Annotated in this window: 33 protein-coding genes and 3 pseudogenes (1 of these 36 running past the window's edge); 11 read left to right on the top strand and 25 right to left on the bottom strand. The window is 71.7% G+C overall.

From position 1 onward, the window contains the following. Together ACZ7H1_RS33220 and ACZ7H1_RS33215 are read left to right on the top strand one after the other, a co-directional pair. On the top strand, positions 1-143 hold the final stretch of the coding sequence (locus ACZ7H1_RS33220; RefSeq protein ID WP_470791747.1) for an OB-fold nucleic acid binding domain-containing protein. It extends 277 nt beyond the left edge of the window; the window shows 143 of its 420 coding nt (coding positions 278-420); its start codon lies off the left edge, out of view; its stop codon occupies positions 141-143. A gap of 3 nt (positions 144-146) precedes the next feature. Beyond that, a complete protein-coding gene (locus ACZ7H1_RS33215; protein WP_470791743.1) occupies positions 147-890 on the top strand; it encodes a DUF3159 domain-containing protein in 744 nt (247 codons plus the stop codon). Between the two features lie 149 nt (positions 891-1,039). On the opposite strand, the gene ACZ7H1_RS33210 is transcribed toward ACZ7H1_RS33215, so the two are convergent. Then, positions 1,040-1,711: a potassium channel family protein gene (locus ACZ7H1_RS33210; protein WP_470791742.1), complete on the bottom strand. Its 672-nt coding sequence runs from the start codon at positions 1,709-1,711 to the stop codon at positions 1,040-1,042. Continuing rightward, positions 1,708-2,376: a potassium channel family protein gene (locus tag ACZ7H1_RS33205; protein WP_470791741.1), complete on the bottom strand. Its 669-nt coding sequence runs from the start codon at positions 2,374-2,376 to the stop codon at positions 1,708-1,710. The genes ACZ7H1_RS33210 and ACZ7H1_RS33205 overlap by 4 nt, the downstream gene beginning before the upstream one ends. Before the next feature lie 188 nt (positions 2,377-2,564). Here ACZ7H1_RS33205 and ACZ7H1_RS33200 point away from each other — a divergent pair, with 188 nt between their 5' ends. Together ACZ7H1_RS33200 and ACZ7H1_RS33195 are read left to right on the top strand one after the other, a co-directional pair. Then, a complete protein-coding gene (locus ACZ7H1_RS33200; RefSeq protein WP_470791740.1) occupies positions 2,565-4,622 on the top strand; it encodes an APC family permease in 2,058 nt (685 codons plus the stop codon). A gap of 116 nt (positions 4,623-4,738) precedes the next feature. Continuing rightward, complete coding sequence (locus tag ACZ7H1_RS33195) at positions 4,739-6,070, top strand: class I SAM-dependent RNA methyltransferase (protein WP_470791739.1); 1,332 nt, start codon at positions 4,739-4,741, stop codon at positions 6,068-6,070. Between the two features lie 523 nt (positions 6,071-6,593). Here the strand turns inward: ACZ7H1_RS33195 and ACZ7H1_RS33190 are convergent. Next, positions 6,594-8,285 (bottom strand): DUF6119 family protein, encoded by a 1,692-nt coding sequence (locus ACZ7H1_RS33190; RefSeq protein ID WP_470791737.1) that lies wholly within the window; start codon positions 8,283-8,285, stop codon positions 6,594-6,596. Between the two features lie 215 nt (positions 8,286-8,500). Here ACZ7H1_RS33190 and ACZ7H1_RS33185 point away from each other — a divergent pair, with 215 nt between their 5' ends. From ACZ7H1_RS33185 to ACZ7H1_RS33160, 6 genes are all read left to right on the top strand, one after another. Continuing rightward, entirely contained in the window at positions 8,501-10,234 is a 1,734-nt protein-coding gene (locus tag ACZ7H1_RS33185; RefSeq protein WP_470791735.1) for an HsdM family class I SAM-dependent methyltransferase, read from the top strand. Continuing rightward, the gene (locus tag ACZ7H1_RS33180; protein WP_470791733.1) at positions 10,231-12,261 is read left to right on the top strand and encodes a type I restriction-modification system subunit M; all 2,031 of its coding nucleotides are present in this window, start codon (positions 10,231-10,233) and stop codon (positions 12,259-12,261) included. The genes ACZ7H1_RS33185 and ACZ7H1_RS33180 overlap by 4 nt, the downstream gene beginning before the upstream one ends. 245 nt (positions 12,262-12,506) lie before the next feature. Continuing rightward, positions 12,507-13,517, top strand: a complete 1,011-nt coding sequence (locus ACZ7H1_RS33175; RefSeq protein ID WP_470791732.1) for a restriction endonuclease subunit S — start codon at positions 12,507-12,509, stop codon at positions 13,515-13,517. A gap of 11 nt (positions 13,518-13,528) precedes the next feature. Continuing rightward, on the top strand, positions 13,529-16,750 hold the full coding sequence (locus ACZ7H1_RS33170; protein ID WP_470791730.1) for a type I restriction endonuclease subunit R: 3,222 nt from the start codon (positions 13,529-13,531) through the stop codon (positions 16,748-16,750). A gap of 75 nt (positions 16,751-16,825) precedes the next feature. Beyond that, complete coding sequence (locus ACZ7H1_RS33165) at positions 16,826-18,481, top strand: protein kinase domain-containing protein (RefSeq protein WP_470791728.1); 1,656 nt, start codon at positions 16,826-16,828, stop codon at positions 18,479-18,481. A 263-nt stretch (positions 18,482-18,744) separates the two neighbouring features. Continuing rightward, positions 18,745-22,017 carry a type I restriction-modification system subunit M gene (locus ACZ7H1_RS33160; protein WP_469292540.1) on the top strand — a complete coding sequence of 1,091 codons (3,273 nt, stop codon included), beginning with the start codon at positions 18,745-18,747 and terminating at the stop codon, positions 22,015-22,017. A gap of 487 nt (positions 22,018-22,504) precedes the next feature. Here ACZ7H1_RS33160 and ACZ7H1_RS33155 read toward each other — a convergent pair. Both ACZ7H1_RS33155 and ACZ7H1_RS33150 read right to left on the bottom strand, forming a co-directional pair. Then, positions 22,505-23,388: pseudogene (locus ACZ7H1_RS33155) on the bottom strand (glycosyltransferase family 2 protein); the annotation flags it as partial. Further along, positions 23,387-23,578: pseudogene (locus ACZ7H1_RS33150) on the bottom strand (SURF1 family cytochrome oxidase biogenesis protein); the annotation flags it as partial. The pseudogenes ACZ7H1_RS33155 and ACZ7H1_RS33150, both read right to left, overlap by 2 nt. Before the next feature lie 623 nt (positions 23,579-24,201). Between ACZ7H1_RS33150 and ACZ7H1_RS33145 the strand changes: the two are divergent. After that, positions 24,202-24,525, top strand: a pseudogene (locus tag ACZ7H1_RS33145) (ArsB/NhaD family transporter); the annotation flags it as partial. 7 nt (positions 24,526-24,532) lie between these two features. Here ACZ7H1_RS33145 and ACZ7H1_RS33140 read toward each other — a convergent pair. From ACZ7H1_RS33140 to ACZ7H1_RS33045, 20 genes are all read right to left on the bottom strand, one after another. Then, complete coding sequence (locus ACZ7H1_RS33140) at positions 24,533-25,264, bottom strand: DUF2470 domain-containing protein (protein ID WP_470791726.1); 732 nt, start codon at positions 25,262-25,264, stop codon at positions 24,533-24,535. Between the two features lie 80 nt (positions 25,265-25,344). Continuing rightward, entirely contained in the window at positions 25,345-28,086 is a 2,742-nt protein-coding gene (locus ACZ7H1_RS33135) for a P-loop NTPase fold protein (RefSeq protein WP_470791725.1), read from the bottom strand. Between the two features lie 16 nt (positions 28,087-28,102). Next, the gene (locus ACZ7H1_RS33130; protein WP_470791724.1) at positions 28,103-29,707 is read right to left on the bottom strand and encodes a hypothetical protein; all 1,605 of its coding nucleotides are present in this window, start codon (positions 29,705-29,707) and stop codon (positions 28,103-28,105) included. A gap of 126 nt (positions 29,708-29,833) precedes the next feature. Then, complete coding sequence (locus ACZ7H1_RS33125) at positions 29,834-30,286, bottom strand: GNAT family N-acetyltransferase (protein ID WP_470791722.1); 453 nt, start codon at positions 30,284-30,286, stop codon at positions 29,834-29,836. Positions 30,287-30,311: 25 nt separating this feature from the next. Next, a complete protein-coding gene (locus ACZ7H1_RS33120) occupies positions 30,312-31,001 on the bottom strand; it encodes a 4'-phosphopantetheinyl transferase family protein (RefSeq protein ID WP_470791720.1) in 690 nt (229 codons plus the stop codon). Positions 31,002-31,173: 172 nt separating this feature from the next. Further along, entirely contained in the window at positions 31,174-32,481 is a 1,308-nt protein-coding gene (locus tag ACZ7H1_RS33115; RefSeq protein ID WP_470791719.1) for an MFS transporter, read from the bottom strand. Between the two features lie 58 nt (positions 32,482-32,539). Beyond that, positions 32,540-32,785, bottom strand: a complete 246-nt coding sequence (locus ACZ7H1_RS33110; protein WP_470791718.1) for a hypothetical protein — start codon at positions 32,783-32,785, stop codon at positions 32,540-32,542. Positions 32,786-33,309: 524 nt separating this feature from the next. Continuing rightward, positions 33,310-34,695, bottom strand: coding sequence for a glutamate synthase-related protein (locus tag ACZ7H1_RS33105; protein ID WP_470791716.1), 1,386 nt, complete (start codon positions 34,693-34,695; stop codon positions 33,310-33,312). Continuing rightward, entirely contained in the window at positions 34,692-35,684 is a 993-nt protein-coding gene (locus tag ACZ7H1_RS33100; protein WP_470791714.1) for an asparagine synthetase A, read from the bottom strand. The genes ACZ7H1_RS33105 and ACZ7H1_RS33100 overlap by 4 nt, the downstream gene beginning before the upstream one ends. Positions 35,685-35,787: 103 nt before the next feature. Further along, positions 35,788-37,251 (bottom strand): methylaspartate mutase, encoded by a 1,464-nt coding sequence (locus tag ACZ7H1_RS33095; RefSeq protein ID WP_470791713.1) that lies wholly within the window; start codon positions 37,249-37,251, stop codon positions 35,788-35,790. After that, positions 37,248-37,682: a cobalamin B12-binding domain-containing protein gene (locus ACZ7H1_RS33090; protein ID WP_470791711.1), complete on the bottom strand. Its 435-nt coding sequence runs from the start codon at positions 37,680-37,682 to the stop codon at positions 37,248-37,250. Before ACZ7H1_RS33090 ends, ACZ7H1_RS33095 begins: the two co-directional genes overlap by 4 nt. 169 nt (positions 37,683-37,851) lie before the next feature. Beyond that, positions 37,852-38,058 (bottom strand): MbtH family protein, encoded by a 207-nt coding sequence (locus tag ACZ7H1_RS33085; RefSeq protein WP_470791709.1) that lies wholly within the window; start codon positions 38,056-38,058, stop codon positions 37,852-37,854. Further along, positions 38,055-45,470, bottom strand: coding sequence for an amino acid adenylation domain-containing protein (locus ACZ7H1_RS33080; RefSeq protein ID WP_470791707.1), 7,416 nt, complete (start codon positions 45,468-45,470; stop codon positions 38,055-38,057). The genes ACZ7H1_RS33085 and ACZ7H1_RS33080 overlap by 4 nt, the downstream gene beginning before the upstream one ends. Before the next feature lie 72 nt (positions 45,471-45,542). Further along, positions 45,543-46,106, bottom strand: a complete 564-nt coding sequence (locus tag ACZ7H1_RS33075) for a trypsin-like peptidase domain-containing protein (RefSeq protein ID WP_470791706.1) — start codon at positions 46,104-46,106, stop codon at positions 45,543-45,545. A 53-nt stretch (positions 46,107-46,159) separates the two neighbouring features. Then, positions 46,160-46,474 (bottom strand): trypco2 family protein, encoded by a 315-nt coding sequence (locus tag ACZ7H1_RS33070; protein ID WP_470791704.1) that lies wholly within the window; start codon positions 46,472-46,474, stop codon positions 46,160-46,162. A 72-nt stretch (positions 46,475-46,546) separates the two neighbouring features. Next, the gene (locus tag ACZ7H1_RS33065; protein WP_470791752.1) at positions 46,547-52,930 is read right to left on the bottom strand and encodes a condensation domain-containing protein; all 6,384 of its coding nucleotides are present in this window, start codon (positions 52,928-52,930) and stop codon (positions 46,547-46,549) included. An 81-nt stretch (positions 52,931-53,011) separates the two neighbouring features. Continuing rightward, positions 53,012-54,880, bottom strand: coding sequence for a non-ribosomal peptide synthetase (locus tag ACZ7H1_RS33060; protein ID WP_470791703.1), 1,869 nt, complete (start codon positions 54,878-54,880; stop codon positions 53,012-53,014). A gap of 6 nt (positions 54,881-54,886) precedes the next feature. Beyond that, positions 54,887-55,921 (bottom strand): TauD/TfdA family dioxygenase, encoded by a 1,035-nt coding sequence (locus ACZ7H1_RS33055; protein ID WP_470791702.1) that lies wholly within the window; start codon positions 55,919-55,921, stop codon positions 54,887-54,889. An 89-nt stretch (positions 55,922-56,010) separates the two neighbouring features. After that, complete coding sequence (locus ACZ7H1_RS33050) at positions 56,011-56,787, bottom strand: thioesterase II family protein (RefSeq protein WP_470791700.1); 777 nt, start codon at positions 56,785-56,787, stop codon at positions 56,011-56,013. Continuing rightward, on the bottom strand, positions 56,784-57,671 hold an 888-nt coding region (locus ACZ7H1_RS33045), incomplete at its 5' end, for a phosphopantetheine-binding protein (RefSeq protein ID WP_470791698.1). The genes ACZ7H1_RS33050 and ACZ7H1_RS33045, both read right to left, overlap by 4 nt.

Genomic DNA, 57,671 nt, shown 5'->3' with positions numbered 1-57,671 from the left:
TGGTCTGGCTCGGACGCCGCTCGATCGTGGGCATAGAACCGGGCCGCAAGATGATCGCCTCCGGCCGGATCGCCATGAGCCACGGGCGCCGGGTCCTCTTCAACCCGAAGTACGAACTCCGACCGCTCGGACAGGAGCACTAGCCGGTGACGTCACTCGACAAACCGACAGCGGACCAGGGCGCGGACACGCCCGGCGGGCAGAGCCCGCAGGACGTGAAGGCCGTGACCCAGGCGGCCCTCTTCGACGCGTTCGGAGGCATCCGGGGCACCGTCGAGACGATGCTCCCCGGCCTGCTGTTCGTCATGATCTACACGTTCAACAAGGACGTGAAGATGTCCGCCATCGCGGCGGGCACCGTGGCGGTCCTGCTGGTGGTCGTGCGCCTGCTGCGCAAGGACACCGTCAAGCACGCCTTCAGCGGGGTCTTCGGCGTCGGTGTCGGCGTGGCCTTCGCGCTGTTCACCGGCTCCGCCAAGGGCTTCTACCTGCCCGGCATGATCTACGGAGCCTGCCTGGGAGCCGCGTTCACGATCTCCGCGCTGGTCGGCTTCCCGCTGCTCGGCGTGATCCTGGGCCCGGTGTTCAAGGAGAACCTCTCCTGGCGCACCCGCAACCCCGGCCGCAAGAAGGCGTACACCAAGGCCAGCCTGGCCTGGGGCATCATCTTCCTCGCCAAGTACGCGATCCTCTTCCCGCTGTACTTCTGGGGGGACGAGACCCAGCTCGGCTGGCTGCTCGTCGCGCTGAAGCTGCCGCCGATGGTGCTCGCGGTGTACTTCACCTGGGTGTTCCTCGCGAAGGCCCCGCCGCCGATCGACGTGATCGCCGAGTGGGAGGCCGAGGAGCGGGCGGAGAAGGAACGCAAGGCCGCGGCCCGCGAGGCGTAGCCGCCCCGGGCGCACGGCGAAGCACCGTTCGCGCGGCGAGCGGCGCATCGCCAAAGGGCGAGACACCGAAGGGCCCCGGCACCGTGAAGACGGTGCCGGGGCCCTTCAGTGTCGTTGCGAGACGTCGTTGCGAGACGTACGAGGGCCTGTCAGCTGGTCCCGCGCCGCGCGTTGAGCAGCTCTTCGAGCTGCTCCTCCCGGGCCTGGGCGGCCACGAAGAGCAGCTCGTCGCCCGCCTCCAGGGTCTCCTCCGGGTGCGGGGTCAGCACGCGGTTGCCGCGGATGATCGTGACCAGCGAAGTGTCCTGCGGCCAGTCCACGTCGCTGATCTGCACGCCCGCCATCGGGGACTCCGGCGGCAGGGTCAGCTCGACCAGGTTGGCGTCGCCGTGGCTGAAGCGCAGCAGCCGGACGAGGTCGCCGACGCTGACGGCCTCCTCGACCAGGGCCGACATCAGGCGCGGGGTCGAGACGGCGACGTCCACGCCCCAGGACTCGTTGAAGAGCCATTCGTTCTTCGGGTTGTTGACCCGGGCCACCACGCGGGGGACCCCGTACTCGGTCTTGGCGAGCAGCGAGACGACCAGGTTGACCTTGTCGTCACCGGTGGCCGCGATGACCACGTTGCAGCGCTGCAGCGCGGCCTCGTCCAGCGAGGTGATCTCACAGGCATCGGCCAGCAGCCACTCGGCCTGCGGCACCCGCTCCACGGAGATGGCGGTCGGGGCCTTGTCCACGAGGAGGACCTCGTGGCCGTTCTCCAGCAGCTCACCCGCGATGGAGCGGCCCACGGCACCGGCCCCGGCGATCGCGACCCTCATGCCCGTGCCTCCTCGGGGCCGTCGGCGAAGGACGCCTCGACCTTGTCGATCTCGTCCGTACGCATCATCACGTGGACGAGGTCACCCTCCTGCAGTACGGTCTGCGAGCTCGGCAGCATGGCCTCGCCCAGCCGGGTGAGGAAGGCGACCCGGACTCCGGTCTCGTCCTGCAACTTGCTGACCTTGTGTCCTATCCACGACTGGTCGATGTGCACCTCGGCGAGCTGCACGGCACCACTCGGGTCGCGCCACAGCGGCTCGGCACCCGAGGGCAGCAGCCGGCGCAGCATCTGGTCGGCCGTCCAGCGGACCGTGGCGACGGTGGGGATGCCCAGCCGCTGGTAGACCTCGGCGCGCTTGGGGTCGTAGATGCGGGCGGCGACGTTCTCGACACCGAACATCTCGCGGGCCACGCGGGCGGCGATGATGTTGGAATTGTCACCACTGCTGACCGCGGCGAAGGCTCCCGCCTCCTCGATGCCGGCCTCGCGCAGGGTGTCCTGGTCGAAGCCGACCCCGGTGACGCGGCGGCCGCCGAAGCCGGATCCCAGCCGGCGGAACGCCGTGGGGTCCTGGTCGACGACTGCGACCGTATGCCCCTGCTGCTCCAGGGTCTGGGCGAGAGCGGAACCCACTCTTCCGCAGCCCATAATGACGATGTGCACGGCCGTCCTTCCGGCTGTCAATAGTTCAGCCCCGTGTGGTGTTCGGAGTTCACAGGGTCTCAGACCATGGCCCAAGCTACACACGGGCGGTCACCAGTGTGACCCCTTGCGTGCTGCAGGCGTGCAATTGGCCCGGTGTTGGGGTGGTGGTTGGTCAGCGCTCTTTTCGAACGCTTACCATCCTCTCCGTGTCCAAACTGACCGACGTGCCCAAACGGATCCTGATCGGCCGGGCGCTGCGCAGCGACCGCCTGGGAGAAACACTCCTCCCGAAGCGGATCGCCCTACCCGTCTTCGCGTCCGACCCGCTGTCCTCTGTGGCATATGCCCCCGGCGAAGTGCTGCTCGTACTTTCCATTGCGGGCGTGTCGGCCTACCACTTCAGCCCCTGGATCGCGCTCGCGGTCGTCGTGCTGATGTTCACGGTGGTGGCGTCGTACCGGCAGAACGTCCACGCGTACCCCAGCGGCGGCGGCGACTACGAGGTCGCCAACACCAACCTCGGCCCCCGGGCCGGCCTGACCGTGGCCAGCGCCCTGCTCGTCGACTACGTCCTCACCGTCGCCGTCTCGATCTCCTCCGGAGTCGAGAATCTCGGCTCCGCCGTGGACTTCGTCGTCGAGCACAAGGTGCTCTCGGCGATCGCCATGATCCTTCTCCTGACGCTGATGAATCTGCGCGGTGTGAAGGAATCCGGAAATCTCTTCGCCATTCCCACGTACGTCTTCGTGGTGGGCGTGTTCCTGATGATCGCCTGGGGCGCCTGGCGCGGCATCGTCCTCGACGAGACCATGAAGGCCCCCACCGCCGATTTCGAGATCAAGCCCGAGCACCAGGGACTCGCCGGCTTCGCGCTGGTCTTCCTGCTGCTGCGTGCCTTCTCCTCCGGCTGTGCGGCCCTCACCGGCGTCGAGGCCATCAGCAACGGCGTCCCCGCCTTCCGCAAGCCCAAGAGCAAGAACGCCGCCACCACCCTCGCCCTCATGGGCGGCCTGGCCGTCACCATGTTCTGCGGCATCATCGGCCTGGCCATGGCCACCAACGTCCGCATGGCCGAGAACCCCGCCGAGGACCTGCTCGTGAACGGCACCCCGGTCGGCCCCGAATACGTACAGAACCCGGTGATCTCGCAGGTCGCCGAGGCCGTCTTCGGCAACGGCAGCTTCCTCTTCATCCTGCTGGCGACCGCCACCGCCCTGGTCCTCTTCCTGGCCGCCAACACCGCGTACAACGGCTTCCCGCTGCTCGGTTCGATCCTCGCCCAGGACCGCTACCTGCCCCGCCAGCTGCACACCCGCGGCGACCGGCTCGCCTTCTCCAACGGCATCGTGCTCCTCGCGGGCGCCGCGATACTGCTGGTCTGGATCTACGACGCCGACTCGACCAAGCTCATCCAGCTGTACATCGTCGGCGTCTTCGTCTCCTTCACGCTCAGCCAGATCGGCATGGTCCGGCACTGGAACCGCCACCTGCGCACGGAACACGACCCGGCGAAGCGCCGCCGCATGGTCCGCTCCCGCGCCATCAACGCCTTCGGTGCGTTCTTCACCGGCCTGGTGCTGGTCGTCGTCCTCGCGACCAAGTTCACGCACGGCGCCTGGGTCGCCCTGCTGGGCATGGTGATCTTCTACGGGACGATGTCCGCGATCCGGAAGCACTACGACCGCGTCGCCACCGAGATCGCCGCCGCCGAGGGGCCGTCCGACGACAGCGTGCGCCCCTCGCGCGTCCACTCGATCGTCCTGGTCTCCAAGGTCCACAAGCCCACGCTGCGGGCCCTCGCCTTCGCCAAGCTGACGCGCTCGGACACGCTGGAGGCGCTCAGCATCAGCGTCGACCCGGTCGAGACCAAGGCCCTGCGGACGGAGTGGGAGCGGCGTGGGATCAACGTCCCGCTGAAGATCCTCGACTCCCCGTACCGCGAGATCACCCGCCCGGTGGTCGAGTACGTGAAGGGGCTGCGCAGCGAGAACCCGCGCGACGCCGTCAGCGTGTACATCCCCGAGTACGTCGTCGGGCGCTGGTACGAGCACCTGCTGCACAACCAGAGCGCCCTGCGCCTGAAGGGCCGGCTGCTCTTCACCCCCGGGGTCATGGTCACCTCCGTGCCGTACCAGCTGGAGTCCTCCGAACTCGCGAAGAAGCGGGCGAAGAAGCGCCAGGACTGGAACGCGCCGGGTGCGGTGCGCCGCGGGCCGGTGGACAGCCGCCCGGACAGCCGCCCCAAGGAGAACAGCAAGGGCTGAGCCGCCGCCCCCCGCCGGGGCTGCGCCCGGATGGCGAACGGCCGGACGAGATCCACGTAAACTGGTGGGTCGGTCGTCCGGCCGTTTCCTTTTGATCTCTGGAGAGACTCCCCACCATGACCACCCAGAACGAGAAGCAGTCACTGGTCGGGGAGGAGTACGAGGTCGAGGTCGGCCCCGTCGCGCACGGCGGGCACTGCATCGCCCGTACCGCCGACGGCCGCGTCCTCTTCGTACGCCACACGCTCCCCGGCGAGAAGGTCGTCGCCCGCGTGACCGAGGGCGACGAGGACTCCCGCTTCCTGCGCGCCGACGCCGTCACCGTCGTGGAGGCCTCCAAGGACCGCGTCGAGGCCCCCTGCCCGTACGCCGGCCCCGGCCGGTGCGGCGGCTGCGACTGGCAGCACGCCAAGCCGGGCGCCCAGCGCCGCCTGAAGGGCGAGGTCGTCGCCGAGCAGCTGCAGCGCCTCGCCGGGCTCACCCCGGAGCAGGCCGGCTGGGACGGCACCGTGGTGCCGGCCGAGGGCGACAAGCTGCCGGCCGGCCAGGTCCCGGCCTGGCGCACCCGCGTCCAGTTCGCCGTCGACGAGGACGGCCGCGCCGGCCTGCGCAAGCACCGCTCGCACGACATCGAGCCGGTCGACCACTGCATGATCGCCGCGCCCGGGGTCTCCGAACTCGGCATCGAGAAGCGCGAATGGCCGCAGATGGCGACCGTCGAGGCCATCGCGGCCTCCGGCTCCGGCGACCGCCAGGTCGTCCTCACCCCCCGCCCCGGCGGCCGCCTGCCGCTGGTGGAGCTCGACAAGCCGGTCTCCGTCCTGCGCGTCGAGGAGAAGGACGGCGGCGTCCACCGCGTCCACGGCCGCCCGTTCGTGCGCGAGCGCGCCGACGGCCGCACCTACCGCGTGGGCATGGGCGGCTTCTGGCAGGTCCACCCGCAGGCCGCGGACACCCTGATCAAGGCCGTCATGCAGGGCCTGATGCCCCGCAAGGGCGAGATGGCCCTCGACCTGTACTGCGGCGTCGGCATCTTCGCGGGCGCCCTCGCCGAGCGCATCGGCGACACCGGCGCGGTGCTCGGCATCGAGTCCACGAAGCGCGCCGTCGAGGACGCCCGCCACAACCTGGCCGACATGCCGCGGGTCCGCATCGAGCAGGGCAAGGTCGAGCAGATCCTGCCGCGCACGGGCATCACGGAGTGCGACCTGATCGTCCTCGACCCGCCGCGCGCGGGCGCGGGCAAGCAGACGGTCCGCCACCTGGCAGCCCTGGGCGCCCGCCGCATCGCGTACGTGGCCTGCGACCCGGCAGCCCTGGCCCGCGACCTCGCCTACTTCGCGGACAACGGCTACAAGGTCCGCACGCTGCGCGCGTTCGACCTCTTCCCGATGACCCATCATGTCGAGTGCGTCGCGATCCTGGAGCCCGTTGGAAAGGGTCTCTGACCTGGGGTTATTCGTCTACGTAGGCACCTCCACCTGTTTTCCGACCGACAACAGGTGGAGACCTATGTTCACGGCTGCAGCCCATTGACCTGCGGTTTTGGGTAGCCAAAGAGGGGGCATGGCCGAGACCTCGCTGGATCGCTCAGTGTCTTGACGCACGAATGACGCACATCCAGCGCCATGGCTGACGGTCCATTAGCAACGCGTAGCCGCTACTTGGGCCGCCCTGAACGGTGTTCTTCGCGCCTCTCGCCAATACAGGCCCGCGCCGGACGGCTTGGGGTGTGGCTGGCCGATTTCAGCAAACATCCGTGTAGATGTGACTTTGTGTGATGGCGTGCCTGGGCGGGAGAGCGGTCAGCGCGGACTGTAGCGACCTGGGATGCCGTCGCTCGATAGGCCGGTTAGCACGCCAGTTAACGGCGCGGCTGCGTGCGCATCGCCGCTGTTGACCCTTCGCTGGGAAGGTTCCAGCCCTCTCTTGTTGTCCGCAGTCGCTGTAGCACCCTGTAGCAGTGCGGGCTCAGCGTCGGATAGCGACGACCTCGACCTCTGCGTTCATCGCGCGCAAGCGACGTGCCGACTGGAGGAGGGAGACCTGGGCGAAGGCGAAGAGGGAGTCGACAGTGATCTCCTTTCCGTCCTTGAGGAGGATGGCGAGCACGACCTTCAGCGTGCCGAAGTCGCTCAGGAGACGGTGCTCGGGAGTACGGTCTGCAACCTGCCCCAGGAAGGCGCTGCGGATGGCTTTGTCGCTGCGCAGGGTTTCGACGGCGGTGACTGCCTGGGCGAAGAGGTGGTTCAGCGGTGCGGTGCCGTTGCTGCTGGTGGCCTTCTTGACGCAGATCAGCTGGTTGTCCGGGCCGAGGACATCGCAGACCTCCAGGCCGCCACCGTTGAACTTGTCCGTGACGATGTTCTTCTTGTCGAAGAGGAGGTAGCCCTCCTGGCCTGCCGCCTGCTTGTTGTACCAGTCCTCATCGTGAGAGTCCCGCCCCTTGGCGTTCGGTACTCCCTTTGGCCAGGCGGGCAGTTGGACGCTGGCCGACTTGCCGAGCAGTTCCCGGAGCTCTTCCTCCAGCGTCTCGAGGAATCCGGCTCCCACCTCGTACCACTTTCCGTGGCCGTAGAAGTACCGCACTGTTTCCACAGGGACGTCCGCGATGAGCCACTCCTTGCCGGTGGTCGCGGCGCTGGCCGGCGTTTTCAAGTCGTCGTCGCTGAACATGACGACCCGGACTTGGCCGAGCGCCTTGAGGCGCTCGCCCTCGGTCTTGTCCGAGACGAAGCCGAGGAGGACCGGAAGGTCCAGGTCGGTGACGTCGATGCTGCGGCTACCCGAGCTGATCCGGAACGCCTGGGCGGAGCTGAAGCCCTCCTGGCAGCTCTCCGGAACTCCCAGCGTGAGCCGCGGGTGAGTGGGGTCGGCGAGCATGCGCTCAAGGACGGCCTGGGCGTCCACCGCCTTGCGGCTGCGCTTGTCCAGTGTGCGGAGCCGATCGACGAAGCCCAGTTCGGGCAGCGGATCCGGGCGCGAGCAGACCTCCTCTATCGCGCGCAGGTCGTTGAGGAATTCCTCCGGGGTGGTGGCCAGCGGCAGCTTGACGGTCGACTCGGAACACTCGACTCGAACATGCTTGGAGCTACCGGCGGGCAGTGAGGTCAACGGGATGCCGCTGACCGTTCCACAGATGCGGCGGACGACTGCGCCGAACCGGTCGAGTCCGAAGCCGTCGATACGCTCTCCCCGGGCGACGGAGTACTCGTCGACGCGCCCTCGTCCGTCCATGATCTGGTTGCGCACCTTGATGATGCCGTCCTCGTCGAGGCAGCGGGTGGCGAACTCCAGGCCGAACTCATCATCACGATAGTACGGGTCCAGCATGTGCTGGCCGACCCCGTAACTCAGGGCGTACAGGCCGCGCTCGGTGCGCATGAGTACTAGGCCGGCAGCAGAGTGATTCCGTTCGTTGACCTCCAGGCCGGTGATCCGTTCGACGGCCGGGCACCAGTCGGCGCGGTCTCGGGGGATTCCCCCGTTCACCAGCAGCCCGGTGACGCCATCCCGGGCGAACTCGCGGACTTGGTAACCGGGTCTGTCGAGATAGTGAGGGCGCACAAGAGTGCGGAGTTCTACCTCGCCACCGCTAGGAACAGTGAGCCGGTGCAACGTGGACTTTCGGGTGCCGGTGCTGCTCTTCTCCTTGGCCGCCACGTGATGCTCCTTCGAGTCGAGGTGCCGGAGGTCGATGCCGCGGGGTCGTTCTCCTCGATCCGCGTGACTTCGTGCTTACGCTCGGTTCTCCTCCGGTGGGGTGTGCTGTGTGCGGCGGAGTCCTTGGCGCGTGACACCCAGTGAACAGGAGTTAGTTAACGCCGTCAACTGAATGTAACTTGGAGATCCGGGCGTGAACGGTGTACGGTCGCTTCATGATCGGAGGAAACGAGGCGGCTGATGCCACGGCGACTGCTGCGGAGATCGCACGGTTGGCGGGCGTGACGCGTGCCGCGGTGTCCAACTGGCGCAGGCGTCGTTCGGACTTCCCCGCGCCCGTAGGCGGCACCTCGGCGAGTCCCCTGTTCTCGCTCGCCGAGGTACGGCAGTGGCTGGACGGGCAGCGCGACGGGCGAGAGGTCAGCGGGGAGGTCCGGCTCTGGCAGGCGCTGCGCGGTGCCTACGGCGAGGAAATGGCCGGGGCGCTGGCTGCTCTCGGGGAATATCTCCGGGGCGATGCGGAAGACCTCGCCGACCAGGCCGCCCGAGAGGCGGTGGACGGGCTGGTCGCCGACCGGACGCCCACCGAGGTGATGGATGCTCTGGTCGCCCGTCTGCTGGAGTCCACCGCGCGCGCCGCGTTGGACGGGGCCTCGACATTGCGACTGGCTCGCGCGGTCCGAGAATTCGCTGGTGAGACCTCAGGCACCGTCTTTGACCCTGCGTGCGGCATCGGCTCGCTCCTCGTTGCGGTGGGCGGCGGTGCGGTCCAGAGCAGGCTGGGGCAGGACACGCAGGCGGATGCGGCACGCGTAGCCCAGGTGCGTGCGGCCTTGGCCGCCACTGGGACAGCGGTGCCGGCTCAGGTCGTGGCAGGCGACTCGTTGCGGGCCGATGCGTTCCCTGACCTCCGCGCAGACCTGGTCGTGTGCGAGCCGCCGACCGCCGTGGCCGACTGGGGCCGCGAGCAGTTGCTCGTCGATCCGCGCTGGGAGGCGGGTGTGCCCTCGCGCGGGGAGAGCGAACTCGCCTGGCTTCAGCATTGCTACCACCACACGGCACCCGGCGGGCGAGCCGTGGTGGTCCTGCCGGCATCGGTCGCCCATCGCCGCTCCGGTCGCAGAATCCGTGCGGAGTTGGTGCGTCGCGGTTGCGTCACCGCATTGGTGGCTCTACCGCCCGGCCTCGCTGCCAGTCATGCACTTCCGCTTCACCTGTGGCTGCTGAGCCGTCCCTCCAACCCTGGGCGGGCGGCGGGGACCGTACGCATGGTGGATCTCAGCGCCAACAGCCCGGACGGACCGTGGGCCCCTCAGCCGCACCAGGAAGTGGAGGTGCAACTGATCGATCTGCTGGACAACGAGGTGGACCTCACCCCCAGTCGCTACGTACGCGAGCCGGAACCCGACTACGCGGTGGAGTACGCCAAGCTGCGCGAGGATCTCGACACGCGCCTGAGTCGCCTGCGGGCGCTGCTTCCCGAGCTGCCACCGCGTGGCCGGGCCGACGCCCTGGACGATGGCGTCCCGGTCGCGGTGAGCGACCTGCTGGCCGCCGGCCTGGTCAGCGTGGACGGTGACGAGCTCATCTCCGTCAGCGACCAGTTGGACCCCGACTACGTACGCGGATTCGCCAGCAGCGCGGCGAACGTCCGTCGTAGCACGTCCTCCTCGGGTACGTTCCGAGCGGACCTGCAGGCGGCGCGCCTACCCCGCATGGACGTTGAGCGACAGCGCCGCTACGGCGACGCCTTTCGCTCGTTGGGCGCGTTCGAGCGCGAACTCGCCGAACTCGCCAGCATGGGCGACCGGGCTGCGCGGCTCGCCCGCGACGGCCTCACCGGCGGCGCACTCGATCCGCCGTTGACCCGTGGTGGCGGGAACCCTGAACACCAAAGCACGACGATCGACGGAGACGCCGCAGTGGGGCGAGAGGACAGGACACTTTGAGCAAGAACCAGGAACTGGCCGACTTCATCTGGTCGGTGGCCGACCTCCTGCGCGGTGACTACAAGCGCTCGGAGTATGGAAAGGTCATCCTGCCCCTGACGGTGCTGCGCCGACTGGACTGCGTCATGGCCCCGACCCGCCAGGCGGTGTGGGACCGGGCGGCCTCCTACACCGGAGAGAACAAGGACGGACTGCTGCTGGCAGCGTCCAAACTCAAGTTCTACAACCTGTCCGAGCAGACCTTCGACACGATCAGCAGCGACGCGGCCAACGTGGCGAAGAACCTCAAGGACTACATCCGGGGATTCTCCTCGGAGGCCACCGAGATCATCAACCGCTACGAGTTCCACCTCCAGATCGACCGCCTGGACAACGCCGACCTGCTCTACCAGGTGGTGCGGAAGTTCGCTGGCCTGGACCTGAGCTTCGAGGCCGTGGACAACCACGACATGGGCTACGTCTTCGAGGAGCTGATCCGCAAGTTCGCCGATGCCTCCAACGAGACCGCCGGTGAGCACTTCACCCCGCGCGAGGTCATCGAGCTCATGGTCGAGCTGCTGCTCGCCCCGGACGACGACCGGCTGACGGGGGAGGGCCAGGTCGTCAAGATCCTCGACCCGGCCTGTGGCACCGGCGGGATGCTCTCGGCAGCTGAAGAGCACATCCGCAAGCTGAACCCGCGCGTGCGCGTCAACCTGTTCGGTCAGGAGTTGAACGCCGAGTCGTACGCAATCTGCCGTTCCGACATGTTGCTGAAGGGCCATACCGCCAAGAACATCCGCTTCGGCAACTCCTTCAGCCAGGACGGCCACGACGGTGAGACCTTCAACTACATGCTCGCCAACCCGCCCTTCGGAGTGGAGTGGAAGAAGGTCGAGAAGGTCGTACGCCAGGAGCACGAGGACCGGGGATTCGACGGCCGCTTCGGTGCCGGCCTGCCTCGGATCAACGACGGCTCGCTGCTTTTCCTTCAGCACATGATGAGCAAGATGCAGCCGCTCAAGAAGGACGAGGCGGGCGACGAGGTCGGTGGCACCCGCCTTGCCATCGTCTTCAACGGCTCCCCCTTGTTCACCGGTGGCGCGGGGTCGGGCGAGTCGGAGATCCGCAGGTGGATCATCGAGCACGACTACCTGGAGGCGATCGTCGCCCTCCCGGACCAGCTCTTCTACAACACGGGTATCTCCACGTACTTCTGGATCGTCACCAACCGCAAGCCCGCCGACCGCAAGGGCCGCGTGATCCTGCTCGACGCCCGCGACCAGTGGTCCAAGATGCGTAAGTCTCTCGGTGAGAAGCGCAAGGAAATCACACGGGCGCAGATCGGAAATATCTGTGCGATCTACCGCGATGCGCTGAGCATCGCCAGCGACGAAGCACATCCGGATCACGGGCGGGTGAAGGTCTTCGCCAACCGAGCCTTCGGCTACCAGCGCATCACCGTGGACCGGCCGCTCAAGCTCCGCTTCGAGCTGACCGATGACAGCCTTGCTCAGCTTGGCGCGTCTGCCGCCGTGAAGAAGGCGGTCGGGGGCGAGGCAGCGGTCGAGCTGTTGCTGGCCGCGCTCAAGCCACTGCTCGGGTCACAGTGGTCGACCAAGGCTGAGGCATGGGACGCCATGCGGGCGGCGATGGTGGCTGGCGGCGTGCTGTGGCCCTCCGTCGCGCCGTTCCAGAAGGCTTTGCGTGACGCCGTGGGGGTGACTGACCCGGAGGGCGAGGTCCAGCTCACTAAGGGGAAACCCGAGCCTGACCCCGACCTGCGTGACTACGAGAACGTCCCGCTAACCGAGGACCTCGATGAGTACGTCGCCCTCGAGGTGCTGCCCCACGTACCCGACGCCTGGATCGCGGAGACCCGCAACCCGAAGACAAGGGAGGTGGAGCGGTTCAAGCTGGGGTACGAGATCCCCTTCACCCGTCACTTCTACACTTACACGCCGCCGAGACCGCTGCCAGAGATCGACGCGGAGCTGAAGTCGCTGGAGGCCGAGATTCAAACGCTGCTGAGTGAGGTGGCGAGGTGATGAATCCAGCCGGAATCAGGATCCGATATGTGCTGCGGCCTCGTGAGGTAACTGATCGCACACATCTACAGGTCCTATCGGTATATCGAGACTTTGGTGTCATTCCGAAGAATTCGCGAGATGATAACAATAATAAAACTCCACTCGATCTTTCCAAGTATCAGGAAGTGCGCCCGGGGGATCTTGTCGTCAATAAGATGAAGGCGTGGCAGGGGTCCCTGGGAGTTTCTCGATACCATGGAATCGTGAGCCCAGACTACCTTGTCTGCTCAATTGATCGGTCCGTGCATCCAGGATTCTTGCATTATTTGCTCAGGTCGGCGCCCCTCGTTTCAGAGTTTGGGCGTCGTTCCAAAGGGATTAGGCCTGCACAATGGCGCCTGTATTGGGAAGATTTGGCCGAAATCCCCATCCCGCTGCCTCCTGTAGGCGAGCAGCGCCGCATCGCCGACTTCCTCGATGCAGAGACCGCCCGGATCGACTCCGTCGCCTCGATGCGCGGTCGGCAACTCGCTTTGACGGAGCAGCGCTTCGCGCAAATTGTTGACGGTGTTGTAGTGGGTGACCGTGACTCGCTTTGCGAGATCGGCTACGACCCTGACATTAAGTGGGAACGAGGTAAGGTATCGCGACTTTTTGCCGTAATTCCCGGATATGCATTTCCGAGTGCTGGATTTGTCGCTCCGGAAGCTGGTACGCGGCTGCTTCGAGGGATCAATGTCGCCCCCGGCTTCATCGACTGGAATGCGGAGACCGTTGCGTGGGACCTGCAGGATTCCAACATTGACCAAAGGTTCCACGTTCGTTGCGACGACCTCGTCGTCGGGATGGATCGAACATGGATCAGTGGCGGGGCTCGTATCGCTCTAGTGCGTGACAGTGACCTCCCATGCCTCCTGTTGCAGAGAGTCGCCTGCATCCGGTCCTATGGTCGCGCAAGTGCGCATTATCTTCGATGGGTGCTCGCGTCGCGACACTTCCGCAGAGCACTTGAGGGTGAAACTACGGGGATTTCTGTGCCGCATATCAGCGGCGAACAGATCGGATCTTTCAACTATATGCTTCCGCTGCCGGAACACGAGCGAATGCTGGCGGCGCTGTTGGAACGGCAGGATGGTCTGCGCGCTGAGTATTCCGTGATGGTCAATCGTCAGCTCAACGTTCTCGCCGAGCGCCGACAGGCTCTGATTGCCGCCGCCGTCACTGGCCAACTCGACGTCACCACAGCCCGTCCTACGCACAACCACGACTTCTGAGGGGGATTCAGGTGAACGACGCCCGCGTGTACACCGAGAAGGCATTCGAGGACGCCGTGGAAGCGGCGCTACTGCGCAGCGGCTGGCAGCGCGGGCTGTCGAACACCTACAACCCCACGCTCGGCATCGATACCTCCGAGCTGGCCACGTTCCTCGGCGCGTCGCAGAGCGACGCGTGGCTGGCGCTCCAGACCGCCTACGGCGAGGAAGAAGATCAAGCCATCGGCCGACTCGCCAAGCGGGTGGCGCGGGAGATCGACTCGCGCGGCCTGCTGGACGTGCTGCGTCGGGGCGTGAATGACCGGAACGTGAAGATCCAGCTTGCGTACTTTCGTCCCGCGCACACTCTTGCTGCCGACGCTTTGGCCGAGTACGACGCCAACCGGCTCACCTTCGTGCGCCAGTTCCACTACTCCGCGGCGCGTCCATCTCACAGCCTCGACATGGCGTTCTTCCTCAACGGACTGCCGGTCGCCTCGGTGGAGTTGAAGAACGGGCTGACCGGCCAGACCGTCGAGGACGCCAAGCGGCAGTACCGCCGCGACCGGGACCCGAAGGAATTGTTCTTCGCCAAGCGCAGCCTGGTCCACTTCGCGGTCGATCCGACGCTGGCCTTTCTGACGACCCGCCTGGCCGGAGACGCCACCCGCTTCCTTCCCTTCAACACCGGGTCCGGTGGCCCTGGCCAGATGGGCGGGGCGGGAAACGTCCCGGCCTCGACCGATGGGAAGTACCCCACCTCCTACCTCTTCGACGAGGTATGGGCTCGGGACAACTGGCTGGAGCTGCTGCAGCGGTTCCTGCACGTCGAGGACGCCGCCGCGAAGGCCGGCCGGGCGCCGTCGCACAAGCCGGGCAGCGCGCACACGCAGCCGTTGATCTTCCCGCGGTTCCACCAGTGGGACGCGGTGCGCAAGCTCATCGCGCACGCGGCCCGCCATGGGGCGGGGGAGAACTACCTGATCCAGCACTCCGCCGGCTCGGGCAAGTCCAACACCATCGCCTGGCTCGCGCACCACCTGTCCAGCCTGCACACTTCCCACGACCCTGGGCAGATTGCCCCCGCCGCGCTCGCCTCCGGTCTGGGGGCGAACAAGCTGGTCTTCGACAAGGTCATCGTTATCACCGACCGGCGGGTACTGGACAAGCAGCTCCAGGACACCATCTACCAGTTCGACCACAAGGCCGGCGTGGTCGTGCGGATCGACGAGAACTCTCAGCAGCTCGCAGACGCGCTGACCGGGCCGACAGCCCGCATCGTGATCACCACGGTGCAGAAGTTCCCCTTCGTCCTGGACAAAGTCGCGGGGCTGGGAAGTCAGCGTTACGCGGTGATCATTGACGAGGCGCACTCGTCACAGGGCGGGGAAAGCGCGGCGGCCTTGAAGAAGGCGCTGGGACGTCTCGGCTCGGACGCGGTGGACGAGGACGGCGACCCGCTGACGGCCGCGGCCCTGGCACGCGGCAAGCAGCCGAACCTGTCCTTCTTCGCGTTCACGGCCACCCCCAAGGCGAAGACGATCGACCTCTTCGGCACCTCTTACGCCAATCCCGGCTCGGGGGAGCAGGAGAAGGGACCGTTCCACGTCTACTCGATGCGGCAGGCCATCGAGGAGGGCTTCATCCTCGACGTGCTCGGCAACTACATCACCTACGCCACGTACTTCAAGCTCCAGGAAGCTGCCGCCGAGGAGGCGGAGCAGCAGGTGGACCCGCGCAAGGCCCGTTCGCGGCTGGTGCGAGCCGCGCTGATGTCGGAGGCGTCTATGGCCTCCCGCGCGAAGATCATCGTCGACCATTTCCGGTCGCATTCCAGCCCGCGTCTCGGCGGCCGGGCCAAGGCGATGGTGGTCACCTCCGGCCGTGACCACGCCGTACGGCTCTACCAGGCCATGCGGGCCTACATCGACCAGCGGGGGTTCACCGACTGCGGCACCTTGGTCGCGTTCTCCGGGGCCCTGACCCTCGACGGGATCGAGTACACCGAGGCCAAGCTCAACGGCTTCCCCGAACGCGAACTGCCCGCACGTTTCGGCTACACCCGCGCGGACGACCCGAGCCCGCCTTCCGTGCCGAAGCCCGAGCATCGCATCCTCGTCGTCGCCGAGAAGTACCAGACCGGTTTCGACCAGCCGCTGCTGACCACGATGTACGTGGACAAGGTCCTGGTGAAGCTGGCCGCGGTGCAGACGCTTTCCCGGCTGAACCGCACCCACCGGCTCAAGTCCACCGAGGACCTGTTCATCCTCGACTTCGCCAACCGGCCCGAGGACATCGAGCAGGCTTTCCAGCAGTACTACGAGGCGTCTGTCAGCGAGCCCACCGACCCCAACCTCCTGTTCGACCGCGAACGCGAGGTGATGGCCTACCAGCTCCTCGTGGAAGCCGAGATGGACGCCTTCGTCACCGCGTACTTCGCCTCCTTCCAGGGCGGCTCGGCCACCGACACCGCCATCATGAAGGCCCACGCCCGCCTCTACGGCTACCTGCAGCCCGCCCTGGACCGCTTCAACGCCCTCAACGCCACCGAACCGGACACCGCCGCCGAATTCCGCCGCGCCCTGGACTCCTACACCAAGGCGTACGGCTGGCTCTCCCACGTCATCGGATTCGAGAACCTCGAACTGGAACGGCTCTACCAGTACGGACGCTTCCTGCTACGCCGCCTGCCCGCGCCCGCCCGCAGCGCCGGCGCCGACATAGGGACGGCCGCCCCGAGTCACATGCGCATCGCTCAGACGGGCACCCCGGAGCTGCGCCTGGAGGCGGCGGGCGCGCAGGTACTGCCTGGCCTGGTACCCGAGGCGGCCGGAGCGGTGGCCGAGGCGGAGGAGATGTCGCTGGCCGAGGTGATCCAGTCCGTCAACGAGGAGTACGGGACCGGGCTGTCCACCACCGACCAGATCCTGCTCGGCCAGCTCGTGGTAGCCGTCAGCGAGGACCCCGAACTCAGGGCCATCGCCATGCACCAGGACCAGGACGTCTTCGGCGGGGAACTGGAGAAGGACCTCGACCGGATCGTCATCGACCAGGCGGCGTCCAACGACGCCCTGATGGTCCGCTACTTCGACGACGCCGACGTCAACCGCCTGTTCAAGCAGGTCGCGACCCAGCAGGCGTACCAGCTCATTCGACGCCCGGTCCGACGGGAAGCCGAGCGCCGGGCCACCGAGCAGCGGGCCGCCGAGCTCAAGTCGTCCGGAAGCCGTAGGGCGGAACCGCCGACCGCATAGCCTGTGCTCTGCAGCACGTCAGGCAAGAGGCCGAACGGGGTGGTCACGCTCCGACCACACAGAGAGGGACCTCGCATGGTGCAGGGCGGCACGCCGAGCTTCGACGCCGGCGTACCGGCCCGCGTGATCGCGGGCCGGTACCGGCTGCACACGCCCATCGGCGCGGGCGGCATGGGCGAGGTCTGGCAGGCGTACGACGAGCGCCTGGACCGCCGGGTCGCGGTCAAGATGATGCTGGCCGAGAGCCCGGTTCCGCCCGGGTTCCAGGGAGCGGCCTTCGAGGAGACCCTGCAGACCCGCCGTGCCCGCTTCCTGCGCGAGGTCCAGATCACGGCCGGCATCGAGCACCTGGGTGTGCCGGCCGTCTACGACACCGGAACTGACGAGGCCAGTGGACGGCTGTTCGTCGTCATGCAGCTCCTGCAGGGACGCGAACTGCAGACGTTCATCGACGAGACCGACTACGAAAGCGAGACGGTTTCGGTCTCCTGGGCAGCGGCCGTCGGCGCCCAGATTGCCTCCGTCCTGGACACCGTCCACCGTCACGACATCGTTCACCGCGACATCAAGCCGTCCAACCTGATGCTCACCCCGGGAGGCGTGGTCAAGGTCCTCGACTTCGGCGTCGCCGCCCTGCGCGGAGTCGGCACTCTGCCCCGCCTCACCCAGGTCGGCATGACTGTAGGAACCCCGCCCTACATGTCCCCCGAACAGAGCCTGGCCAACGCCGTCGGTCCCGCCGCAGACGTCTACGCCCTCGCCTGCGTGCTCCATGAACTGCTCACCGGCAGGCCGCCGTTCACCCCCGACGACAGCCGCTCCCACATGTGGCACCACGTCCACACCCCGCCCCCGCCCATCCGCACCCTACGCCCGGATGTGCCGGCCGATATCGAGAAGCTCCTGCTGGCGATGCTCACCAAGGAATCCGAGCAGCGCTTGGACGCGATGGAGGTCTACGACGCCCTCCTGCCCTTCGTCCACGCCCCCACCGGCACCCACGCCGCGACCGACGAGGGCATCCTCGACCCCCGTCTGCCGTTCCTGCGACCCTTCGGAGGCCGGGCGCCCAGCCCTAGTGCCGCTGCCTCGTACATCCCCACCGTCGTCGTTCCCTCGCCGCTCGCGCCTTCATCGGCAGCCGAACTGCAGGGGCCGGCGGCAGTCCCCGCCGCACTGAGCGAACAAGAGGCGGACGCGGTCTCCGACCGCGCAGCGCGGCTGGCACAGGATGGCCAGTTCACCCAGGCAGCCGACGCACTTGCCGAGGCCATCTCGAGAGCTGCTGACCCGGAGCTCAGAGAAGGTATGCAGTTCAGCCTCGCCCAAGTGAATTTCCTGGCCGGAAGCCACCGCGAGGCCCTCGCGCTCTTCGAGCCGCTCGCCCATCACTACACCGACCTCTACGGTGGCCATGACGAGCAAGCCCAGCTGTGCTGGTACTACGCCGCGCAGTGCCTGATGGAGCTCGGCGAAGCCACCGCCGCCATCCGAGCTTTTGACCGTGTCAGCAAGGCCAAGCCCGAAGCGAGCGACACAGACGCCGTCAACCGCCACCTCGATGCCCTCGCACGGCAGATGAGTCTGTACGCCGCGACGGAAAGCCTCCCCAAGGCACTGGAGGTCGGAGAACGGCTCAGGTCAGAGACCACCCGCCTGCGGGGAAGCGACTGGCCTGGCCTGCCGCAGATCGACACCTATCTCTGCCGCCTTCGCCAGGACCTGGGCTGATGGGCCGTGGCGTCTTCGGCTCCGTCGGCGCTGACGCGTAGGGTGTCTTCGGCTGTGAGGAACGTTTCCGGCATATCTTTGGACCCTCCTGCCGAGTCTCGTCCTCTACGAAGAGTGATCAGCTGCTTGGCCCCTGCTTGCACCTCGGGCTGCCCGAATCACCTGCGTGCTCCGTCGCCTCCCCCACGTAGGCTCCTCATGGCCGGTCGTGGTGGACGGCCAGATGAGAGCGGAAGTATCACGTGTCCAGGGTGGGGGAACGCATGAGTGATTCGGTAACGCAACTTTCCAGACTCATTTGGTCGGTTTCGGACCTACTTCGCGGCGACTATAAAAGGTCCGAATACGGCAATGTAGTGCTGCCGTTCACCGTGCTTCGGCGCCTCGACTGCCTCCTTACTCCCACCCGGAAGAAAGTTCTAGACACGGCAGAGAAGTTTGCGCTCCACGGCGGCCAGGATTCGAGCGCCATACTCCGGCATGCCTCCGGCCACCCCTTCTATAACACCAGCCGCTTCACTCTGGCGGACGTCGTCACTGATCCGCAAATGACTGAGCGACTCCTGCTCGACTATGTGCGCGGCTTTTCCCAAAACATCCAGGACGTCTTCGAGCGCTTCGGGTTCGGCATCACGGTGAAGCGCCTGACCGAATCCGATTTGCTATACCACACCGTCGCTCGATTCCAGCACCTGGATCTGGGGCCGGCTCTCTCAGTCCACGAGATGAGCCTCATTTTTGAGGATCTGGTAGGCCGCTTCGGCGAGCACGCGAGCGAGACCAGTGGCGAGCACACCACGCCTCGCGATGTCAGCCAGCTCATGGCCGCCCTCGTCATGGAGCCCGATCTGGGGCAACTCGCAGCTCCCGGAGTGATCAGGACGATCCACGATCCTGTCTGTGGCACCGGCGGCTTGCTCGGTGAGGCGGCAGACCGCATCACCGAAATCAATCCCGAGGCTCGTGTCCGCTTGTCCGGGCAGGAACTCAACCATGAGAGCTGGGCAATCGCCTACTCCAGCATGCTGATGAGTGGACGCGACCCGGAGCGGATGGCATGGGGAAACGTTCTTCGTGAGGACAGATTCACAGGGGAACGATTCGACTACCTGCTGGCCCATCCCCCGTTCGGCATCGATTGGAAAAAGGTCGAGGAATACGTCCGCACCGAGCACGATTACGACGGGCATCAAGGTCGTTTCGGTGCCGGACTTCCTCGTATCAACGACGGATCCCTGCTGTTCCTCCAGCACATGCTCTCGAAGATGAAGCCTGTGGACGAATCCGGCCGCGGCGGCAGCCGTATCGCGATCGCCTTCAATGGTTCGCCCATGTTCGCCGGCCCTGCTGGGTCAGGAGAGTCCGACATTCGACGGTGGATCGTCGAGAACGACTGGCTCGAAGGCATCGTCGCCCTGCCTGACCAGCTCCTCTCCAACACCGGCATCAACACGTACGTCTGGGTGCTCAGCAACCGCAAGCCCACCACCCGCCAGGGGCGCGTCATTCTCGTCAAGGCCCAGGACCACTGGCAGAAGATGCGCCAGTCCGTCGGCGGCAAGCGCAAGTACCTTGGCCCCGATCAGCTCACCGAGATCGTCAGGCTCTACAGCGAAGCCACATCCTTCTCTCCTTCCCCGACCCGATCCCAGCGCGACCACGTGCGCATCATTCAGAACGAGGACCTGCTCTATCGCCAGATCGTCATCGAGCGTCCGCTGCGACTGCGCTTCGAGCTCTCCGAGGAAGCCCTCGACCGGCTCGCCGCTCTGCGGCCAGTCCAGCGGACGGCTGACCCCGAGGCGCTACTCTCGGCACTCCGGGGACTCGTAGGTACGACATGGAAGACGAGCTCCGACGCACGCACAGCGCTGCGCCGTACCGTCGAAGCGGCCGGCCTGGCCTGGCCTGGCGGAAGCGCATTCGACAAGGCCGTTCGCAACGCGCTGGGTGTGCGCGACGACGACGGTGAGCTCCAGCAGCGGCGTGGGGCACCGGAGCCCGACGTTGAGTTGCGGAGCTCAGTCTCCCTGCCGTTCCACGAGGAACCAGCGGAGTACCTCCGTACTAAGATCCAGCCCCACACGCCCGATGCCTGGATCGACCCCGACCGGACTCGACTGGGATGTGAGATTCCGTCGACGCTCTTCTACGTGGCGGATTTCGACGGCCCCTTCGAACCACTGCAGAACTTTGCCCGATTGGAAACGGATAGGGTCAAACTGCACCGTCCGGCACCAGATGGAGAGGCACTGGCCCCGCCCAAGCATCTCACGGCACCACATCTGCACAGTGTTGACTCAGCGGTTGAACTTCCGGACGCGGAACTGGATGACTCCGAACTGGCCCCGTGCTCGGGCGGTGATCTCGTAGGTCGCATCGGCAACTGGAGGCTCCTCCCCGCGGGATTCGGCGACGCTGTCACCCCGTTGTTCGTGCTGCATCCGATGCAAGGCCGCGGCAGAGTGCTTTGCGAGTGGCTCAACTCCCGAAAGGACAGCGGCGCATTTCCGCGCGTCCGTGATCTGCTCGACACCCCCGTACCTGTGGACCTGGTCACCGACACAGCAGTCGACGACCTGCTGGAGGAGGTGCAGGAGGCACGCCGCGCCCTGCGGGCTGCGACCGAGGGCATCCTGCCGAACATCTTCTCCGGCAGCGAGACCCTGAGTGAGGAGATCCGAACCACCATAAGGTTCACCTCTCATGAGGCTCGGCTCGCGGGACAGCTGGTCCGGCCCTTCGATGACCCCATCTGGCGGGCGGAATCAAGCTACCCCTTCCACATGGCCGCTCTCGCCCGCCGCTACCGCGTCAGCACGCACCCGGCCGAGCGGAAGGACGGCTTGCTCAAGCTCGGTGAGGGCACCGCACGTACGCTGGGCATCCTTGCTCTGAGCGAACTCATCTCACACCACAACGGCTTCACGCGCTCTCTTCGCCAGCAGTTCCGCAACGGTGCAACTTTCGGCACCTGGCTCTGGCTCATCGACCGCTTCCTGGAAGAAGTGGGGACCCCTGTCTTGTCGGAACTGGCGGCTATCCGGGAACGTGACACGACGCGAGCGCTCCTAGAGGAGATCAAGGACTTCCGCAACCACTCCCACCATGCCCACGGCGTCCGCATGAACCACGAGATCGACGAAGACGTGGAGAAACTCGAACCACGCGTGGTTTCGGCCATCAGCTCGGTCAACTGGCTATCGGGTATCGAGTGGTACTGGGTCGAGCGCTGCGAGTACCTCGATGACTCCTCCTATCGCACCGCGGGCCTGCGGCTCCGCGGGAGCCATCCGAGTTGGGAACCATTCGAGCGGTCCACCACCTTCCCCCTACGGCCGGACCGGATCTACGTCGACAGCGACCCTTCCGGCCGGCCAGTCGATCTCTGGCCGTTGGCCATGGCAAGCCTCTGTCCGGACTGCCGGACGCGGGAGCTGTTTCTGATCAACCAGGTACGAGATGGGCAGGTGATCCTCCGCAGCCTGGAGGAGCACTCTCTGGAGATCCCGTACCGCACCTCGGAGGGGACTTGATCTCCTTCCTCAGCAGACCGATCACGGGGCTATGTCCAACGGCTGCTTCTCACGCCGCCGACACGACGGGCAGCGGCTCCGGTCAGACCGACTGCTCGTAGTTGACTCCGGGGCCGGTGCGAGGAACCGCCACAGCACTGGCCCCGCCATCCGGGCGGATCGCGAGTGATCACGGGCGTGACGACGTCGGTGGTTGGGAGCCAGCGGGGAGCCGGTCTGCACCTCGAGGCCCCTTGAGACTCACCCAGACCGTCCATGGCCAAGGTGCTGACCTGGGGGAATCCCCTTTGCGCAGGTGCCGATCTTGGGTGGACCTCATTCGGGACGAAGAGGTCGTGGGTTCAAATCCCGCCATCCCAACTTCGTAGTGGCAGGTCAGATCCACCTAGGTGACCACCCGAGTGACTGACTGAGCGACTGCGGCTTCGTGTGAGCCGGGCGGGCCCGGCCGTACCTGACCAGGCCCGGTCAGGTACGGCCGGGCCGGTCAGCGGGAGTCGCCTGAGGCGACCGAGACCTGCAGGCTGCCGTACTGCTCCATATGCTGCCAGCGCAGCCAGGAGCCGGCGACCGCCGTGCAGACGGACTGGATGACCACCAGGTACATCAGCTGGCGGTAGACGAGCTGCTGGAGCGGCAGGCTCCACAGCGGGCCGGCCTTCTCCCCGTCGAGCCGGAAGGAGTACAGGCCCATCAGGACCTGGACGCCGAGGAAGGCCAGCCACAGGCCGACGATCCGCACCGGGTCGAGGAAGATCAGCCCGTAGACGGCGAACACGTCCACGATCGGCGCCAGCAGTGGCAGCAGCACCTGGAACATCAGAACATCAGCAGGTGGAGGTGGCCCCGGCGGCCGAACTTGCCGGCCTGGCCGCGCTGCACGAGGGCCCCGCGGTGCTTCCACATGGCCTGGGAGGTGCCGTAGCACCACCGGTAGCGCTGCTTCCACAGGGCGCCCAGCGAGGCCGGGGCCTCGGTCCAGGCCTTGGCCCGCTCCTCGTAGACCACCCGCCAGCCGTCCCGGCACGGCGCCATCGTGAGGTCGGTGTCCTCGGCAAGGGTGGTGCCGCTCACCCCGCCCACCCGCATCAGAGCCTCGCGCCGGAACGCGCCCACCGCGCCGCGCACGGTCGGCATGCACTCGGCGAGGTCGAAGAGCCGCCTGTCGAGGTTGAAGCCGACCACGTATTCGATGTGCTGCCAACGCCCCAGCAGCCCGATGCGGTTGACCACCTTCGCGTTGCCCGGAACCGCGCCGACCCGGGGATCGGCGAAGGGCTGCACGATCAGCCGGACCACGTCCGGCTCGAAGACGGTGTCCCCGTCGACCATCACGAGCAGGTCGAACGAGGCGGCGGCGTTACGGGTGTTGGTCGGCGTATGTCCCGGTGACCGTCGCCGTCCGCCCCGAGGTGCTCTTGTCCACGGGCAGCAAGGATTCCAGCGGGGCGGCCGTGCGCTCGGCGGCCGACAGCGGGGCCGCCGCGTCCCGGTGGCTGTCGACGCGGTCCTCGAAGCGGCCGAGCTGCCAGGTCCCCATGAAGATGCAGAAGGGGACGGACTCTGGGTCGGCAGGATGTGCACCGCATCAGTGGTCGTTGCGCTCTTGCAGAGTAAGTTGGCGGCGGCTGTATGCCGCCGCGCAAGCGCTCGCCAGCGGTTGCAGAGCCTTGTGCTGGGAGCATCGCGCGCCATTCCATATTCCGTTGTGACGCTGGTTTGACGCACGGGTCCCGTCGCTAGAGTGGTGCGGCCCTCTGACCTGCTGTTTTGTCCTGCAGGTGCGTCACTACTTCTTTCCGATGACGCACCACGTGGAGTGCGTGGCGATCCTGGAGCCGGTCGTGAGGGGCGCCTGACCTGGTGTGCCCGGCGGTTTTTGAGGGGGTGCCGGGGCGGCCGCAGGGGTGGTGGGCGGTGCGGGGATGATCGGGTGCATGTTCGTCGCGTTCGTTTCCGTGGGTGCCTTGCTCGTCGTGCTCGGGTGTGCCGTGGTGCGGCCGTTCCGATAGGCCGAGGCGGTGTTTGCCGTGCCTGCCGCCGGGGTCGTGGTCGTCAGCGGGGCGATTCCGCTCGACGGTGTCCGCGAGGAGGCCGAGCGGCTGGGGCCGGTGATCGGGTTCCTGGCGGCCGCTTCGCCATCGCCTCGGCTGCCGCCGAGAGCCCCGGCCGCGGCGCGCCTCGCTGCCGGCCCTCCTCGGCACCGCGGCCCTGGCGGCCGTGCTCGCCAACCTGATCAACAACCTGCCCGCGGTGCTGGCGCTCGTACCGCTGGCCGCGCAGTCGGGCCCCGGGGCCGTCCTCGCCGTACTCCTCGGGGTCAACATCGGGCCCAATCTCACCTACGCCGGCTCCTTGGCCACCCTGCTCTGGCGGCGCATCGCCCGTCATCACGAACACGACGTCAGGCTCGGGCAGTTCACCCGTCTCGGCCTGCTCACCGTCCCGGCGGCGCTGGGTGCGTCGACCGTCGCCCTGTGGGCGTCCCTCCAGCTGAGCGGACCGTGACGTCGTGTCACGGGCGGGCGGGGAGCCGTCGTCCGTGGCGGCAGGCTCGGGCGGCGGCGAGCAGGTGGTGGATCTGGTGCCCGACCTGTGAGGCGTCCCGCAGCGGTGCCGGGAAGGGGAGGCGTACGTCGCGGTGGTTGCGGGCGTAGTCGCAGCGCAGCGTGATGCCGTGGCGGTCGAGGGCGAGGGGCTGGACGCGTACGACGTTGCGCAGCAGCCAGGGGTCGGTCAGCCGGGTCAGCTGGGTCACGATGTCCTGGTGGTCGTCGGCGAGGTGCGTCAGCAGGGCCGCCTCGTCGGTGGCCAGCGGGTCCGGCTCGGCGAGGACGAGCTCGTCCAGGCCGACGGCCGTGGCCTGTACGCGCGTTTCGAAGGTGGCGCGCGCGGTGTCGAGACGGAGGGCCGCCTCGTCGGCATCGTGGTCCGCCCCGTCGGGGGTGAGCCACCCGGAGAGGGTCACCCGGGCCCGGACGCGGTCGCGCACCGCGACGGGCGCGATGTCGGTGAACTCGACCAGCGCGGCTAGGGATCCGCGCGGCGCGCACGCGGCCTGCGCCGCCGGCAGGCTGTCGGCGGGCACGGTCAGCCGCACCTGGCCCCGCTCGTTGACGGAGTGGAGGCCGATCAGGTCGCAGCGGTGCCCGTTCGTGGTGACGGTCAGCGAGACCGCTCGGGCCATCACGGACCGGGTCCGTTCGGCGAGGGTCGGTTCGGCCGGGGGCAGGGCGGCAGCACTCATCAGGACCTCCATCAGGATCTCCATTAGGTTAGGCTTGCCTAAGTTAATGGATGGTGTGGCGTATGGCCAGCGCCCCCCGCTCAAGGAGTCCTGGGGTGCAGCGGGCAGTTGCCCGAGCGCGGGCGCGGGAGGACGGCCGGGCCCGCAGGCGGGGCCGGCGGAAGGCTCCAGGCCGCGCGGATGGCGGTGATCAGGGGGCGCGTGCTGTACGGGGACACCTCCAGCTCCTGGCGGACCTGGGCCAGCAGGTCGGGATCGCCGTCCGGATCCGGAGCCGCCGCCTCGCGGCGCCGGGACAGCCCCGGCGTCGCAAAGATCTCCAGCAGCGTGAGGGAGAAGAAGACGTAGGCCGAGGCCTCGTCGATCAGCTGGCGGGCCTCGGCCGGCACGGAGCCCGCCGCCGCGCCCAGGTGCCGGTCCAGGTCGTAGAAGGAGATGTGGGTGAGCGCCGTCCGGAGTTCGTCGTCGTGACAGGGGCAGCCGCGGCGCAGGTGGCCCATCAGGCTCCGGAACGACAGCAGCAGCTCGCTCGTCTCGGGAGTCCACTGCTGCTTGGCCAGCAGGGTGCGGAACCCCGCCATCGTGTCGGCCAGCTCCTCCAGGATCAGCCGGCGCGAGATCTCGGTCAGTTCGACGGAGTCCGTCTTGTCCTTGATCTCCATCACCCGCAGTCCGTAGCGGATCAGGTCCCGGGGGATCCCCCCGGAGAGCGAGTGGGTGAGCACCACGTACGGATCGGACAGCCCCGGGGCCCGGCGGGCCAGGATGGCCCTCGACTCGTCCAGGCTGCACGGCTGGACGTGGACGATGTCGTCCAGCGAGCTGTCGGTCACGCCCCGGTGCGGCAGCCCGCGGCGCACGAAGGACGCGCCGACGTCCTCCGCGACCGAGATGAGGTAGTGCACGTGCGGCACGCCCAGGATCGCCTTGATCTCGCTCAGGAACGCCAGCGCCTGGGTGTCGGATCCCAGCCGGTCCACCTCGTCGATCGCGATCACCACGCGGCCCTGCTGCGCGTACTGCGCGGCGGCGATGCGCGTCAGCAGCTCGCGGAAGTCGGTCACCAGCTCGGGGAAGTTGGGCGGCAGCGTGGACAGCGACGTCGTCTGCGCCGTCAGCAGCTGGGGCGCTCCGGCGGTGAGGGCCGAGGTGGCGGTCTGCAGGGTCTGGAGCCGGTACAGGTGGTTGCGGCACTCCGTGACGAGGGCGGGCTCCTTCCTCGGCAGGGACCACCCGGCGGCCTTGAGGAGCAGCACGCCGGTCAGGTAGCAGACGAAGCGCATCAGGTGCCCCGGGTCGGTGGCGATGCCGTGCACGACCGGCATGCGGTAGAGCAGGACCAGCACGCCGGCCAGGAGGACGGCCGCGAGCGGTCTGCGCACCTCGTCCTTGAGGACGAAGCGGGAGCCGATCCTGATCTCCAGGTCCTCGATGGCCGTCATCGTGACCAGTGCGAACGCGAGCAGCATCAGGCCGGCCTCGGCGGCGGAACCGCCGCCGCTCCTCGCGAGCCTGTGCATGTCGTCGTCGAAGAACAGGGAGGCGGGTGCCGCGACCATCAGGACGGTGCCCGCGATCACCCCCGCCGTGTACCGGGAACGCCCGGCCACGTACGCCAGCCTGTCCCAGCGGCGCAGCTGCCACAGGGCCAGTCCGGCGACGGTGACGGCCAGCGCCACCCCGGTTTCGTGGCCGCGCCACACCTCCTGGGCCAGCGTGGTGGCCCGGTCGAGGTGCCGGGAGCCCCGGCCGCGCAGGGACGGCCCGTACTGCTCGACGAGGGAGCGGGCGGTGGCGGCGAGGCCGAGCACGACGAGCGCACCGGCCGGGAGGGCGAAGGCGAGGTGCCGGGCCAGCCGGCCGGCGGCCGGGAGGACCCGCCGGGCCGCGCGGCGGAACGGCGACAGGCGGGTGAACTCGGGGACGTCGTAGCCCTCTTCCTCCAGATAGCGCTCGCAGAGCCTGATGTGGAGCGAGAGGAGGAACTCGTACGGTGCGTAGGTGGCCGGCGCCTGTACGAGGACGGCGAAGTCGGCCTCGTCCGCGCTGGTCTCCAGCAGCGTGGACTTGCCGGCGCCCCGAGGCCCGCTGACGGCGATCGTGCCGTTCTCCAGCTGCGCCACCTTGCGGGCCAGGCGCCGGGCCGCTTCGCCGTCGACCACGTACTGCCGGTTGCGCGGCGAGCGCAGGCCCTCGTAGCTGTCCGGCAGGAGCAGGGAGTCGTGGTCCTCGCCCAGGAGCGCTTCGACCACCCGGTCGACCAGCGGGCCGACGCCGTGCGACTGGAGGTCGCGCCGCCAGATCCGGGCACGGGAGTCGGCCCGGGCGCGCGCGGCGAACACCACCGGCTGGAGGGTCAGTTCGGACAGGTTGTCGCGGACGTGCATGCGCCACACGGGGTGGCGGCGGATCGCGAGAGCCGTGACGGCGGGCAGCAGGAGGCTCGCCGCGGCGTACGCCCACGGCGCGAGGAACGCCATCAGCAGGGCGAACAGCAGCACTCCGAGGAGCAGCGCCGTCTCCGGGGCCGGCCGGTCGTGGTGGTAGGCGCGCCGCAGCCGGGTGCGCTCGTACCGGCCGAGCGACCGGCGGAAGCGCTCCAGCGTGCCGCGGCAGGGGTCGAGGGCCCGCCGGACGTTGGCCTCGGTCAGCAGCACCGCGCGGACGTTGTCCGCGGTCGCAGCGGGCCGCCTGCCCAGCCGCCGGGTGACCGGGGGCTCGGCCAGGCAGGCGTCGACGGCGTCGCGGTACACCTCCGCTTCCCGTTCGCTCTCGAAGTGGTCGGCGACCTGCCAGTGGGCTGGCCTGCGTCGTGCCGGCATGGGGTGGGGCGGCCTTTCAGGAGGTGGTCGGCGACGATGCCCGGACGTCTTCCAGGCGGCGCCGCGATATGCGGGTCCCCGCTTTGTGCTTGGTACGGAACAACGCCTCCAGGCCGGGTTCGGAGGCGTGCCGCGTGCCGTAGGTGACCGCGGGCGCCCCGCCGTCGTCCAGGAGCCGCGCGATGCAGTGGGCGAGCGTACGGGGGCCCGAGCCGCCGTAACCCCAGGACAGCCCCGGCGCGTCCATGCTCGGGGCCGGGTAGAGCACGCCGTCCTGCGTGCGCACCCAGACCGGGTCGTCGAGGATGACCTCCTTCAGCACGGACCCCGCGGGGAGTTGTTTGGGCGCGTTCCCGTGGTAGGTGATCTCCCGGCGGTCGCTGAACATGAACTTCCCCCGGGACGCCACGACGGGGCTTCCCGTGACCGGGTCGACGAAGGTGCCGACCGTTTCCCCGGAGCCCTCCTGGAGGAAGTGGACGGCGGTCGGATCGACCCTGCGGAGCCGGTTGATCCACTCGGCCGCCGGGCGCGTGGCCCGCTGCCGGACCACGTGGAAGCTGCCGCCGAACGGCAGGTCGCTGCTCCCGCTCCACATGCTGATCTGCTCGAGGCAGGCCAGGGCCGCGTCGTCCGTACGCTCGCACAGTTCGGCGAGGCCGACGGCGACCACGTCGTCCGGGGCCGTCTCCGCCGGTCCCGGATCCGCCGGATCCGGGAAGGCCGGGAGCACCATGGCCGCCCGCTGGGCAGCGCGACGGAGGCCGAGTGCGCCGTCGGCGTCGGCATGGTCGCGCAGCAACTCGACCTCGCCGAGGACTCCTTCGACGCCGCCGGCGCGGATCCGCCGGCCGAGGGTGAAGCAGGCCTGCCGCAGCGGCGTGCCGGGCGGTTCCGAGCGGGCCAGGTCGTACAGGGGCTCCCAGGAGGGCCAGGTGACCACCTCGACCGGCACGGGCGCGTCGCCCGGCCGCCAGGCCGTCAGGTGGGAGGGCCGGCGCAGCCCGGAGGGCCACCAGGGCACGGGGCCGCCGACGTGGGCGGACAGTTCCTGCCACGACGGGTGGTACGGCAGGTCGGGGCGGGCCCGGTCGGCCGCCCGGAGCTCGGGCCCGTCGAGGTCGTAGCCGTGCTGGACGATCACGACCGTGCCGACGTCGCCGAGGCACTTCAGGGCGTGCCCGGGGGCGAAGGCCTGGTGGCGCGGGTACACCACGGCCACGACGCCGCGGCCGGTCTGCCACACCCCGGCGAAGTGCTCGCCGACGTGGACTCCGTCGTGGAACCCGTCGTCGTCCCGGCTGATTCCGCCGCCCCCGCCGCCCCCGCCGCCCGCGCCGCTCTCACCGGTGTGGTACCGGCCGCCGAGGTAGCGGGGACCGCCGGGAGAGCCGGTGCCCGGGCGGAGCAGTTCGGGTGTCGCGCCGGCCAGTTCCGGATGCGTACGGGCCAGCCAGCGGGCGAAGCTCTGCCACGACCACGTCGCGACCCCGTCCCCCTGCCGGGGCTCGACCGCCGCGAGCATGTCCGGCCGCGAGCTGATGCACCGCCAGGTTTCCTCCGACAGACCGAAATGCTCCCGGATCCCGGCTTCCGTCAGGTACTCCGACAGGTATTCCAACGCGCGTCCCCCTTCACCCCCGCGCACCTCCGCGCACCGCCCGGTCGGCCGGGCGGACGGTGCCGTTTCCATCATGGGGGATGCCTCTGACAGCGGGGGCGCGTGCGGCGCGGGCGCAGCGTGCGGTCAGAGCCGGAGCTTGAAGCCGATGTGCGAGCCGGTGAAGCCGAGGCGCTCGTAGAAGCGGTGGGCGTCGGGGCGGGCCGCGTCGGAGGTGAGCTGCACCAGGCTGCAGTCCCGGCGGGCGGATTCGGCGACGGCCCACTCGATCAGGGTGGCGCCCAGGCCGTGGCCGCGCTCCGAGCGGTGGACGCGGACGCCCTCGATGAGCGAGCGCGTCGCGGCCGTACGGGAGAGGCCGGGGATGATCGTGAGCTGGAGGGTCCCGACGACCTCGCCCGCCCGGTCGGCCACGACGACCAGCTGGTTCGGGTCGTCGCGGAGCCGGGCGAACGCGGCCAGGTAGGGCGAGAGATCGCCCGGAGTCTCGCGGGTCGCGCCCAGCTCGTCGTCGGCGAGCATGGCGACGATCGCCGGGATGTCCTCTTGCGCCGCCGGGCGGATGTCGATCCTGGTCATGGGGCGCATGCTATCCGGGCGCCCGTCAGGGGGCGGGAGGGTCCGGCCGGCGCAGCGCCACCGCCGCGCAGTGCCCCTCCGGGACCAGGACGTCCGTCACGGACCAGCCGTGCAGGGGCGCGGGCCGGGGCCCCGAGCCGAGGTAGTCGGCGGCCGGGTCCTCGGAGAGGCCCACGCCCAGGCCCTTCAGATACGCCTCCTTGCGGGTCCAGACCCGGGTGAAGGCGAGGGCGCGTTCGGAGGCCGGCAGGGCGGCCAGTTCCGCCGCCTCGCGCGGATGCAGGACGTCCGCGGTCTCCGCGACCGTGTGCAGGGGCGGTACGGCCTCCACGTCCACGCCGACCGGGGTGGTCGCGAAGGCCAGCAGGCTGAGCCCGTCGCAGTGGGACAGCGAGAAGTGCAGTGCGTCTCCCGGGAGTACGGGACGGCCGTGCGGCTCCCCGCAGCCCGGGCAGGGGGCCCGGGAGACGGTGACCCCGCGGGGCGGCATGCCGAGGTACCCGCCGAGGAGGCGGCGCAGGCCGACGTGGGCGCAGAGATACGCGTCGCGGTCCGCGGAGTGGAGGAACTCCGCGGCACGGGCCAGCTCCTGCCGGTCGAGGACCCCCGGTGCGTGCCGGGCGGCCGTGACCCGGTGCGTGGCGGTGTCCACCAGCCACACCTGCGGTGTGCCCGGGTCCAGGCGCGAGACCGGGGGCGGTGCGACGTACACCACGGCCGGCGGCGCGGGTGCCGCAGGGAGGGGCGCCAGGGGTACGGGAGTCAGTGCGGGAGTGAGGGATGCGGGTGTCGGCGCGGGAGTGAGGGATGCGGGTGCCGGCGCAACGGGACTCAGTGCGACGGGAGTCGGGGCGGCGGGCGTGATCAGTTCGTGCATGTCGTCAACCTCACACCGTGGCAGGGGTGTTGTCGGGAACGGGTTCGGGGGTGGCAGCGGCAGCGGTTGCGGCACCGGCCTCCCCGCCGGCGTCGGCGGGGCTGCGCAGCGCGCACAGGGCCGCCAGCGGGGACAGGCAGGCCACCGCGCCGCACAGCAGCCAGGTGTACTGCACCCCGAGGCCCAGCGAGATGCTGCTGAACAGGGCGATCGAGACCGGTGCCGTACCGATGCCGGCCAGTGCGAGGGTCGACATCGCGGCGCCCATCTTCGCCTCGGGTGCGGCCTGCTGATAGACCGTCACCATCGCCGGGCCGTTGAGCCCCGACAGCAGGCCGACGGCGGCGGCCACGGCGGCCAGCGAGGCCACCGAAGGCATCAGCGCCATCACGAGGATGCCCGCGGCGAGCCCGGCCCCGGTCACCACCAGCCGTACGAACAGCGGGATCCGGTGGGCGAACGCGGCGCCCAGGGCGCTGGAGCCCAGCGCGCCGGCACCGAAGCACGCCAGGACCACGCCGACCGCGCCCACGCCCCAGCCGCGCTGGGACACCAGCAGCGGCAGGGCCACCTCCGCCGGCCAGCTGAAGGCGAGGTCCATGCAGAACGAGGTCGCGAACATCCAGCGCAGCCGGGGGTGCGCCGCCAGCAGCCGGAACCCGTCCCCGGAGCGGCGCAGCAGCGACACCCCGGGCTCGCGGCGCGGCCGGGTGAAGCCGCGGGTGACGTACGCGGCGCAGGCCAGCCAGATCGCGCAGCCGGCGGCGGCCGCCGCCATCGCCACCCACAGGTGGCCCACGGTGATCAGCCAGGCGCCCGCGGGTGCTCCGGCGATCGGCGCGACGCGCAGCACCATGCCGTAGAGGGAGTTGGCGCGGGCCAGGTGCTCCCGAGTGGCGAGGTGCGGCATCAGCACGCCGGACGCGGGCCCGGCGAGGCCCAGCAGGGAGCCCTCGATCACCGCGACCACGGCCAGCGGCCACAGCCGGTCGGTCCCGGCGACCACCAGCGCCCCGGCAGCCAGTACGACCAGCCGCGCGGACGTGGCGCGCAGCAGGACGACCCGGGGGCCGAGCAGGTCGGCCACGGCGCCCCCGAAGATCAGCATCAGGGCCCGGGGGACGGTCGCCGCGAGCATGAGGAGGGTGACCGCGGTGGTGCCGCCGATCTGTACGGCGGTCCAGTTCATGGCGATGAGCAGCGCGAAGCTCCCGCCCTGGACGGAGGCCTGACCGCCCACCAGGGCGCCCACTTTGCCCCAGTGCACGGTGGCCGGGCGGGCGGTGCCGGGCGGGCCCGCCGGGGATGTCGTAGCCATGGAGCACTCTTTCTCTGAGAGATCGGTCGGGAGGAGCGGCGGCAGGGGAGCCGGCGCGTCAGGACGGGCGGCAGCGCACGCGGAGGCGGGCCGTGCCGGTGCCGCCGCGCAGGGCCGATTCGACGGCGAGCGCGGCCGCCCGGCGCTCGGCCGCGGCGAGGGCGCGTGCCTGGCGGGGCGTGCGGGGGGCGGCGGAGTCCGTACGGAGCTCCAGCCGGCCGCCCAGGTAACCGCGCCCGGCTGCGGCCAGCGTGCGCGCCGCAGCGGCACAGGCCGCCCCGGCCCGCTCGGGGTGCACGGTCACGACCGGCAGCTCGTCCAGCGAGAACCGGGCGCGGACCGTGCCCCAGCCGCTGTCCGCGGCGGTACGGGGCGCGCCCGCCGGGCGCCCCGGGGCCGGAGCCCGGCGCGGCCGGACGGCGCCCGCGGCGCCCGGCCGCCGTCCGGACGCCGCCCGGCGGGCCGGGCCCGCCGGGCGGACCGGGCGGACCGGGCGTATCGGGGGCGCCGGGGGTGTGGTGCCGGTCGGGGGGACCGGCGTCGGGGGAACCCGCGTCGCGGGGGCCTGCGGGTGCGACGAGTGGGCCGGGCGGGCCGGGTGTATCGGGCTCGCCCGGGGGGCCGGGGTTCCCGGGCTCGGCGGGCGCGTCGCGGTCTCCCGGCGGGCTGGAGCGGCCGTGGCGGTCGGGTGGGCCCGGGCTGCGGGTTCCGGCCGGCGCGCCGGGTCCGCCGGGCGTACCGGGTCCGCCGGGCCGGCCGGGTGCGAGGGGCTCGCCAGGGGATGCGGGATTCCCGCGCGGGGCGGGCGGTTCCGGGGCGCCGGGCGGGTCATGAAGGTGTGCCCGGGGTCGTCGTCGCCGTCGGGTGCGACGACTGCGCGGAGGGCGCGGCGGCAAGGCCCGGCCACCACAGGTCCTCGGCGCCGAGGGAGCCGGCGCTGTACTTGCCCAGCGCGCTGATCAGCAGCCGCGCCTCCAGCGCGAGCGCCTCGGCCAGGCGTACGAGCCCCCGCTCCGGGTCCTCGTCCACCGCGATCAGCGCGGCGCGGCCGAGGCCCACGGCCCGGGCTCCGAGGGCGAGCGCGCGTACCGCCCGGCCGCCCTCCCACATACGCCCCGTCGCCAGCAGGCAGCCGTCCGGACCGCCCGCGGCAGCCCGGTCCGCGGAGATCCGCCGCAGGCACTCGGCGAGGCTCAGCCCCACCTGGTCGAGGAAGACCCGCGGCGCCCAGCCCGTGCCGCCCTCCGCCCCGTCGACGGTGACGGCGTCCGCGCCGGCCCCCCAGGCCGTCGCCGCCGCCGCGGCGACATCGCGGCCGGGGTGGAACTTCACCCAGGTCCGGGCCTTGGGGAAGTTGTTGCGCATGAAGCGCAGCTGCTGGCGGACGATCTCCTCCGTGAACGTGCCCGGCGTCGCACACCGCAGCCGGTGGCCGGCGTCGTCGTCACCCGCCCCGAGCACGTCCCGTACGGTGAACCGCCCCGCCAGCCGCTCCGCCTCGGCCCGGTCCACGACCGTCATCCCGCCCAGGCCCGGCTTCGCGCCCTGGCCGGTCTTCAGCTCGAAGGCCAGCCGCCCCGACTCCAGCAGCGGCCGGGTCCCCGGGTCGCTGTAGACGAGGTTCCACACCTCCGAGTCGGCGTCCTCCGTCGACTGCTGCACCACCACGCCGCCGACCCCGTCCGGGACGGCCTCCGTGTACGCGCAGATCCGCGCCAGCAGCGCCGACCGCACCCCGTCCGACCGCACCCCGTCGTCCGACCGCACCCCGTCCGACCGTCGGTCCGCCGCTCCGGGCCGCCGGTAGCCGTGCACGGGAACCATGTTCTCGCCGATGACCATGGGGATGCCCAGCCGCGCAGCCTGCCGGCTCGCCGCCACGCCCAGGTCCCCGCTGCCCGCCCGGGTCGAGCCGAACGCCGAGAGATACAAGGGCAGTTCACTCGTGAAGCCGCCGACCGCGGTCCGCAGGTCCACGTCGTCGTGGCCCGGCTCGCGGCCCAGTTCGATGAGCTTCTCCAGCCGCCGCGGCATGAACACCGGCGGTACGATCCGCGCCCGGTCCAGCTCGTCGGGGGAGGCGGTGGCCGCCGCGTCCTGGCCGTACAGCTCCTCGCCGTACCCGCCCGCCGCCGGGAACACCTCGGCGGTGCCGTTGCGGGCCCGTGCGCGCACTGCGCGCTCCGGGAACCCCGCCGCCCGCAGCCCGCTCACGGCGCCACCACCCCGGGGAGCTTCGGGTACGCGCTGACCTGCCACAGCGCATCGAGGCCGGTCAGGAAGCGGACCAAGCGCTGGAGGCCCATCCCGAAGCCCGCGCTGGACGGGATTCCCTCGCGGGCCAGGTCCAGGTACCAGGCGTACTTGGCCGGGTTCTCGCCGCTCTCCCGCATCCGCGTCACGATCGTGGCGTAGTCTGCCTCGCGCTCGCTGCCGCTGACCAGTTCGCCGTACCCGCCGTGGGCCAGCAGGTCGAAGTTCCGCAGCACGCCCGGGTTTTCGGGGTCCTCGCGGTCGTAGAAGCCGCGCGAGCCCTTCGGGTAGTCGTTCACGAAGAACGGCCGGTCGGCCTCCAGGGACAGGATCCGCTCGCCCGCCCAGTCGATCTCGGCGTCCGGGCTCTGCGGGTGGCCCTGCCCGGTCAGGCGGGCCACGGCCTCCTCGTGCGTGCAGGAGTCGAACTTCCCCGACCGCAGCTCGGCGAAGTCCAGCTCGTCACGGCCCAGTTCGCGCAGCACCTCGGGAACGGCCGTGCACACGTGCTCGACGATGTGGGTCAGCATGCCGGCCGCCACGTCCTGCGCGTCCGCCCGGCCGGCGCCTGCGATCTCCACGTCGATCTGGTGGAACTCGACCAGGTGACGGCCGGTCCCGGCCGTCTCCTCCGGCTCCACGCGGACGTTCGGGGCGATGTAGAAGAGCTTCGGGAAGCCGCGCAACGAGGCCTGCTTGTACAGGATCGCGCTCGTCATCAGCTTGTACGGGTGCCCGTAGTAGTCCACGTCGAGGGCCTTGGCGCCGCGCCCGCCCGGGTCGGTCACCGGGCCGATCAGCGGCGGCAGCAGCTCGGTGAACCCCTGTCCGCGCAGGAACTCGCGGGCCGCGTACAGGGCTTCCTGCTGGACCTGCATCGCGGCGCGCAGCCGGGGCGAGCGAAGGTGCTCGCCGAGGGGCGGCGGCAGCTGGGCGGGGGACTGTTCCATGACTACTCCCGTTCCGGGACTCAAAAGAAGGTGCAGAGAAGGTGTGGGGAAGGGCAGGGCAGGTGTAAGCAGGAGGGGCGGGCAGGCGCGGGGCGCCGGCGGCTCACCCGACGGGCGCGGACACGGCCGCGGGCAGGGGCACGGGCGCGGATGCGGCTGCCGGTACGGGTACGGGCGCGGCTGAGCGGTCGGGGGCCGGCGAGGGGCCGGGCGCCGGGGCCGGCTCCGCGTCGAACCGGGCCGCGACGCCGTGCACCGCCGCCAGCAGCCCGTCCGAGGTCAGCGCGGACCGGGCGCCCGCGACCAGCGTCGGCGCCACCGGCATCCCACCGGCGTCCGACCAGCGCAGCCGCCCGCCCGCGTCGACGAAGCTGCGGGAGCGGCCCGCGTTGTCCGGGTGCAGGCAGTACGGGACGTCGAGGTAGCCGCGGGCGAAGGCGGTGCGCAGCGCCCGCCCGGTGTCCGCGCTGATGTCGAGGACCGCCTCCACGAACGCACGCGCCTCCGCGTACACCTCGCTGTCCTCGTGGCCCTCGCCGCCGCCGGTCACCGGCCCGTCCGTGAGCACCGCCGTCGACGCGGCCGTCTCCAGGGCGCGTACGTTCTCCTCGACGGTCGGGATGCGGTGCGCCTCCGCGGCCGTCTTGACGATGAGCCGGTGCGCCCCGGACCGGACGGCGAGCCGCGCCGAGGCCTCCAGCAGCCGGACCGCGCCGTGAGCGGTCCGCGGATAGACGCCCATGTACGTGTACAGCACCACGTGCCGGTCGACGTCGGCCGGCAGGAACTCCGCGGCCAGCCGGCGCAGGGCCCGTACCGCCTCCTCGTCCTGAGCCGGGTCGGTCTGCTGCGCGTAGCTCAGCGAGACGCTGCGGATGCCGTGCTGGACGAAGAACAGTCCTTCCAGCAGGCTGATCGCGACCAGCAGGCCGGGCGGGCAGAGCTGGCCCAGCATGCAGCCGCCGAAGCTCTCCAGGTGCGGCACCCGGGGGGCGGGGACCAGGGAGGCGAGCAGCTCGCAGCCCCGGGCCCAGTTGTCCACCGACTCGCGCAGCGGCGTCCGCCCGTACGGCAGGCAGTACGAGACCGGGCCGCCCTCGGTGGCGTCCAGCCCGGCCGCGGCGAGCGAGCGGATGATCGACTCGGGCCGCGAGGAGCCGTGCCGGACCTGGACCGGGAACGTCTCGTCGAGGACCCCTTCGAGGAGCCCGCGGGTCCGGGCCGCGGGGTGCGTCGCGATGGGGTAGCCGTTCAGCGGCACCCCCTCGGCGAGCGAGGCGCGGGCGGCGTCCTGATCGCCGACGCGCGTGTAGCTGTCGATGGTCAGGGTGCCGACGGTGGTGGCCGCGGCGGCCTTGGTCCGCTCCAGCCCGGTCCGCATCCGGACCGGGTCGCAGAACCCCATGCGCGGCTGGACGACGAGGCGGCCGGCCGCGGCGGCCTCCGCGACGAAGGCGCCGAACGAGGGGGCGGGCGAAGGGGCGGATGCGGGGGCGGACGCGGGGGCGGACGCGGCCCCGCGGGGCCCCGGCACCCGCGCGGGCGCGGTGAGGGTGGCGCTGCTCATGCCGTGGCCCGGGCGGGCGGCAGCTCCGCGGAGAGCGCCGACAGATCGGTCACGAAGGTCTCCAGTGCGCTCACGTCCCCGTCGTCGAAGACCGCGTCGCAGCCGGCCTCCTGGAGCTGCGCGGCCCGCTCGGGGTCGCGGCTGCCGGCGACGCCGAGCTTGCCCCCGATGACCACGGGGACCCGGCCGAGGCCGGGCTCGTGCCGCAGCCGCCGGACGGCCGACAGGCCGTCGCGGTAGCCGTGGCCGTTGACACTGCTGATGACCACCAGGCCCGGCGCGTGCTCGTGGCACGCCCCGGCGAGGAGGTCGTCCGTCACACACGGGCCGAGGTTGACGACCCGGTGCCCCAGCTCTTCCAGAAAGAGCTGCAGATAGACCAGATTCCAGGTGTGGGAATCCGATGCGGTGCCGGTCAGCAGAATCTTCATGGCTCAAAAATATGTGCGCAGGAAGAGCGTCAGGGGAAGTTCGGGCGGCAGAAACGGGGAAGTGTTCCGGGCGGGTAGGGGAATAGAAAAGGCCGTGTCCCGCAGTGGACTGCGGGACACGGCCTGGGGTGAGGAAAGGGCGGCGCCAGGCGTCAGGCGCAAGGCTGCGCTACGCGTACTGGGCGATCAGGCTCTTCGGGCGGATGTCCGTCCAGTTCTGCTCCACGTACTCGAGCGCCTCCGCGCGGCCGGCGTCGCCCAGAACGACCGTCCAGCCTGCGGGTACGGCCGCGAAGGTCGGCCACAGGGAGTGCTGTCCCTCGTCGTTGACCACGACGTGGAAAGTGCCCTCGGTGTCGTCGAACGGGTTCGTCATGACTGGCTCCTCGATTCCATCGATTCCATTGCTGATTTCAGCGAAGCGGGTGTGTTCAGTTTTTCGGCGAGAATGCGGCCGATGTGCGCGAGAGGTTCGGGCTCGGTCATCCGCAGGTGCTCGGCATCGACCGAATGGTTTTCCAGCGTGCCTTCGATGAAAGGCAGCCAGGAATGTGCGAGTTCGTTTTCGGATTCTCCCGGGCGGTACGCCGTGAAGAAGACGGCGTCCGTGTCCACCGGCCGGGGGACGTAGCGGGCCATGAGGTCCGCATGGGTGCGGGAGGCGTGTGCGACCGCCCGGAGCTCGGCGTCCGTGAACCCGGCCAGCAACGGATCGAGCACCGGATCGAGCGCAGGATCGAGCGCAGGATCGAGCGCAGGATCGAGCGCCGCGTCGGGCCCCTGTTCCGGCCCCTGCGCAGCCTCCTGCTCCGCCTCCTGTTTCGCTTCCGCGCCCCGGGCCCCGGCCTGTGCGTGGAGGCGGCTGCCCGGACCGGTCTGGTGCACGTCCATCAGGCCGAGCAGCTCCACGCGCTCGCCCAGCTCCGCCAGCCGCGCCGCCATCGCGTGCGCCACGGTGCCGCCGAAGGACCAGCCCAGCAGCCGGTACGGACCCCACGGCTGCACCAGCCGGATCCGCTCGACGTATTCGGCGGCCATCTCCTCGACGCTGCGCGGCGCGTGACCCGGCTCGCTCAGCGCCCGGGCCTGGAGCGCGTACAGCGGCTGCTCCGCGCCGAGGTGCCGGGCGAGACCGGCGTACGACCAGCCCACGCCGGTCCCGGGGTGTACGCAGAACAGCGGCCGCTGCGTCCCCCGCGTGCTCAGCGGCAGCAGGACGCCCATGGCGCTGCCGTGCGCACCGGCGTCCGCGGGGTCCTCGGAGGCCCGCAGCAGGCCCGCGACGGTCGGCGTGCGGAACAGGTCGCGCACCCCGCGCTCCACCCCCAGTACGGTCCGCATCCGGCTCACCAGCCGCACCCCGAGCAGCGAATGGCCGCCCAGCGCGAAGAAGTTGTCGTCGATGCCCACGTCCGGTACCCCGAGGATCTCGGCGAACAGGCCGCACAGCACCTCCTCGCGGGCGTTGCGGGGGCGCCGCCCGGCGGCCGCCGGGCGCTGCGCCGGGGCGGGCAGGGCCTTGCGGTCCGGCTTGCCGTTGACGGTCAGCGGGATCGCGCCGAGCACCACGATCGCCGACGGCACCAGATGGGCGGGGAGTTCGGCGGTGGCGGCGGCGAGGAGCTCGGCCTGCGTCACCGATCCGCCCGCGCGCGGGACCACGTAGCCGACCAGCCGCTTCTCACCCGGCCGGTCCTCACGGACCGTCACCACAGCCTGTCCGACGGCCGGGTGGCGGGCGAGCACCTCCTCCGTCTCGCCGGGTTCGATCCGGAAGCCGCGGAGCTTCACCTGGCCGTCCGCCCGGCCCAGGAAGCGCAGCTCGCCCTCCGGGGTCCAGCACACCAGATCCCCGGTGCGGTACATCCGCCCGCCGGCCGCGCGACCCCCGTCGGCGGAAGTCCCGCTGTCCGTGGCGTGCGCGCCGAACGGGTCCGGGAGGAACCGCTCCGCGGTCAGCGCCGGGCGGCCGACGTAGCCGCGAGCCACATGGGATCCGGCGATGTACAGCTCGCCCGGCACCCCCACCGGCACCGGCTGCAGCCACGCGTCGAGCACGTAGCTGCGGGTGTTGTCCATCGGCCGGCCGAGGTGCACCCCGTCCAGCTCGCGCCGGTCGAGCCCGAAGCGCTGGTTGTGCGAGGCGAACGTCGTCTCCGTGGGGCCGTACGAGTGCACCAGCACGGTGTCGGGGCAGTGCTCCAGCACCCGCTGCAGCGCGGTCGGGGAGGCCACGTCACCGCCGGTCCACACCTCCCGCAGGAGCCGCAGGGTGTCCAGGCCCTCGTCCGCCATCACGTGGAACAGCCCCATGGTGAAGTAGGCGGCGGTGACCTCGTGTTCGCGGATCGTGCGGTCCAGCTCCGCCACGTCCGCGCCGTCCCCCGGCGCGATCACCAGCCGTCCGCCCAGCAGCAGCGGGACCCACAGCTCGTACGTCGACGCGTCGAAGCCGATCGCGGAATGCACCAGCATCCGCCGGTGGTTGGCGGCGTTCCACTCGCGGTCCGCGGCCAGCTCTGCCACGTTGTGGTGGGTGACCCCGACGCCCTTGGGGCGGCCGGTGGACCCGGAGGTGAACATCACGTACATCAGGGCCTGTTCGGGGACCGGGATGCCCGGCGCCGTGTCCGGGGTGCCCGCCGGCGCGGGGGAGTCCGCGGCCAGGACCGGGATGCCTTCGGCCCGTACCGCACCGGCCACCGCCCCGTCCGGGCCGTCCGCGCGGCTGCCGTCCGTCAGGAGCACCGAGGCCCCCGAGTCCGCCAGCATCATCCGCACCCGGGCGTCCGGCAGCCGCGGGTCGAGGGGGACGTACGCGGCGCCGCACTTGAGGGCGGCGAGCGCCGCCACCAGCAGCAGCGGGCTGCGGTCAAGCAGCACCCCCACCGCACCGCCCGGCCCCACTCCGGCCGCCAGCAGCCGGTGCGCGAGCACGTTGGACCGCGCGTCCAGCTCGGCGTACGTCAGCGACTCCGGGCCGAAGGCCACCGCGACCGCATCCGGGGTGCGCCGGCCTTGCTCCGCCAGCAGCTCGTGCACCGGGCCCCGGCGCGGCGCGGAGACCGCCGTGTCGTTGTAGGCGGTCAGCAGCCGGTGCTCCTCCTCCGCCGTGAGCAGGCCGATCGCGCCGATCGGCTGCTCCGGGTCCGCGGCCGCGGCCGCCAGCGTGTCGCCCAGGTGCCGGGCGAGCAGGGCGGCGGTCGCCGCGTCGTACAGGTCGGTCGCGTACTCCAGGCCGCCGGAGAGCCCGGCCGGTCCGCCGTCGGCGTCCCGGGCCTCCCACAGGGCCAGCGTCATGTCGAACTTGGTCGAACGGCTCTCGACGGGCACCGCGGTCCCCGCCAGGGCCGAGTCCGCGACGTCCGCCGCGTAATCGTGGTGCAGCTGTACGACTACCTGGACGAGCGGGTGGTGCGCGGTGGTCCGGCGCGGGTTGAGGTGCTCCACGAGCCGGTCGAACGGCACGTCCTGGTGGGCGTACGCCGCCAGGTCCGCGTCCCGGACCCGGTGCAGCAGCTCACGGAAGGACGGGTTCCCTGAGGTGTCGGTGCGCAGCACGAGCGTGTTGACGAAGAAGCCCACCAGACCGCTCAGCGCCTCGTCCTCGCGGCCCGCCGTCATCGTGGCCAGCGGCAGGTCCGTGCCCGCGCCGTGCCGGGTCAGGGTCGCGGCGAGCGCCGCCTGCACCACCATGAACAGCGAGGCGCCGCTCTCCCGGGCGAGCCGCGCGAGCGCCCGGTGCGTGCCGGCGTCGACCGCAAGCGGGGCCAGGGCACCGCGGTGCGAGGCCTCGGCGGGCCGGGTGCGGGCCGCGGGCAGTTCGAGCACCGGCGGGGCGCCCGCCAACTGCCGCTGCCAGAAGTCCAGTTCACCGGCACTGTGATCGCCGCTGAGCGCGTCGAGCTGCCAGAGCGTGTAGTCGGCGTACTGCACCGGCAGCGGCTCCCAGTCCGTCACCCGCCCGTCCAGCCGGGCCCCGTACGCCGCCGAGAGGTCCGCCAGCAGCGGTCCCGTCGACCAGCCGTCGCCGGCGATGTGGTGCAGCAGCAGCACCAGCACCTGGCCGCTGCCGTCGTCCGGTTCGACGAGCCAGGCCCGGAGCGGGATCTCGCGCTCCAGGTCGAAGACGTGCCCGGTGGCCTCGTCGAGCGCCGCGTCCAGCGCACCGGCCTCGACGGGCACCACCTCCAGCAGCGGCCGGGCGCCGTCCAGCACCAGCTGGTACGGCTCGCCCTCGACCGCCGGGTAGACCGTGCGCAGCACCTCGTGGCGGCCGGTGACGTCGGCCAGCGCCGAGCTCAGCGCACCCGGGTCGAGGCGCTGCGCCGGGCGCACCACGATCGGGATGTTGTAGGAGGAGCTGGGCCCTTCGAGCTCGTTGATGAACCACAGGCGCCGCTGGGCGTACGAGAGGGGCAGCCGCTCGGGCCGCTCCGCCCGGACCAGCCGGCCGGTACGGGCGGGCCGCGCCGCGGGGTCTGCGCCCTCGGTCGTGCCGGCCGCACGGGAAGCGGCAACGCCGTCCGCCGCGCCGGGACGTCCGGCCTGCCCGGTCGGATCGGCCTGCCCGGTCGGATCGGCCTGCCCGGCCGTGTCGGCCGGGTCGCCGGTTGCCGTCCCGCCGGCCGCGATCCGCCGGGCGAGCGACGCGGGCGTCGGCGCCAGGAACAGGTCGCGGATCCGGACCTCCGCGCCGAGCTGCGCCCGGATCCGGTTCGCCAGCCGCACCCCCGACATGGAGTGCCCGCCGATCGCGAAGAAGTCCTCGTCCGGCCCCACCCGGTCGATGCCCAGGATCTCCGCGAACAGCCCCTGGAGCGCCTCCTGATGGGCGGCCGCAGGCCCGTCGTCCCCGCGCACCGCGGCGGCCCCGGCCTGCGCCTCGGCCTCCCGGGCCGCGGTCAGGGCCGCCACCGCCGACCGCCGTCCGGCCAGCCCCCGCAGCTCCTCCTCCGACAGCAGCGGCAGCCCGTCCGGGCGGGCCTGCGGGTCGGCGGCGAACGCCCGCAGCGTCCGCTCGTACACGTCGAGCAGCAGCCGCGCGGTGTCCTCGTCGAAGAGGTCCGTCGCGTACTGGAGCCAGATCTCCAGCCCCGCCGCCTGCCCGTCGGCGTCCCGCGCGTCCACGCACGAGGCCATGAGGTCGAACTTGGCCGCCTCGAGCCCGGTGGCGGCGAACCGTCCGGTGAGCCCCCCGAGCGCGGTATCCGCCGTCCCGGTGCCGCCTTCGGTGCCGGTGCCGGGCCCGCTCTGCACCGTCAGCATGACCTGGAAGAAGGGGTGCTGGGCCAGAGCCCGCTGCGGATTGAGGTGCTCGACGAGCAGGTCGAACGGCACGTCCTGGTGGGCGTACGCGGCGAGGTCCGCGTCCCGGACCCGCTCCAGCAGCTCCGCGAAGGTCGGCGAGCCGCCCGTGTCCGTCCGCAGGACCAGGGTGTTGACGAAGAAGCCGACCAGGTCGTCGAGCGCCTCGTCGCCCCGGCCCGCGACCGGGGTGCCGAGCGGGACGTCCGCACCGGCGCCCGCCGCGCCGAGCGTGAGGGCGAGGGCGGACTGCAGGACCATCAGCATGCTGGCGCCGCGTTCGGCAGCAGCGTCGGCCAGCCGCTGCTGCGTCGCCGCGTCGATCCGCCCGGTGAGGGTGCGGCCGCGGTGGGAGGGCTCGGAGGGGCGCGGCCGGTCCAGCGGGAGCGCGGTGACCGGCGGCAGCCCGGCGAGCGCGCTCCGCCAGTGCTCCAGCTGCCGCGACAGCAGCGAGCCCGGGTCGTCGGGGGCGCCGAGCGTGTCGTTCTGCCAGAGGGTGTAGTCGGCGTACTGGACCGGCAGCGGCTCCCAGCCGGGGGCCCGCCCGTCGAGCCGGGCCCGGTAGGCCTCGGCCAGGTCGCGCAGCAGCGGCGCGACCGACCAGCCGTCACCGGCCACGTGGTGCAGTGCGAGCGCCAGCGTCGAGCGGCCGTCACCGGTGAGGAACAGCCTCACGCGCACCGGCTGTTCGCGGGTGAAGTCGAAGGTCTCGGCGGTGCAGGCGGCCACCCGGCCGGGCAGCTCCGCGGCGGTGCACTCCTCGACGGCGAACGGCAGCGCGGCCAGATCCAGCACGTGCTGGTAGGGCTCGCCGTCGACGGCAGGGAAGACCGTCCGCAGGACTTCGTGCCGCTCGGCGAGGTCGCCGAGGGCCGCGGCCAGCGCCCCCCGGTCCGGCACCCCGTCCAGCTCCAGCACGATCGGCATGTTGTACGTCGCCGAGGGCCCCTCCATCCGGCTCAGCAGCCACAGCCGACGCTGCGCGAAGGACAGCGGCACCCGGTCCGCCTCGGGGACGAGCGGGAGCTGCGGGTACGGGTCGGCCGTCCGCAGCACCTTGCGGTTGATCTTCCCGGAACTTGTCCGGGGCAGCTCCGCCACCAGGGCGACCGCGCTCGGCACGGCGGCCGGCGGCATCTTCTCCCGTACGCAGCCGCGCAGTTCCTCGGCCGTGACGCCCGGCTCGGTGACCGCGAAGCCCACCAGCCGCTTCACCCCGTCCTCGCCCTGCTGGGCCACGACCGCCACCTCGCGCACCCCCGGGTGTCCGGTGAGCACGGACTCCACCGACGCCGGGTCGATGCGCTGGCCGCCGATCTTCACCTCGTCGTCCACCCGGCCGTGGTAGTCGATCTGCCCGTCGGCGCTGATCGTCACGACGTCGCCGGTGCGGTACGCGCGCTCGCCGCCGAGCCGGGTGAAGCGCCGGGCGTTCAGCTCGGGGCGCCCCAGGTAGCCCCGGGTCAACCCACCGCCCAGCAGCCACAGTTCGCCGTCGACCACGGCGGCGCGGACACCGGGCAGCGGCCGCCCGATGGGCACCGGGCCGCCCGTGTAGTGCGACAGGTCCGCGACCGTGGACACGACCGTGGTCTCCGTCGGCCCGTACGCGTTGAGGAGCCGGATCCGGCTGCCGACGGCCTGGCACCACTGGGCGACCCGCTCGGGGAGCACGGCCTCCCCGTAGATGATCACCGTGCGGAGGCAGCCGGGCAGCGTGACCAGGCCGGCGGAGAGCGCGTACACCAACTCGTGCCAGTACGCCGCCGGCAGGTCCAGCACGGTCACCCCGTGCTCGGCGCAGCCCGCGAGCAGCTCCTGCACGTCGAGCATGTCCTCGGTGCGCAGCACCAGGACGCCGCCCGCACCCAGGGTGACGAACAGCTCCTGCACGCTCGCGTCGAAGTGCAGCGGGCTGAACTGCAGGACCCGGTCGCCGGAGCCGATGCCGTACGTGGGCGTGGCGCCGGCGATGAAGTGCGCGAGGGAGTCGTGGCCGACGACCACGCCGTTCGGGGTGCCGGTGGAGCCGGAGGTGTAGATGACGTACGCGGCGCCCTCCTCGACTCCGGGCCCGCCGAGCACCAGCTCGCCGTGCGCGGCGACCTCGGCCGGGGCGGGCGCGTGCTCGCCGCAACTGTCCGCGAGGATGGCGGCGTTGCGGGCGTCGGGGGCCTGGATGTCGAGGGGCAGGTACGCCGCTCCGGTGCGCAGCACGGCCAGCAGGCCGACGACGACCTCGATGCCGCGGGGGCGGTGGACCGCCACCAGCCGCCCGGGGCGGGCCCCGGCCTGCGCCAGCTCGGCAGCCCGCTGCGCGACGGCCCCGGCCAGCTCTCCGTACGTCATCCGGTCCGGGCCGTGCACCAGTGCGAGCCGGTCGGGACCCGCCGTGACCTGGGCGTCGATGCGGTCGAGCACGTGCGGTGCGGGCTGCACCGCCGGTCCGCCGTCGAGGAGCTCTGGCTCGGGTGCGGGCATCGTGAATCCTCCAGGCGGGGGCGAGGGTGCGGGGCGGTGGGGGCGGGGTCCGTTCCTTTCGCCTCCGTGCCCTCACGCTAGGCGCGGGCCCGGGTGGTGGCGGGCAGTGTCCGCGGCAGTATGGCCGCGGACATCTGCCGCCCCGACTACCCCTCGGCTTCCTCTGCCGTGCCGCCCGGCCGGAGCGGGGAGGCCTGCACACCGCGAGGCGCTTCCTCCGGGCCGGATCTCGGCCGACAGCTGCTCGTCGTGCCGGCCGCCCGTGCCGGGGTCCTTCTGCATCCGGGGAAAGCCCGGCGCGCCGACCGCCAGGGGACGGGTCCCGATGAGCACGCCCCACCGCTGCGGCGGACGTACCCGCAGGTCCTCCAGCGACGCGGGCGGCTCCCATCCGCAGTCGGCACCGACCTCCAGCAGGGCCGCGTCGACCACGGCGTCCCAGCGGGACCAGCACACCCGGGCCGGATACGTCCGCGGGCCGCGGTCGGGCAGGGACACGCTCACCGCGCCCGGCCCGTCCACCACGTGAGCGGCCGTCAGGACCAGGCGCGGGGCGACCAGATAGCCGGACCCGAAGCCCGTCCCGCCGCCCGCGGCCCGGTGCAGGCGCACCTGCACACGACGGCCGAACTCCACTCCCGCTCCTCCGCTGCTCCGCCCCGGCCCGCCGGCGCTCCCGCCTCCGCCCGCTACTCCTCGTCCGAGACGTCCACCGGTCCGGTGCGCCCGTCCGCGGGGCGCGGGTCCAGCCGCACCGTGACCTTGTGCGTGGCCCGGTCCGCGTCCTCCCCCTTGCCGCCCAGCGAGAGCACGCTGAACCGCAGCCCGCCGTCGACGCCCCGGGTGCTGCTCAGCTCCGTGCCGAGCTCGACCGTTATCTCGCCCAGCCCGAACCGGACTCCCCGGTCCCCGTCCGCGGCCGGCCGCCACTGCGCCTCAGCGACCTGGTCGCGCAGCAGGGTGATCGCGTCCGCCGGGTCCAGCCCCTCGCCCGTGTCCGCCATGACAGCCCCCTCCGTCTGGCGTCGTCCACCGAGAACGATGCCACGCGGCACTGACGGCCGGTCCGGCTTTCCTCAACTCGTGCGGACCCGCGCCCCGCCCTGGGTGCGCCGCCGCAGCGCGGGAGCCTTGGGCGCAGGAGCCGCAGCCGCAGGCTCCGCGAGCCGGGCCGCCAGGGTGGCCACGGTCGGGAAGCGGAACACCTCGCGGAGCGTGATCTCCCGGCCCAGTTCGGCCCGTACCCGGTTCACCAGCTGTACCGCGAGCAGCGAATGCCCGCCCACCCGGAAGAAGTTGTCGTCCGGGGCGATGTCGCGCCCGTCGAGCACCTCGCCGAACAGCCGCGTCAGCTGTTCCTCCCACGGCCCGTACGGCCGCTCCGCCGCACCCGCCGCACCCGCCGAATCCGGCTGCCCCGGCTCCGGGAGGGCCCGTGCGTCCGTCCGGCCGTCCACGCCCACCGGCAGCACGGCCACCGCCGTCACCGACGACGGAACAAGGTATTCCGGCAGCCGTTCCGCGACCCACGCCTGGAGCGCCGCCCCGTCCACCGCTCCCGTATCCGCCCCGTCGGCCGGCTCCACGTACGCCAGCAGCCGGTCGTCCCGTACGCGCGTCACGGCCCGGCCCACGGCCGGATGCGCGGCGAGCGCCGCCTCGACCCGGCCCGGCTCCACCCGGTACCCGGACACGGTCGCGTCCCCCAGCCGGCGCAGGGTGCCGTCGCTCCCGCGGACCACGCGTTCGCCCGTGCGCAGCATCCGGCTGCCCGGCGGCCCGAACGGATCCGGCACGTACGCCGCGGCCGTGGCCCCGCGCCCCAGCGGGAAGCCGTCGCCCGCGCCGACGCCCCGCACGTACAGCTCGCCCGGCACGCCCGCCGGCGCCGGCCGCAGCCGCCCGTCCAGGACCAGCCGGGCCGCCGTGTGCACACCGTCGTCGGCCCGTACGGGCAGCAGCACGCAGGTCTCGCCCGCCGCCAGCGCCCCCCACACCTCGCGGGCGAAGGACTCCGCGCTCACGGCCAGGCCGACCGGCCCCCCGCGCCGGTCGGCCCCGCGGGCCAGCGTGCCGTGCCCGGTCCGCACCGGGTACGGCCGCCCCTCCGGTCCCGCGGCCAGCGAGACCGCGGCCGTGCCGAGCGGCGCCCCGGCAGCGGCCACCCGCACCGGGCGGCCGCGCAGCGGGTCACCGTCCAGCAGTACGGTGCACCCGGCGGCAGCAGCCTCTCCGGCAGTGTCCGCTTCCGCGCCGGCAGGCCGGTCCGGATCCAACAGGGCGGCAGCCGCACCGCACTTGAGCGCGGCGAGCGCCGCCGCCAGCTGGCCCGGCCCGCGCGGCGCCCGTACGGCCACCACGTCACCCGGCCGCACCCCCGCCGTCACCAGGGCGCCCGCCCGCCGCGCCGCCTGCTCCTCCAGCTCCGCGTACGTCATCGACCCGCCCGCGAAGGACACCGCCACCGCACCGGGAGTCCGGGCGGCCACCGCCGCGATCCGCTCGTGCACCCGGTCCCGCGACGGCGAGGCCGCCGGCGGCGGCACGGCCGCAGGCCCGTACGCCAGGTCCTCGACCCGCTGCCGAGGGTCCGCCGCGATCGCGTCCAGGGTCAGGACCAGCCGCTCGGCGAGCAGCCGGGCGGTCACGGGGTCGAACAGATCGGCCGCGTACTCGAGTACGCCGTCCAGCCCGCCCGGCGCGCCCTCGGCGTCCCGCGTCTCCGTGAGCGCGAAGGTCAGGTCCGCCTTGGCGCTGTGCGCACCGACCGGCAGCTGCGTCCCCGCGAGCGGCGACACCGCCCCCGCCGCGCCGTCCGGCCGTCCGGCCGCGGCCGCGTGGACCTGCACCATCACCTGCACCAGCGGGTGGTGCGCCGACGACCGGTGCGGATTGAGGTGCTCCACCAGCCGGTCGAAGGGAACGTCCTGGTGGCTGTACGCGGCGAGGTCGGCGTCCCGCACCCGGCCCAGCAGGGCGGTGAAGCGCGGATTGCCGCCCGTGTCGGTGCGCAGGACGAGCGTGTTCACGAAGAAGCCGGCCAGCTGGTGCAGGGCGTCGTCGCCGCGCCCCGCGACCGTGGTGCCCAGCGCCAGGTCGGTGCCCGCGCCGTGCCGGGTGAGGACGGCGCCCAGCGCCGCCTGCACCACCATGAACAGCGTGGCGCCGTTCTCGTGGGCGGTCCGGGCGAGTGCCCGGTGCGTGGCCGGGCTCACCGCGAAGGGCAGCAGCGCGCCCCGGTGGCTGGGCTCGGCGGGCCGCGGCCGGTCCGACGGCAGCGCCGTGAGCGGCGGCAGGTCCTTCAACGTCTCGTGCCAGTACCCGAGTTGGCGGCTGAGGAGGCTGTCGGGGTCGTCGGTCGTGCCGAGCAGGTCGTGCTGCCAGAGGGTGTAGTCGGCGTACTGGACGGGCAGCGGTTCCCAGTGCGGTGCGCGGCCGTCGGCGGCGCGGGCGTCGTAGGCGCGGGCGAGGTCGGCGAGCAGGCAGTCGGTCGACCAGCCGTCCCCCGCGATGTGGTGGACGAGCAGGACCAGCGTCTGCGCGCGGTCGTGTGCGGAGTCGATCAGCCAGGCGCGGAAGGGGACGTCCGCGGCCAGGTCGAAGACGTGCCCGGCCGCCGCGTCCACGGCCCGGGTCAGCCCGGCCGCGTCGGCCACCCGGAGCAGGTCGAGCCGGGGCCGTACCCCCGCGCGGACCTCCTGGTACGGCTCCCCGCCGATCGCCGGGTAGACCGTGCGCAGCACCTCGTGCCGGGCCGCCACGTCCGCGAGCGCCTCGGCGAAGGGACCCGCGGCCAGCGGCCGGACCAGCCGCCGCACGACGGGGATGTTGTACGTGGCGCTGGGCCCCTCCAGCTGGTTGACGAACCACAGGCGCCGCTGGGCGTACGACAGCGGCAGCCGCTCCGGCCGGTCGCCGTCCGGTACGGCGGACAGCGCCGGGCGGGACCGTACCGAGCCGTCCTGCTCCTCGATGCGGCGGTGCAGGGCGGCCGCGGTCGGCGCGAGGAACAGGTCGCGGATGCCTGCCTCGACACCGAGGACCGTACGGATCCGGTTGACGAGCTTGCTCGCCAGCAGCGAGTGCCCGCCCGAGCGGAAGAAGTTGTCGTCCGGCCCGATCCGTTCACGCCCGAGGACCTCCGCGAAGAGACCGCACAGGATCTCCTCGCGCGGGCTGGACCCGGTGCGCGGCAGACCGCCCGGCGCCTGAGCGCCGGAGCCCGGCTGGCCGGCCTCCGTCTGCGCAGCCGCCGCCCGCGCGGCCTCCGCCTCGGCCGCGAGCCGCTCCCGGCGGGCCGCCAGCGCCTCCCGCTCCCCGGCCGTCAGCAGCTCCAACTCGCCCATGCGTGCCTGCGGTTGTTCCGCGAAGGCGCGCAGCGCCCGCCCGTACAGGTCGAGGAGCAGCCGCGCGGTGTCCTCGTCGAAGAGGTCGACCGCGTACTGGATGCCCAGGTCCAGGCCGTCCGGCCGGCCGTCGGCGGAGCGGGTCTCTGCGCAGTGCACGGTGAGGTCGAACTTGGCCGCCGACAGGTCGGTGGACGTGGCCCGGGCCGTGGCGCCGCCGAGCCGGACGGGAGCGTCCTCGCCCGTGCCCAGCGTGAACATCACCTGGAAGAAGGGGTGATGGGACAGCGCCCGGTCCGGGTTGAGGTGCTCGACCAGCAGGTCGAACGGCAGGTCCTGATGGGCGTAGGCCGCCAGGTCCGCATCCCGGACCCGCTCGAGCAGTTCGCCGACGACCGGGTCGCCCGACACGTCCGTACGCAGGACGAGGGAGTTGACGAAGAAGCCGACGAGGTCGTGCAGGTCCTGGTCCGGGCGGCCGGCGACCGGGGTGCCGATCGCGAGGTCCTCGCCCGCGCCCGCCGCCGACAGCGCCGCCGCGAGGGCCGCGCGGGCCACCATGAACAGCGTCGCCTGGGTCGAGCGGGACAGGGCCAGCAGGGCCCGGTGCGTGTCCGCGTCGAGCCGCGAGGTGACCACGGCGCCCCGGTGGCTCGGCTCGGCCGGCCGCGGCCGGTCCGCCGGGAGGGCGGTGACCGCGGGGAGACCGGTCAGGCACGTGTCCCAGTAACCGAGTTGGCGGCTGAGGAGGCTGTCGGGGTCGTCGGTCGTGCCGAGCAGGTCGTGCTGCCAGAGGGTGTAGTCGGCGTACTGGACGGGCAGCGGTTCCCAGTGCGGTGCGCGGCCGTCGGCGGCGCGGGCGTCGTAGGCGCGGGCGAGGTCGGCGAGCAGGCAGTCGGTCGACCAGCCGTCCCCCGCGATGTGGTGGACCAGCAGCACGAGCGTCTGCGGCACGTCGTCCGCGGAGTCGACGAGCCAGGCGCGGAACGGGATCTCCGCGGCCAGGTCGAAGACGTGCCCGGCCGCCGCCTCCACGGCCCCGCCGACCCCGGCCGGGTCCGGCACCCGCACCCGCTCGACCGGAGGCCGTACCCCCGTCCGGACCTCCTGGTACGGCTCCCCGCCGATCGCCGGGTAGACCGTGCGCAGCACCTCGTGCCGGGCCACCACGTCCGCCAGCGCCTCGGCCAGCACCCCCGGGTCCACCCGCCCGTCGAGCGGCAGCACCACCGGGATGTTGTACGAGCGGCTCGGGCCCTCCAGCTGACCCGTCAGCCACAGCCGCCGCTGGGCGTACGACAGCGGCAGCCGCTCCGGCCGGTCCGCTTCCGGTACGGCCCGCAGCGCCGGGCGCGCCTGCGCCGCGCCCTCCTGCTCGGTGATCCGCCGGCACAGCCCGGCCGGGGTCGGGGCGAGGAACAGGTCCCGGATCCCCACCTCGGCGCCGAGCACCGCACGCACCCGGTTGACCAGCTTGCTGGCCAGCAGCGAATGCCCGCCGATCTTGAAGAAGCTCTCGTGCGGACCCACCCCTTCCCGGCCGAGGATCTCGGCGAACAGCCCGCAGACCAGCTCCTCCCGCGGGGTCAGCGGGCCGCGCGCCCCGCCCGCACCCGTGCCCCCGGTCTCCGGCCCCGTTCCCGCGCCCGTGTCCGTGTCCGTGTCCGGGGAAGCCGCCCGCAGCGCGGCCAGCCGCTCGTGCCGGGCCGCCAGCGCCTGCCGCTCCCCTTCGCGGACCAGCCCGAGCTGGGCCAGCCGGGTGCCCGGCCGCTCCGCGAAGGCGGTCAGGGCCCGTCCGAACAGGTCGAGCAGCAGCCGCGCGGTGTCCTCGTCGAAGAGGTCCGTCGCGTACTGGAGCCCGATGTCCAGGCCATCGGGCGCGCCCTGCGCCGTGTGGGTCTCCGCGCAGTACGCGGTCAGGTCGAACTTGGCCGCGGCCAGGTCCGCAGTCGCGAGCGTTCCGCCGATCCCGCCGAGCGCGGCCTGCGGATCCCCGTCCGCCTGAAGGGTCAGCATCACCTGGAAGAACGGGTGGTGGGCGAGGGACCGGTCCGGGTTGAGGTGCTCGACCAGCAGGTCGAACGGCAGGTCCTCGTGGGCGTAGGCGGCCAGGTCCGTTTCCCGCACCCGGTCCAGGAGCTCGCCCGGCGTCGGGTCGCCCGACAGATTCGTCCGCAGGACGAGGGAGTTGACGAAGAAGCCGACGAGGTCGTGCAGGTCCTCCTCGGGACGGCCGGCGACCGGGGTTCCGATCGCGAGGTCCTCGCCCGCGCCCGCCGCCGACAGCGCGGCCGCGAGCGCCGCGCGCACCGCCATGAACAGGCTGGCCTCCCGCTCCCGGGAGAGCGCCAGCAGGGCGCGGTGCACCGGGGCACCCACCCGGGTGGTCACCGTCGCCCCGCGGTGGGTGGGCTCGGCCGGCCGCGGCCGGTCCGCGGGCAGCGCGATGACCGGCGGCAGGCCCGCCAGCGCCGCGGTCCAGTGGTCGAGCTGCTCGCGCGCCAGGCTGTCCGGGTCCGCGGGATCGCCCAGCATCTCGTGCTGCCACAGCGTGTAGTCCGTGTACTGGACCGGGAGCTCCTCCCAGCCGGGGGCGCGGCCGCCGAGCCGGGCGGCGTACGCCTCGCCGAGGTCGCGCAGCAGCGGCCGCAGCGACCAGCCGTCGGTGGCCACGTGGTGGAGGAGCAGGACGAGCACGGAGCCGCGGGCCGCGGTGCCGGTCCCGGTGCCCGTTCCCGTGCCATGGGCGGATGCGGTGGCGTCCTGCGGCAGGAACAGGGCCGCCCGGAACGGCTCGTCCCCGCTGATGTCGAAGGACTCCCGGGTGAACTCCGCTACGAGCGCGTCCAGTTCCTCCGGGGAGCAGGGCCGGAAGGCGAGCCGGATCCCCGACTCGTCCCGTACGTCCTGGTACGGCTCCGCGTCGGCGCCCGCCGGGAACACCGTGCGCAGCACCTCGTGCCGCCCGGCGAGGTCGCCGAGGGCCGCGCCGAGCGCGTCCCGGTCCGGCACGCCGTCCAGCCGCAGCACGACCGGCGCGTTGTACGTCGAGGACGGGCCGTCGAGCCGGTTCAGGAACCACAGCCGACGCTGTGCGAAGGACAGGGGGATCACGGTCATCCTCGGAGGAGAGCGGAGCGGGACAGGGGCAGGGGCAGGGGCAGGAGGGAGGGCCCGCGGGCCGGGACCCGTGGGCTACTCGCCCTGGGCGGCGAGCAGTTCCTCGATGTGCGCGGCCAGGTCGCGCAGCCGCGGGTGGGCGTAGACGGCCTTCACCGGCAGCGCCACCGACAGTTCGGCCCGCACGCGGGAGACCAGCTTGATGGCGAGCAGCGAATGGCCGCCGAGCTTGAAGAAGTTGTCGTTCGGGCCGATCTGCGAGGTGCCGAGCACCGTGGCCCAGACCCGGCCGATCAGCTCCTCCACCGCGCCCGACAGCTCACCGCCGGCAGTGGCCGGGCCGGCCGGCGCCACGGCCGGGGCGGGCAGCGCCGCCCGGTCCAGCTTGCCGCTCGGGGTGGTCGGGAAGCGGTCCAGCGCGGTGAACGCCGCCGGCACCATGTACGCGGGCAGCTCCGCCGCCAGCAGGTCGCGCAGTTCCCCGGCGTCGGCCGGCACGCCGGCCGCCGGGCGGTAGTAGGCGGCGAGGCCGGGCGCGCCCCCCAGGTCCTCGCGTACGGTGACGGCCGCCTCGGCCACCCCCGGGCAGCGCGCCAACGCGGCCTCGATCTCCGGCAGTTCGATGCGGTGGCCGCGCAGCTTGACCTGCCCGTCCGCCCGCCCCAGGTACACCAGCCGCCCGTCCGGCAGCAGCCGGCAGAGGTCGCCCGTCCGGTACATCCGGCCGCCGCCCGCCAGGTCCTCGGCATCAGCGAGGAACCGCTCGGCGGTCAGCCCGGGCCGCCGCCGGTAGCCGCGGGCCAGCCGCGGGCCCGCGAGGTACAGCTCGCCCGTCTCGCCGAAGCCCACCGGCTGGAGCTTCCCGTCCAGCAGCCGCATCCGCAGCCCGGGCAGCACCGTGCCGATGTGCGGCACCGCCTCCCCGCCGTCCGCCGTGATCCACCCGGCCGTCGCGTCGACGGTGCACTCGGTGGGCCCGTACACGTTCACCGCACGCACCACGCCCTCCTCGCTGCGGGCCGCGATCCGCTCCCACAGCGCAGGACTGACCGCCTCGCCGCCGACGAGGAGCGTCAGGGGGCGCGGCCCGCCGTCGGCGGACAGCAGGTCCAGCAGCGGATCGGCGTGCGACGGGGTGATGTCGAGGTCCGTGAGCGCCTGCGCGTCGATGAACGCGGCCAGCAGCGCCGGGTCCTGCCGGGTCTCCTCGTCGATCATCACGAGGGTGTCGCCGCGGCACAGCCGTACCCACTGCTGAACGGAGGCGTCGAAGGACGGCGAGGCGTTCCAGCCGACCCGGCCGCCGTCGGTGACGGCGATCCCCGTGCCCTCCAGCTCGGCGAGGAGCGCGGCGGCGGCCGCGCGGCCGATCTCCACGCCCTTGGGGCGGCCCGTGGAGCCCGAGGTGTAGATCACGTACGCGAGGGAGTCGCCGGGGACCGGCACCGGCCGGAACTCCGCAGCCCCGCCGGCGGCCTCCGCGGGCGCCGCCTGCGTCAGCTCGGTCACCGCCAGGTGCGGCACGCCCTCCGCGAGCGGCTCCGCGCCGTCCGCGGACACGACCACCAGGTCGGCGCCGGCGTCCTCCACGAGGTAGCGGCGGCGTTCGGCCGGCAGTTTCGGGTCGACGGGCAGGTACGCGGCGCCGGCGGTCAGCGTGCCGATCAGCGCGCTCACCAGGTCCGCACCGCGAGGCAGGCAGAGCGCCACCACGCTCTCGGGGCCGATTCCGCGCTCGGCCAGCCGCGCGGCGATCCGGGCCGCCTCGGCCCGCAGGCCGCCGAAGTCGAGGGTGCGGTCGGCGGCGACCACGGCCGTGCGGCCGGCGGGCGCACCCGCAAGGCGTACGAGCAGGTCGGCGGCGTCGGCCCGGACGGCAGCGTCAGCCTGGGCGACGGGCATCGTGCTGGGCGCCTCGGGGCGCTCGGGAAGAACGGCGGTCATCTCGGATCACTCCCCGTACAGGGTGGTCGAAGGGGCGGTCTCGGGGCGGCAGTCGGCCAGCGCGACCGGCTCGCCCATCGCGACGAGGATCTTCCGGTCGCCCGAGAAGGCCTCGCGGCCGTGCGCGCACAGGATGTTGTCGACGAGCATCAGGTCGCCCTGCTGCCAGGTCTCCCGGACGGTGACGCGGTCGTACACGTCGTTGATCGCATCGACCTCGGCGTCGGTGAGCGCGGTCCCGTCGCCCAGGTACGTGTTGAAGGGCAGGCCGTCCGCCCCGTACGTGTCGATCAGCACCTCGCGGACGTCCTCGTCCAGGGTCCGGCTGTTCCAGAAGGCGAAGTGGTTGAACCACACCTTCTCGCCCGTCACCGGGTGCGTCACGATCGCCGAGCGGCGCTGGCTGGTGCGCATCGTCTCGTCGTCGGCCCACTCGTAGCCGATGGTGTTCTCACGGCAGTACGCCTCGGCGACCGCCTTGTCCTCGGTGGCGAAGGTCTTGTACCAGGGCAGCCCGGCCAGCTCCGAGTACGTCCGTACGAGCAGCCAGCCGGCCCGCGCGAACCGCTCGGCCAGCTCCGGGGGCATCAGCCGCAGGGCCTCGCGCATGTCGCCGACGGTGGTGGCTCCGCCCTCGGCCGGGGCGGTCACGCAGCCGAACAGGAGGACGCCGGGGAAGTCCAGCGTGTAGCTGTTCTCGTTGTGCAGCCGGATCGGCTGCACGGCCGGCAGGTCCGTCGAGGAGAACACGCCCTCGCCGAAGTCGGTGCGCGGGGTGGCCTTCTCCTTGTAACCGGCACGCTCCTGGATCAGCGCATCGCGGGCCTGGGCGAACGCGGTGGCGTCCGCCACGGGAAGACCGCGCAGCAGGACGGCGCCCGATCGGTGCAACTCCGCCTGGATGGCGGGCCGGTGGGCCTCCAGCCAGCCGGCGGCCTCGGCCATCGAGGCGAAGGCGGGGGTGTGCACGACGACGGGCTTGCCCGGCTCGCGCACCGGGTCGATTCCGGTGTCGGTTGCGGCGTCGGCAAAGGTGGTCATGGAAAGTCCTTCGGTGTCTGACGAGTTGACGTCGGAGAGCGGGGCGGGGCGGAGAGCAGGGCGGGGCGCAGGGCTGAGGGGGAGGGCGGTCAGGCGGCGGTCGGAACGGCGCTGTCGAGGAGCGGGTTGACCAGGGCGAAGAAGCCCTCCAGCTGCTGCTGGAAGTAGAAGTGGCCCCCGGGGAGCACCTCCAGGGCGAACCCCCGGCCGGTCACCTCCGCCCAGTGGTCCAGCGCCCCGGCAGGCACCACCGGGTCGGCGTCGCCGCCGATGACCGTGACGGGGCAGTCCACCCGGACGTCCCGGTCGGCGCAGCGGTACACGTCGTCGATGGCGAAGTCCGCCCGGATCGACGGGAGCACGATCTCGCGGAGCTCGGGCTCGTCGAGGATCCCGTCGTCGGTGCCGCCGCGCTCCTTGATGGCGGCCACCAGCGCGTCGTCGTCGAGGAGTTCGGGGTGCACGGCGCTGGGGTTGGGCAGGAACGGGGCCCGGCAGGCCGAGGCGACCAGGGCCCGCGGGGTGCGGCCTGCGGCCTGCAGGGCGCGCACCACCTCGAAGGCGACCAGCGAGCCCATGCTGTGGCCGAGGACGACCAGCTCGCCGGTGTCGGCGGGCAGCGCGGCCACTACGGGCCCCGCCAGGTCGTCGATCGACTCCGGCAGCGGCTCCGAGAAGCGGGCTCCGCGGCCCGGGTACTGGCCGATCAGCAGCCGGACGTCGGCGGGGAGGAACGCGCGCCACTCGGCGTACGCGTGGGCGTTGCCGCCCGCGTGCGGGAGCACCAGCAGCGAGACCCGGTGCGGGGCGCTGCCCGGCAGGTCCCAGACGACGTCCTCGGGCGCGGGGTGCGGGGCGTGGCTCATGAGCTTCTCCGATCGGTGTGGGTACGGCGGCGCAGGGCGGGCCGGGCCCGCTTGGCCGGTGCCGCCTCCTGGGCGGCGAGGTGCGCGGCAAGGGCGGCCGGGGTGGCGTGCCGGAACACGTCCCTGGTGGTCAGCCGGGTGGTGAGAGCAGTGCCGAGGGTGGTGGCGATGCGGCTGGTGAGGCGGGCGGCGAGGAGGGAGTGGCCGCCGAGGTCGAAGAAGCTGTCGTCGATCGTCACCGGCGCGGACGCGTCCAGCACTTCGGCGAACAGCCCGCAGAGCGTCTCTTCGAGGGGCGTGCGCGGGCTGCGCCCCGCGCCGGAGAGCAGGGCGGGGACGGGCAGGGCCCGCTTGTCGACCTTGCCGTTCGCGGTGAGCGGCAGCCGGTCCAGTACGACGACCTGCGCGGGGACCATGTGCTCGGGCAGGGTCCGCCGCAGCTGCTCCCGCAGCGCCTGCGCCCGTGCCCGGTCCGCCCGGCCCGCCTCGTCTTCCGGGTCCGTCCCGTCTGCCGGGTCCGCCTGGTTCTCCGGGTCCGCCGGGTCCGTCCCGTCTGCCGGGTCCGCCGGGTTCTCCGGGTCCGACGTGGCGACCGGTACGACGTATCCGACGAGCCGCTTGCCGCCCGGGGCGTCCTCACGGGCGACGACGACGGCCTGGGCGACGGAGCCGGCGGCCAGCAGCGCCGCCTCGACCTCCGCGAGCTCGACGCGGAATCCGCGGATCTTGACCTGCTCGTCGGCGCGCCCCATGTACTCCAGCTCGCCGTCCACGCGCCGCCGGACCAGATCTCCGGTGCGGTAGAGGCGGGTGCCGGGGGGGCCGTAGGGGTGGGGGATGAAGTGGGTGGCGGTGGTGGTGGGTTGGTGGTGGTAGCCGTGGGC

Source organism: Streptomyces sp. NPDC037401 (assembly GCF_055602345.1).
This window is presented reverse-complemented; position numbering and strand designations above follow the sequence as displayed.

Excerpts from the sequence above, each read along its gene's own strand:
- ACZ7H1_RS33210 (WP_470791742.1), bottom strand. The coding sequence starts at position 1,711 with ATGAGGGTCGCGATCGCCGGGGCCGGTGCCGTGGGCCGCTCCATCGCG.
- ACZ7H1_RS33195 (WP_470791739.1), top strand. The coding sequence starts at position 4,739 with ATGACCACCCAGAACGAGAAGCAGTCACTGGTCGGGGAGGAGTACGAG.
- ACZ7H1_RS33185 (WP_470791735.1), top strand. The coding sequence starts at position 8,501 with ATGATCGGAGGAAACGAGGCGGCTGATGCCACGGCGACTGCTGCGGAG.
- ACZ7H1_RS33165 (WP_470791728.1), top strand. The coding sequence starts at position 16,826 with ATGGTGCAGGGCGGCACGCCGAGCTTCGACGCCGGCGTACCGGCCCGC.
- ACZ7H1_RS33160 (WP_469292540.1), top strand. The coding sequence starts at position 18,745 with ATGAGTGATTCGGTAACGCAACTTTCCAGACTCATTTGGTCGGTTTCG.
- ACZ7H1_RS33140 (WP_470791726.1), bottom strand. The coding sequence starts at position 25,264 with ATGAGTGCTGCCGCCCTGCCCCCGGCCGAACCGACCCTCGCCGAACGG.
- ACZ7H1_RS33135 (WP_470791725.1), bottom strand. The coding sequence starts at position 28,086 with ATGCCGGCACGACGCAGGCCAGCCCACTGGCAGGTCGCCGACCACTTC.
- ACZ7H1_RS33125 (WP_470791722.1), bottom strand. The coding sequence starts at position 30,286 with ATGACCAGGATCGACATCCGCCCGGCGGCGCAAGAGGACATCCCGGCG.
- ACZ7H1_RS33115 (WP_470791719.1), bottom strand. The coding sequence starts at position 32,481 with ATGGCTACGACATCCCCGGCGGGCCCGCCCGGCACCGCCCGCCCGGCC.
- ACZ7H1_RS33100 (WP_470791714.1), bottom strand. The coding sequence starts at position 35,684 with ATGGAACAGTCCCCCGCCCAGCTGCCGCCGCCCCTCGGCGAGCACCTT.
- ACZ7H1_RS33095 (WP_470791713.1), bottom strand. The coding sequence starts at position 37,251 with ATGAGCAGCGCCACCCTCACCGCGCCCGCGCGGGTGCCGGGGCCCCGC.
- ACZ7H1_RS33090 (WP_470791711.1), bottom strand. The coding sequence starts at position 37,682 with ATGAAGATTCTGCTGACCGGCACCGCATCGGATTCCCACACCTGGAAT.
- ACZ7H1_RS33085 (WP_470791709.1), bottom strand. The coding sequence starts at position 38,058 with ATGACGAACCCGTTCGACGACACCGAGGGCACTTTCCACGTCGTGGTC.
- ACZ7H1_RS33080 (WP_470791707.1), bottom strand. The coding sequence starts at position 45,470 with ATGCCCGCACCCGAGCCAGAGCTCCTCGACGGCGGACCGGCGGTGCAG.
- ACZ7H1_RS33070 (WP_470791704.1), bottom strand. The coding sequence starts at position 46,474 with ATGGCGGACACGGGCGAGGGGCTGGACCCGGCGGACGCGATCACCCTG.
- ACZ7H1_RS33060 (WP_470791703.1), bottom strand. The coding sequence starts at position 54,880 with ATGACCGCCGTTCTTCCCGAGCGCCCCGAGGCGCCCAGCACGATGCCC.
- ACZ7H1_RS33055 (WP_470791702.1), bottom strand. The coding sequence starts at position 55,921 with ATGACCACCTTTGCCGACGCCGCAACCGACACCGGAATCGACCCGGTG.
- ACZ7H1_RS33050 (WP_470791700.1), bottom strand. The coding sequence starts at position 56,787 with ATGAGCCACGCCCCGCACCCCGCGCCCGAGGACGTCGTCTGGGACCTG.